Origin of the sequence: Paenibacillus sp. Mc5Re-14, from assembly GCF_001049835.1 — a bacterium.
Classification (GTDB): Bacteria; Bacillota; Bacilli; order Paenibacillales; family Paenibacillaceae; genus Paenibacillus; species Paenibacillus polymyxa_C.
On sequence record NZ_CVPD01000001.1, the window covers coordinates 3230001 to 3287671 of the forward strand.

General features: G+C 51.0%; 20 protein-coding genes, 12 tRNA genes, 2 rRNA genes and 1 pseudogene (1 of these 35 only partly in view). 31 read left to right on the plus strand and 4 right to left on the minus strand.

Features of this window, described 5'->3' with window-relative positions; all coding sequences use genetic code 11:
* Positions 1-18 precede the first annotated feature (18 nt).
* From BN1546_RS14710 to glmS, 21 genes are all read left to right on the plus strand, one after another.
* Positions 19-94: transfer RNA gene (locus BN1546_RS14710), tRNA-Ala, on the plus strand.
* Between the two features lie 186 nt (positions 95-280).
* Positions 281-3210, plus strand: a 23S ribosomal RNA gene (locus BN1546_RS14715).
* Between the two features lie 77 nt (positions 3211-3287).
* Positions 3288-3404: ribosomal RNA gene (gene rrf, locus BN1546_RS14720) — 5S ribosomal RNA — on the plus strand.
* Positions 3405-3422: 18 nt separating this feature from the next.
* Positions 3423-3498, plus strand: a tRNA-Asn gene (locus tag BN1546_RS14725).
* A 3-nt stretch (positions 3499-3501) separates the two neighbouring features.
* Positions 3502-3574 (plus strand) — tRNA-Thr (locus BN1546_RS14730).
* 10 nt (positions 3575-3584) lie between these two features.
* Positions 3585-3656 (plus strand) — tRNA-Glu (locus tag BN1546_RS14735).
* Between the two features lie 11 nt (positions 3657-3667).
* A tRNA-Val gene (locus tag BN1546_RS14740) sits at positions 3668-3743 on the plus strand.
* Between the two features lie 55 nt (positions 3744-3798).
* Positions 3799-3873: transfer RNA gene (locus BN1546_RS14745), tRNA-Gln, on the plus strand.
* A 4-nt stretch (positions 3874-3877) separates the two neighbouring features.
* Positions 3878-3953 (plus strand) — tRNA-Lys (locus BN1546_RS14750).
* 11 nt (positions 3954-3964) lie between these two features.
* Positions 3965-4045: transfer RNA gene (locus tag BN1546_RS14755), tRNA-Leu, on the plus strand.
* Between the two features lie 10 nt (positions 4046-4055).
* Positions 4056-4130 (plus strand) — tRNA-Gly (locus tag BN1546_RS14760).
* A 5-nt stretch (positions 4131-4135) separates the two neighbouring features.
* A tRNA-Arg gene (locus BN1546_RS14765) sits at positions 4136-4212 on the plus strand.
* Positions 4213-4236: 24 nt separating this feature from the next.
* Positions 4237-4310, plus strand: a tRNA-Pro gene (locus tag BN1546_RS14770).
* A gap of 9 nt (positions 4311-4319) precedes the next feature.
* Positions 4320-4390, plus strand: a tRNA-Gly gene (locus BN1546_RS14775).
* Positions 4391-5116: 726 nt separating this feature from the next.
* Entirely contained in the window at positions 5117-7909 is a 2793-nt protein-coding gene (gene ppc, locus BN1546_RS14780; protein ID WP_040102797.1) for a phosphoenolpyruvate carboxylase, read from the plus strand.
* 190 nt (positions 7910-8099) lie between these two features.
* Positions 8100-8666 (plus strand): RNA polymerase sigma factor SigW, encoded by a 567-nt coding sequence (gene sigW, locus BN1546_RS14785; protein WP_013373239.1) that lies wholly within the window; start codon positions 8100-8102, stop codon positions 8664-8666.
* 150 nt (positions 8667-8816) lie between these two features.
* On the plus strand, positions 8817-9440 hold the full coding sequence (locus tag BN1546_RS14790) for a zf-HC2 domain-containing protein (RefSeq protein ID WP_090738092.1): 624 nt from the start codon (positions 8817-8819) through the stop codon (positions 9438-9440).
* Between the two features lie 221 nt (positions 9441-9661).
* On the plus strand, positions 9662-10495 hold the full coding sequence (gene cdaA, locus BN1546_RS14795; RefSeq protein ID WP_013373237.1) for a diadenylate cyclase CdaA: 834 nt from the start codon (positions 9662-9664) through the stop codon (positions 10493-10495).
* On the plus strand, positions 10492-11961 hold the full coding sequence (locus BN1546_RS14800) for a CdaR family protein (protein WP_090738094.1): 1470 nt from the start codon (positions 10492-10494) through the stop codon (positions 11959-11961). Before cdaA ends, BN1546_RS14800 begins: the two co-directional genes overlap by 4 nt.
* 60 nt (positions 11962-12021) lie before the next feature.
* Complete coding sequence (glmM, locus tag BN1546_RS14805) at positions 12022-13362, plus strand: phosphoglucosamine mutase (RefSeq protein WP_058831497.1); 1341 nt, start codon at positions 12022-12024, stop codon at positions 13360-13362.
* Positions 13363-13992: 630 nt separating this feature from the next.
* Positions 13993-15825 (plus strand): glutamine--fructose-6-phosphate transaminase (isomerizing), encoded by a 1833-nt coding sequence (gene glmS / locus BN1546_RS14810; RefSeq protein WP_090738096.1) that lies wholly within the window; start codon positions 13993-13995, stop codon positions 15823-15825.
* 168 nt (positions 15826-15993) lie between these two features.
* Here glmS and BN1546_RS14815 read toward each other — a convergent pair.
* A protein-coding gene (locus tag BN1546_RS14815; protein WP_090737517.1) for an IS3 family transposase occupies positions 15994-17138 on the minus strand; the annotation gives its coding sequence in 2 pieces (ribosomal slippage) (positions 15994-16865 and positions 16865-17138; 1146 coding nt in all).
* A gap of 204 nt (positions 17139-17342) precedes the next feature.
* Positions 17343-17560, minus strand: a pseudogene (locus BN1546_RS14820) (Tn3 family transposase); the annotation flags it as partial.
* 173 nt (positions 17561-17733) lie between these two features.
* On the opposite strand from BN1546_RS14820, the gene BN1546_RS14825 reads away from it, so the two are divergent.
* Positions 17734-18896 (plus strand): IS3 family transposase gene (locus tag BN1546_RS14825; RefSeq protein WP_369690576.1). Its coding sequence is split into 2 segments (ribosomal slippage): positions 17734-17998 and positions 17998-18896, totalling 1164 coding nucleotides; the frame shifts between segments, so codons are not numbered across the junction.
* A gap of 154 nt (positions 18897-19050) precedes the next feature.
* Here the strand turns inward: BN1546_RS14825 and BN1546_RS28510 are convergent.
* A complete protein-coding gene (locus BN1546_RS28510; RefSeq protein ID WP_330707100.1) occupies positions 19051-19440 on the minus strand; it encodes a radical SAM family protein in 390 nt (129 codons plus the stop codon).
* A gap of 1161 nt (positions 19441-20601) precedes the next feature.
* Here BN1546_RS28510 and BN1546_RS14835 point away from each other — a divergent pair.
* The 3 genes from BN1546_RS14835 to BN1546_RS28515 all read left to right on the plus strand — a co-directional run bounded on the left by BN1546_RS14835 (position 20602) and on the right by BN1546_RS28515 (position 23949).
* Complete coding sequence (locus BN1546_RS14835; RefSeq protein ID WP_013373231.1) at positions 20602-21759, plus strand: serine hydrolase domain-containing protein; 1158 nt, start codon at positions 20602-20604, stop codon at positions 21757-21759.
* Positions 21760-21981: 222 nt separating this feature from the next.
* Positions 21982-23316 carry an erythromycin esterase family protein gene (locus tag BN1546_RS14840; RefSeq protein ID WP_013373230.1) on the plus strand — a complete coding sequence of 445 codons (1335 nt, stop codon included), beginning with the start codon at positions 21982-21984 and terminating at the stop codon, positions 23314-23316.
* A 456-nt stretch (positions 23317-23772) separates the two neighbouring features.
* A complete protein-coding gene (locus tag BN1546_RS28515) occupies positions 23773-23949 on the plus strand; it encodes a helix-turn-helix domain-containing protein (protein ID WP_369690601.1) in 177 nt (58 codons plus the stop codon).
* A gap of 101 nt (positions 23950-24050) precedes the next feature.
* On the opposite strand, the gene BN1546_RS14845 is transcribed toward BN1546_RS28515, so the two are convergent.
* Positions 24051-24134, minus strand: coding sequence for a helix-turn-helix domain-containing protein (locus BN1546_RS14845; protein WP_225683805.1), 84 nt, complete (start codon positions 24132-24134; stop codon positions 24051-24053).
* A gap of 548 nt (positions 24135-24682) precedes the next feature.
* On the opposite strand from BN1546_RS14845, the gene BN1546_RS27880 reads away from it, so the two are divergent.
* The 6 genes from BN1546_RS27880 to BN1546_RS14880 all read left to right on the plus strand — a co-directional run.
* Complete coding sequence (locus BN1546_RS27880) at positions 24683-25165, plus strand: TnsA endonuclease N-terminal domain-containing protein (protein ID WP_255305370.1); 483 nt, start codon at positions 24683-24685, stop codon at positions 25163-25165.
* A gap of 1099 nt (positions 25166-26264) precedes the next feature.
* Complete coding sequence (locus BN1546_RS14860; RefSeq protein ID WP_090738098.1) at positions 26265-41261, plus strand: non-ribosomal peptide synthetase; 14997 nt, start codon at positions 26265-26267, stop codon at positions 41259-41261.
* Positions 41262-41415: 154 nt separating this feature from the next.
* Positions 41416-44724, plus strand: a complete 3309-nt coding sequence (locus BN1546_RS14865; protein WP_090738100.1) for a non-ribosomal peptide synthetase — start codon at positions 41416-41418, stop codon at positions 44722-44724.
* Positions 44714-46540 (plus strand): ABC transporter ATP-binding protein, encoded by a 1827-nt coding sequence (locus BN1546_RS14870; protein WP_090738102.1) that lies wholly within the window; start codon positions 44714-44716, stop codon positions 46538-46540. The genes BN1546_RS14865 and BN1546_RS14870 overlap by 11 nt, the downstream gene beginning before the upstream one ends.
* A complete protein-coding gene (locus BN1546_RS14875; protein WP_013373222.1) occupies positions 46537-48270 on the plus strand; it encodes an ABC transporter ATP-binding protein in 1734 nt (577 codons plus the stop codon). Before BN1546_RS14870 ends, BN1546_RS14875 begins: the two co-directional genes overlap by 4 nt.
* Before the next feature lie 230 nt (positions 48271-48500).
* Positions 48501-57671, plus strand: the 5' end (the start) of a protein-coding gene (locus BN1546_RS14880; RefSeq protein ID WP_090738104.1) for a non-ribosomal peptide synthetase. It continues 9768 nt past the right edge of the window; 9171 of the gene's 18939 nt are visible here — the first part of the coding sequence; it begins with the start codon at positions 48501-48503; the stop codon falls past the right edge of the window.

Consider the following 57671-nt stretch of genomic DNA (forward strand, 5'->3'; position numbering starts at 1 on the left):
AATTTTATATTTTCTTTTGGGGCCATAGCTCAGCTGGGAGAGCGCCTGCCTTGCACGCAGGAGGTCAGCGGTTCGATCCCGCTTGGCTCCACCAATTACAATTTCATCTATAATTGTTTGAAGATCATTAACTCTTCAGGAGTTAATTGATAATCACACAGCTTTGCACCTTGAAAACTGGATACCGAAACGAAATTGCGTTTTAGAATATTCCTTTAAGCTGATCTTGTGTAAACAAGTGAAATAAAGGTAGCATATCGTATTTACATTGTAGATACTAGGTTAAGCTACAAAGAGCACACGGAGGATGCCTAGGCGCCAGGAGCCGACGAAGGACGTGGCGAACAACGATAAAGCCTCGGGGAGCTGTAAGCAAGCTTTGATCCGGGGATGTCCGAATGGGGAAACCCGGCTGTCTTCATCGACAGTCACTACTCACTGAATTCATAGGTGAGTGAGAGGCAGACCAGGGGAACTGAAACATCTAAGTACCCTGAGGAAGAGAAAACAATAGTGATTCCGTCAGTAGCGGCGAGCGAACGCGGATTAGCCCAAACCAAGGAGCTTGCTCCTTGGGGTTGTGGGACGTCTCACATGGAGTTACAAAGGAACCGGTTAGATGAAGAGGTCTGGAAAGGCCCGCCAGAGAAGGTAAAAGCCCTGTAGTTCAAAACCTGTTCTCTCCGAGACGGATCCCGAGTAGTGCGGGGCACGTGAAACCCCGTATGAATCCGGCAGGACCATCTGCCAAGGCTAAATACTCCCTGGCGACCGATAGTGAAGCAGTACCGTGAGGGAAAGGTGAAAAGCACCCCGGAAGGGGAGTGAAATAGATCCTGAAACCGTGTGCTTACAAGAAGTCAGAGCCCAATTTAGGGGTGATGGCGTGCCTTTTGTAGAATGAACCGGCGAGTTACGTTCCCGTGCAAGGTTAAGGTGAAGAGCTGAAGCCGCAGCGAAAGCGAGTCTGAATAGGGCGAATGAGTACGTGGACGTAGACCCGAAACCGGGTGATCTACCCCTGTCCAGGGTGAAGGTGCGGTAACACGCACTGGAGGCCCGAACCCACGCATGTTGAAAAATGCGGGGATGAGGTGGGGGTAGCGGAGAAATTCCAATCGAACCCGGAGATAGCTGGTTCTCCCCGAAATAGCTTTAGGGCTAGCCTCGGAAAGAAGAATCGTGGAGGTAGAGCACTGATTGGGTGCGGGGCCCGCAAGGGTTACCAAGCTCAGTCAAACTCCGAATGCCATAGATTTAGTTCCGGGAGTCAGACAGTGAGTGCTAAGATCCATTGTCGAAAGGGAAACAGCCCAGACCATCAGCTAAGGTCCCCAAGTGTGTGTTAAGTGGGAAAGGATGTGGAGTTGCACAGACAACCAGGATGTTGGCTTAGAAGCAGCCACCATTGAAAGAGTGCGTAATAGCTCACTGGTCGAGTGACTCTGCGCCGAAAATGTAACGGGGCTAAACACACCACCGAAGCTATGGCTTGATGCTTTTGCATCAGGGGTAGGGGAGCGTTGAATGCGGGTTGAAGGTGTACCGGAAGGAGCGCTGGACTGCATTCAAGTGAGAATGCCGGTATGAGTAACGAAAAGATCTGTGAGAATCAGATCCGCCGAAAGCCTAAGGGTTCCTGAGGAAGGTTCGTCCGCTCAGGGTAAGTCGGGACCTAAGGCGAGGCCGATAGGCGTAGTCGAAGGACAACAGGTAGAAATTCCTGTACCACCGTAATCCGTTATGAGCGATGGGGTGACGCAGTAGGGTAGTGACGCGGACTGATGGATGTCCGTCTAAGCAGTGAGGCTGATGTGTAGGCAAATCCGCACATCGTTAAGGCTGGGCTGTGATGGGGAGCGAAAATTATAGTAGCGAAGGTCATGATCTCAGACTGCCAAGAAAAGCCTCTAGCCAGGAGAAGGTGCCCGTACCGCAAACCGACACAGGTAGGCGAGAAGAGAATTCTAAGGCGCGCGGAAGAACTCTCGTTAAGGAACTCGGCAAAATGACCCCGTAACTTCGGGAGAAGGGGTGCCTCGGTAGGGTGAATAGCCCGAGGGGGCCGCAGTGAAAAGGCCCAAGCGACTGTTTAGCAAAAACACAGGTCTGTGCGAAGCCGCAAGGCGAAGTATACGGGCTGACGCCTGCCCGGTGCTGGAAGGTTAAGGGGAGTGGTAAGCTCTTCGGAGCGAAGCTATGAACCGAAGCCCCAGTAAACGGCGGCCGTAACTATAACGGTCCTAAGGTAGCGAAATTCCTTGTCAGGTAAATTCTGACCCGCACGAATGGCGTAACGACTTGGGCGCTGTCTCAACGAGAGATCCGGTGAAATTTTAATACCTGTGAAGATGCAGGTTACCCGCGACAAGACGGAAAGACCCCATGGAGCTTTACTGCAGCTTGATATTGAATTTGGGTACGATCTGTACAGGATAGGTGGGAGCCGTTGAATCTTGAGCGCCAGCTTGAGAGGAGGCATCCTTGGGATACCACCCTGATCGTATCTAGGTTCTAACTTGGTACCGTGATCCGGTGCGAGGACAGTGTCAGGTGGGCAGTTTGACTGGGGCGGTCGCCTCCTAAAGAGTAACGGAGGCGCCCCAAGGTTCCCTCAGAATGGTTGGAAATCATTCGAAGAGTGCAAAGGCAGAAGGGAGCTTGACTGCGAGACCTACAAGTCGAGCAGGGACGAAAGTCGGGCTTAGTGATCCGGTGGTACCGCATGGAAGGGCCATCGCTCAACGGATAAAAGCTACCCTGGGGATAACAGGCTTATCTCCCCCAAGAGTCCACATCGACGGGGAGGTTTGGCACCTCGATGTCGGCTCATCGCATCCTGGGGCTGAAGTAGGTCCCAAGGGTTGGGCTGTTCGCCCATTAAAGCGGTACGCGAGCTGGGTTCAGAACGTCGTGAGACAGTTCGGTCCCTATCTGTCGTGGGCGTAGGAAATTTGAGAGGAGCTGTCCTTAGTACGAGAGGACCGGGATGGACGTACCGCTGGTGTACCAGTTGTTTCGCCAGGAGCACCGCTGGGTAGCTATGTACGGAAGGGATAAGCGCTGAAAGCATCTAAGCGTGAAGCCCCCCTCAAGATGAGATTTCCCAATTCGTAAGACCCCTTGAAGACGACGAGGTAGATAGGTTGGGGGTGGAAGTGCAGTAATGCATGGAGCTGACCAATACTAATCGGTCGAGGGCTTATCCTAAGATAAAGCGCAATGAAGTTTCGGATCCAGTTTTCAGGGTGTAACCTTGAAGTTAGAATTTGCGAGGCAAATTCATGTTTGGTGGCGATAGCGGAGGGGTTCCACACGTACCCATCCCGAACACGACCGTTAAGCCCTCCAGCGCCGATGGTACTTGGACCGCAGGGTCCTGGGAGAGTAGGACGCCGCCAAGCGAGTTTTATAATTATTATTCCCTGATAGCTCAGTTGGTAGAGCACTCGACTGTTAATCGAGTTGTCACAGGTTCGAGTCCTGTTCGGGGAGCCATTTGCTCTCATAGCTCAGTAGGTAGAGTGCATCCATGGTAAGGATGAGGTCACCGGTTCGATCCCGGTTGAGAGCTGTTACAGGATGGCCCGTTGGTCAAGGGGTTAAGACACCTCCCTTTCACGGAGGTAACAGGGGTTCGAATCCCCTACGGGTCATAGGATAGTATGGAGGCTTAGCTCAGCTGGGAGAGCATCTGCCTTACAAGCAGAGGGTCGGGGGTTCGATCCCCTCAGCCTCCACCATATTTTATTCTCTTACATGGATGAAATATAGGGGAATTGTGAATCATATGCATATTGGGGATTAGCCAAGCGGTAAGGCAACGGACTTTGACTCCGTCATGCATAGGTTCAAATCCTATATCCCCAGCCATTAAGAGCCATTAGCTCAGTTGGTAGAGCACCTGACTTTTAATCAGGGTGTCGAAGGTTCGAGTCCTTCATGGCTCACCATTGTATTATATGCGCGTGTGGCGGAATTGGCAGACGCACTAGACTTAGGATCTAGCGTCTTTGACGTGGGGGTTCAAGTCCCTCCACGCGCATATTGTTTTTGCGGACGTGGCTCAGCGGTAGAGCATCGCCTTGCCAAGGCGAGGGTCGCGGGTTCGATTCCCGTCGTCCGCTCCATATTTGCGCCCTTAGCTCAGCTGGATAGAGCGTTTGACTACGAATCAAAAGGCCGGGAGTTCGAATCTCTCAGGGCGCGCCATATTTTTTTTAAAAAATATAATATCGGGATGTAGCTCAGCTTGGTAGAGCACCTGGTTTGGGACCAGGGGGTCGCATGTTCAAATCGTGTCATCCCGATACTGATTTGCGGGTGTAGTTCAATGGTAGAACTTCAGCCTTCCAAGCTGATAGCGTGGGTTCGATTCCCATCACCCGCTTACCGATTACCTAGAAGCCGAAAGGCTTCTTTTTATTTTGTCCACAATACATTAACTTCTATGTATATAGAGCATTAAATGATGCCTCTTGTCATGCACGGTTGGGGATGACTTGTGCATATCCTATATAGGCTTTTATCACCTAGACCCGGATTTCCCCTCTTACGGCCCCCTTTCTCCTGTAGTAAGGCTAAATTCGTGATCAAATCCATTGAAAATAGGAATCCTATAATTATTATGTTGCGAAATTCATGGTGATAACTTTACATCTGCTCCTTTTGTTGTGCACACTCTTCTTTATTTATGTGGGTAACACGTAGAAATTAATGAGTAAACAGATTTAGAATACTGAGATTATGGCTTTTTTGTGTATATCTTTGTGGATAGAGCGCAATGAATTTCACTTTGTCAACAAATAATAAACATATACACATCATGACACAAGAATTTGTACCTTTGAAAACGCACCTTTTAAAAGAGACTGTGCATAAAGTTTCGCACATCAATAGTTATAAAATCAGGTTTAATTTTTAAATTTCATTATTATGTATATATAACCAATATATTCTCCAAAAAAGTATTTCAAAAGCATGATTTTTTCCTGTAAATTTTGCAGCTTTTCATACGTTTTTATTGTATGATGTTAAGAAAGTGTCAAATTTCGTGTGTATACGTACCTTTGCTACAACTGAATAGGTGTGGAACAGATCAGATGGGGGGAAAAGCATGACTGAGCTTACGTTAACCGCTAACAAAAACCAATCCAACAATCTGCTACGGCGGGACGTTCGTTTTCTAGGAAATATTCTTGGTGAGGTTTTGGTTCATCAGGGTGGCAACGAACTTTTGGATATCGTGGAGAAAATACGTGAGGCAAGTAAATCGTTACGTGCCGGGTATCAGCCGGAGTTATACGAGAATTTCAAACAAATGGTCAGTGGACTGGATACGGATATTCGTCACCAGGTTATTCGCGCGTTTGCGATTTACTTTCAGTTGGTGAATATCGCTGAGCAGAACCACCGTATTCGTCGTAAGCGGGATTATGAGCATTCCGCTGGTGAAGAGGTTCAACCCGGTTCTATCGAAAGTTCCGTTCAGGAGCTTAAACAAGGAGGCTTCTCCGCTGAGGACGTTAGCAACATGTTGAATGAGCTCTCCTTGGAACTGGTCATGACTGCACATCCTACAGAAGCAACACGACGAGTAATTCTGGATATCCACAAACGTATTTCCGAAGACGTCATGCTGCTGGATAATCCGATGCTTACTTTGCGTGAGCGAGAACAGGTACGGGAAAATCTGCTTAATGAAGTAATTACACTGTGGCAGACGGATGAGCTGCGTGATCGAAAGCCAACTGTATTAGATGAAGTAAGAAATGGAATGTATTATTTTCATGAGACCTTGTTTCATGTATTGCCGGATGTATACCAAGAACTGGAACGATGTTTGGTCAAATATTATCCTGAGCAAAAATGGCACATTCCAACTTATTTGAGATTTGGTTCTTGGATCGGTGGAGACCGAGACGGGAATCCATCTGTTACAGCTCATGTGACTTGGGAAACGTTACGTATGCAACGTAAGCTGGCTTTGAGAGAGTATCAGCACACGCTGAAAGAACTCATGGGTTACTTGAGCTTCAGTACCAGCATTGTGCGGGTTTCTGATGATTTGTTGGCTTCTATTGAAGAAGACCGCGCCCACATCACACTTAAAAAAATGGAAGTATGGCATAACGAAAAAGAGCCTTATCGCATCAAACTGGCATATATGATTGCTAAGGTGAATAACGTTTTGGATGAAAGCAAACAGGGTACCAAGGAGCGCTACAGCTCCGCGGAGGAACTTATTGCAGACCTGAATGTTATTGACAACAGCTTGCGCCATCATTTTGCTGATTATGTGGCAGACACGTATATCCAAAAGATGATTCGTCAGGTAGAGCTATTCGGGTTTCATACGGCTACGCTGGATGTGCGTCAGCATAGTCAGGAACATGAAAATGCGATGACTGAAATTCTTTCTAAAATGAATATTGTGTCAGATTACAGTAAGTTGTCAGAGGAAGAAAAAATAGATCTGCTGGAACAGCTGCTGAATGAACCGCGTCCGATTACTTCGCCGTATTTAAAATATAGCGATAGCACACAGGAATGTCTTGATGTATATCGTACGATTTATTTGGCTCAGGAGGAATTTGGCAAGCAGTCCATTACAAGCTACTTGATCAGTATGACCCAAGGGGCCAGTGATTTGCTTGAGGTCATGGTATTAGCCAAAGAGGTGGGCCTGTTCCGCATCGAGAAGGATGGCACTGTCATCTGTACGCTGCAATCCGTTCCTTTGTTCGAAACGATAGATGATTTGCACGCTGCACCTGATATTATGAGAAGATTGATGAACCTGCCTGTATATCGACAATCTGTAGCCGCCATGGATGAGCTTCAGGAGATCATGCTTGGCTACTCGGATAGTAATAAGGATGGCGGTGTGGTTACAGCGAACTGGGAACTTCGGGTCGCTATGAATAGCATTACGGAAGTAGTAAACGAGTATGGCGCAAAAGTGAAGTTTTTCCACGGACGTGGAGGAGCGCTGGGGCGTGGAGGAATGCCACTTAACCGCAGTATTCTGGCTCAGCCTCCTCATACCATTGGTGGAGGAATTAAGATTACAGAGCAAGGCGAAGTGCTATCATCCCGCTATTCGCTCAAGGGGATTGCATATCGGAGCTTGGAGCAGGCGACATCGGCGTTAATTACGGCTGCTGCCTATCATCGCTCGGGAAAGAAAGAAGTGTTCGAGGAAAGCTGGGAGGAGATTATTGCCCGTATTTCCGAGGTATCACTGGAGAAGTATCAAGATTTGATTTTCCGAGACCCGGATTTCTTCAGTTTCTTCAAAGAATCTACACCGTTGCCTGAGGTAGGCGAGCTGAATATTGGATCTCGCCCGTCCAAGCGTAAGAATAGCGAACGTTTTGAGGACTTGCGCGCCATTCCGTGGGTTTTTGCGTGGACACAAAGTCGTTACTTGCTACCCGCTTGGTATGCGGCAGGAACTGGTTTGCAAAGCTACTATCAAAACAATGAAGATAACCTTAAAGTGCTGCAAACGATGTTTAGAGACTCTGCTTTCTTCCGGTCGCTTATTGATACACTGCAAATGGCAATCGCTAAAGCGGATTTGCTGATTGCAGAGGAGTACGCTGGGATGTCGGATAATGAAGAAGCACGACAACGTATATTTGGACAGATTTCTGCAGAGTTCAAGCTGACATCTGAGTTGATTTTGAAAATAACCGGACAATCTGAGATTTTGGACGATGTACCTGTTATTCAGGAATCTATCCGATTGCGTAATCCTTATGTCGATCCGTTAAGTTATTTGCAGGTTCAATTGCTAAGTGAGCTGCGCGAGCTACGTAATCAGAACGGTGATGATGCTGAAATGCTGCGTGAGGTACTGTTGACGATTAACGGAATTGCCGCAGGCTTGAGAAACACAGGCTGATATAGTTTGGCTGTATGATACAGGCAATCGGGTACTCATGGAGTGCCCGATTGTGCTGTGTTTATAGTAATGACGCACGAGTTTGTTACTTGTGTCCATACTTCAGTTGATTTCTGGATAAAATTAAACTACGATGAATAATCATAAACATATAATAAGTAACCCATCAGCAAGTCTGGGGGAGTATAGAGTGGATAATATGGAAAGCCGCTTGGTTAGGCTGGTGCAAAAAGGTGATCAGCGAGCTTTTGCGGAGTTAGTCGAGTTATATAAAGATCGGATTTTTCATCTTTCCTACCGGATGCTAGGTAATCGTCATGAGGCGGAGGATTTGGTGCAGGAAACTTTTTTGCGTGTGTATCGCAACTTGGAAAAGTATGACCATGGGCAGAAGTTCTCAACCTGGATTTATCGGATTGCTACAAATCTGTGCATTGATCGTCTGCGAAGGAGAAAACCTACATACTCACTTGATGCTGAAATGAATGATCAAGAAGGTGTTGATGGGTACGCCATGCTTGCTAGTGAAGAGCTTACCCCTGAAGGGAGTACGCTGTTGTCGGAAACGCAAGCTTTAATTCATGACGCCATTGACAGCCTTCCGGATAAATACAAGACGATTATGGTTTTACGGTACTTGCAGGAGCTTTCCTTGCAGGAAATTAGCGATGTGCTCAATCTCCCAGTTACCACAATTAAGACAAGAGTACACAGGGGACGGGATTTTCTACGCAAAAAATTGGAGCACAAGCTATAAATGATGTGCATACATTCTAGGAAAAGAGCCTGCGTAGATGTTTTTATGAAACATAATGCTCGTTGTAACGTATGTAAGATGAGCAAAGTTTCTAAGCCGGAGCATGTTATGTTGAGAAACACGGAAGAATATTAGAAAGGATTGGCTCATATGGATTGCAAACAAGCCGTCTCTTTTATGCATGACTATCTAGATGGCGACCTGTCTGAGCAGGACAAACATGAGTTGGAACAACACTTGTTAGACTGCCCGGAATGCCGCATGCGTTTTAAAGAGCTGGAGCGGACGGATGCGATGCTTTACGGTACACGCTATCATCAAGTGCCGTGTGTATCGGATGAGCTGACATTTCGCATTATGAATGCTTTGCCGCCGCATAAAAGACAGCCTGCGGTGCCTATGCTAACTTGGGTGAAGAGACATCCCGCTGTAACAGCTGCCGCCTTCTTCCTTATTGTGATATGCTCAAGTATGGCCAGCTTTTCTAGCACGGACCATCAATTGGTAGTCAAAGGAAGCAATCTAGATCAAGTTGTTATTCAGGGCGATACTGTAATTGTACCTGAAGGGAAATCCATTGCCGGAGATTTAACAGTACAAAATGGTGAGGCCCGTGTATACGGTGATGTGGAAGGAAATCTTACTGTGATTGACGGCTCTTACTATCAAGCTTCAACCGCCCATATTGCAGGACAGGTTAAAAGTATCGATCAAACCTTGGACTGGATTTGGTACAAGTTTACCGATTTGTTCGGGGGACCGTCTTCTCCATAAAAGAAGCTTGAAATGGCAAGAACGATATCGAGCGCCTTTTTCCGCTGGAAAAGGCGTTTTTTTGTATATGAATCTGGCGAATCGTACTGTATTTTACTGATTTTGGTGATTCTTTTGTCGCACAGCTTGCAACGTGAGCCTGATCGTTATAACCTAGATAGAGAGAGCATACTGTGTACATATTACACCCACTCACTACAGAAAATTGCGGGGGCATGCGCATGTTGGATTATTTTGCGGACCTGACTTGGAAAGAGTCCATTAAAGATATTATCGACATTTTAATCGTAACCTATATTATGTATCAGCTTATTTTACTTGTTCGCGGAACGCGAGCAGTTCAATTGTTAAAAGGAATTCTGTTCCTGGTCGTTATTTGGGCGGTTAGTACCTGGTTTGATTTGTACACGCTCAAGTGGTTGATGAATCAGATGTTCACCTTTGGTGTAGTGGCTATTTTTATTATTTTTCAACCTGAGTTGCGTCGTGCTCTAGAGCAGTTGGGGCGTGGTAAATTATTTGGGCGTTCGTCAGTAGATGATGAAGAAATCAATAAGTTAATTGGAGAAATGATTAAGGCGCTGAATTATTTATCACGTAGAAAAATAGGAGCATTGGTCGTATTCGAGCGCGAGACAGGACTGAACGAATATACGGAGTCTGGTATCAAGACACAGGCCGTAGTTAGTTCTGAACTGCTAATTAACATCTTCATTCCCAATACGCCTTTGCATGATGGTGCGGTGATTATACAAAATAAACAGATTGCTTCTGCGGCCTGCTATTTGCCATTATCGGAAAATCCCTTCATTAGCAAGGAGTTGGGAACCCGTCATCGGGCTGCAATTGGCGTGAGTGAGGTAACCGATGCCGTAACTGTCGTGGTATCGGAGGAAACAGGGCAAATTTCGTTGGCTATCAATGGTCAGGTCGTGCGAGACATTAAGGAAGAATCCCTAATCTCCAAGCTGTATGAGGAGTTGCGGCCAACACCGTCACTGAAGGAAAAACGCGGCTCATTCTGGAATCGGAGGGGAGGCCGTGGAAATTCATGATGGACAAATGGATTAACAATAATACGATTTCGAAGATATTGGCGCTTGCGGTTGCTATAATGCTGTGGGGAATGGTTCATCTGGATACAGGTACACCTTCGTCTACGTTGACCGTTTCCTATAATAATAAAATAATTGATAATGTGGCCATTCAGGCCAGTGGTCTGGATGATTCAAAGTATGTGCTGTCTACTATGGACACGGATCATGTAAAGATGGAGGTCAGAGGACAGCGCTCTGTCCTGACTACTTTTTTCGCGGATAATTATCAGGCAAAACTAAACTTAAGCGGCTTAGGAGCAGGTACTAAAACATTGTCACTTGAACCGGATTTGCCGGATGGGGTGGAATTGGTATCGATGACTCCTAACCGTGTTACAGTAACAATTGAGGAAAAACAAACGAAATCATTCAATGTATCTATAGTACCTAAGGGTAGTCCAGATGCGGGGCTACAGCTCGGCAAGCCTGTGATTGCTCCTCAAACGGTAAAGGTTACTTTACCCAAAAGCCAGTTGAATACCGTTACTGCGGTGCAAGGGGCTGTTAATACGGATGGCATCTCAGAAAAGTTTGAACAGAAACGTGTAAAACTGAAAGCTTATAACAAAAAGGGACAGGAACTCACAGGTGCGGTCATTGAGCCATCCACGGTATCCGTTGAAATCCCGGTCACTCAGCAGGCGAAGTCTGTGCCTGTCAAGATAGTCTATTCCGGAGAGCTGCCAGACGGATTGGCGCTTTCTAAAGTAAACGCAAACGTGAAGGAAGCAGCGGTATATGCATCACAGGATGTATTAAGCAGCCTCAGCTCTTATGTCACGGTTACACTCGATCTGAGTCAATTTACGGAAGCGGGGACCCGTATGGTTCAAGCTAATTTGGCAGCTCCCTCAGGTTCTGATAAAATCGAGCCAGGGTCAATACAAATTCAGGTGACTGTCGTTCCTTCCAATGAAGTTACAGATACGGAACGGACGCTGTCAGGCATCCCAATCGTTTTACAAGGTGCAGGAGATGGAGCTAATGCGACTGTCATAGCGCCCACAGGCAAAACGATGGATGTTACTGTGAAGGGTCCTCAGGATTTGGTAAACAATTTAACCAATGATGACGTTAGTTTGGTGGCAAATGTAAGTGGCCTCTCGGCTGGTCAACACGAGGTTACTTTGAAAGTAGGCTTGCCTAAATACATTACACAAGCCGGGAATGCCGGCCAACTAAAGGCAACGGTAAACATTGAGAGCCCTTCTACGCCTGCTGTAACGAATCCGAATAGTGAGAATGAATCAAACCCCTCTGGTAGTGGTGATAAGGGGCAGGAGAGGCCACAGGAGGGGCAGGGCAATCAAGGTGGCAACTCTGACGCTAATACCGGGGACAACGCAGCTGCGGAGGATAAAACAAATCCTCATAACGGCGCAGAATCTTCTGCGAATGGAACCTCGGAGAACAGTCAGCCATAACATGTTTTATCTGTAGTAAATGATCAAGATTTATTAGACAAAAAAAGGGAGTCATTTTACATGGGGAAATATTTTGGTACAGATGGTGTACGAGGCATTGCTAATCAGGAACTAACAGCCGAACTGGCATATAGCATTGGCCGCTGCGGCGGATATGTCTTAGCAGGTAATGTAGAGAAACCGACAGTTGTGATTGGTATGGATACACGGATATCCGGGCTGATGTTGGAATCGGCACTGGTAGCCGGGTTGTTGTCCATTGGGGCTAATGTGGTTCGCCTAGGTATTGTTTCGACGCCTGGGGTGGCATATCTCACACGGCAATTGAAAGCGGACGCTGGTGTAATGATCTCAGCATCTCACAACCCTGTTGAGGACAACGGGATTAAGTTTTTTGGCGGAGATGGGTTTAAATTAACCGATGAAACGGAATTGAAAATCGAAGAGCTTATGGATGCAAAAGAAGACCAATTGCCTCGTCCGATTGGCAGCGGGTTGGGCACGGTTGTTGTAGACGAGCATTCCCGCTACAATTATCTGGAGTTTTTGAAAACAACGATTAGTCATTCTTTTGAAGGTCTAAAAATTGTATTGGACTGTGCAAACGGAGCAGCTTATGAGCTGGCACCGAAGCTTTTTACGGATTTGGGAGCTGAAGTGCACACGATCGGAGCGGAGCCAAACGGATTGAATATCAATGATCATTGTGGCTCGACTCATCCTGAAAAGCTGAAAGAGGAAGTGCGCCGCTTGAAAGCGGATATTGGGCTTGCCTTTGACGGCGATGCTGATCGCCTGATCGCAATTGATGAGAACGGGGAAGAGGTAGATGGAGACTACATTCTCTGTATTTGCGGAGATGCAATGAACCGCGCTGGAAAACTCAAGGACAGCACCATTGTATCGACAGTAATGAGTAATATCGGTTTTTATAAAGCTACTGAAAAGCTGGCTCTCAAGACTGCAAAAACTGCGGTCGGAGACCGTTATGTGATGGAAGAAATGCGTCGGGGTGGATTTAATCTGGGCGGTGAGCAGTCTGGTCATGTTATTTTCCTAGACCACAATACGACAGGTGATGGCATGTTGACGGGGATTCAATTGGTAGATACCCTGAAAGCTTCCGGCAAGAAGATGAGCGAACTAAAGTCCCTTATGAAACAATATCCGCAAGTGCTTGTGAATGTACGTGTGCAGGACAAACGCAATTACGAGGGGAATCCTGCGATTGCAGAAGCCATTGAGCAGGTGGAACAACAATTGGGCGATAATGGGCGTGTATTGGTCCGTGCTTCAGGTACAGAGTCGCTTATTCGTGTAATGGCCGAAGGCCCGGACAAAGATGAGCTGGAGCAATTCGTCGGACAGATCGTAGATGTCGTGAAAAAAGAATTAGTTTAAAATTTTGTAAACGTAGGTTGCCTGTTAAACATAAGCAGGCAACCGCATTTACGGTTATTCACTAAGGATTTAACGCCTTTAGGGTGTAATTATGAATAAAGTGTCATTGCCAAATGATGCTCTGCTGAATATAATATAGGGATGTTGTGACTCAAATAGAGAAAGCGAGGGTTGTGAGGTAACGTAATACAAGCGCCAGAGCTTGATTTTGTGCGGGGGAACTTGGTGGAGAAGCAATAGATTCCGTGGAGATGATATTGCTCGCATCGGTTCACGACAAAGCAAGCTGACGAGGTGAAGGTGTTCGAAACATTCGGCGGGGACCTTCCGGTGAAGCATCAACCCGTAAACCGGCAGCGGAAAATGAACAGGCAACTGTTTACACAACGCACCGGTAGATGCCCAAATTATTTTATAACCTAAATTATAAGATTCATTTCATGAATGTGCGGCCATCATCATTGGCGTGCGCGGTTTGGGAATTTCGTTACATTCGTGAAGAGATGCCTGTAAATTCTATAGTTATCATTGACAACTTCATAGATGAATGAACTTTATTCCACAATCTACCGCACACGTTAGTCCTGTGATGAGTCGTCTTGTGAAATGATGATCGGGAGGATAACGAATATGTGTGGCATTGTAGGATATATTGGTAATCAGAATACGCAAGAGGTATTGATTGACGGACTGAAGAAGCTGGAGTATCGCGGGTATGATTCTGCGGGTATTGCCGTGTTTACAGATTCAGGACTGCAAGTAGCCAAGGCAAAAGGTCGTCTGGCGAATCTGGAAGCTAAACTGGATGGTACACCGTTGGTAGGCCATGCAGGCATCGGACATACACGTTGGGCAACACACGGTAAACCTTCTGATGAAAACTCCCATCCACATTTGGATGAGAGCCAAAAGTTTTCTGTAGTTCACAACGGAATTATTGAGAACTATCTGGAACTGAAGGAACAGCTGATCGGCGAAGGTCATACCTTTATTTCCGAAACGGACACAGAAGTTATTTCCCATCTGGTAGCGCGTGAGTATGAAGGAGATATTGTTAAAGCAGTACAAAAAGCAATTACCTTTATGCGCGGTGCTTTTGCACTGGGAGTGCTGACCGAGCACGAGCCTAATAAGCTGGTAGCTGTTCGCCAAGCCAGCCCGCTGGTTATTGGTGTGGGAGAAGGCGAGAACTTTATCGGTTCCGATATTCCGGCTATTCTGAAATATACACGCAATGTATTTATTTTGAACGATGGCGAAATGGCTGTTCTGACTAGTGATGCTGTCGAATTAATGACAATCGAAGGCCAATTTATTTCTCGGGAAATGATTCATGTCGAATGGGATGCTGTAACAGCGGAAAAAGGCGGATATGAGCATTTCATGTTGAAAGAAATTCACGAACAGCCTAAGGCTTACCGTGATACAATGTTGGGCCGTATCGATAAAGACACTAAAAAGGTTGTTCTTCCAGAGCTGAAGCTGACAGAAGAACAAATTAAAAATATCCGCAACATTCAAATTGTAGCGTGTGGTACAGCTTACAATGCTGGTTTGATTGGTCGTACGGTTATTGAAAGTATGGCTCGTATTCCGGTAGAAAACGATGTAGCTTCCGAGTATCGCTACCGTTCTCCTATCGTAACACCTGAGACATTGGTGATCGTGGTGAGTCAATCCGGTGAAACTGCTGATACCTTGGCAGCACTGCGTGAAGCACAAGCAAACGGAGCGCATGTACTGGCGATTACAAACGTAGTCGGCAGCTCCATCGCCCGTGATGCAGATGATGTGTTGGTTACACTGGCAGGACCGGAAATTGCCGTAGCCTCCACCAAAGCGTATTCTTCCCAGTTGATTGCGTTTTATCTGTTGGGTCTGTATCTGGCTCAAGTACGCGGCACACAAACGGATGAGCAAGTAGCTCATGTGCTGGCTGCTATGGAATCACTGCCAGAGCAAGTAGAAGAGATGTTGAGTAAAGCAGATGCGATCAAAGCCTATGCTGAGCAAATTTCTAGCAACAAGCACCTGTTCTTTATTGGTCGTGGTCAGGACTATGCTGTAGTACAGGAAGGTTCCCTGAAACTCAAGGAAATCTCCTACATTCATTCCGAGGCATATGCTGCGGGTGAGTTGAAGCATGGTACACTAGCATTGATCGAAGAGGGAATTCCAGTTATCGCTTTGGTAACTCAGGAATCCGTGTTGGAAAAAACCGTGAGCAACATTAAGGAAGTCAAAGCTCGTGGCGGTGACGTGCTTGCAATCACGTATGAAGAGCACGCTGTTGAGCTACTGAAATCCGTGGATCAAGTATTTGCAATTCCAAAAACACTTCCGATTCTGTCGGCTGCCATTTCAGTTATAGCTCTCCAATTGTTAGCCTACTATGCATCACTTGCACTGGGTCATGATGTTGATAAACCACGTAACCTGGCGAAAAGTGTTACTGTAGAATAAGCATTAATAAAATTCTAAATTAATGTTGCGTACAGACAATAAAGTTGTATACTAATTATTAATGACGGATAACAAGAATATCTCTTCTTGATAACTATTTAATAAAAAGCCTGATGAGCACGGGGACTGACCCCCGTTTGTGAGACAGGGATCAAAACACCTTCAAGTTTAAGCAGCCAGTCGCCTGTAATCTACCGGCGACTGGTTATTTAGTTTCGCTTGAATCCGAATTGAGTTATAGTAGGTGATGTAGTCTCGAACGGTCTGTACAACGATTGCAGTCGTTGTACAGATGAGATCTTCGAGGTAGAATGTTTCAGACTTTAGTGTGGAATGAAACGATTCGATGGGGGCATTATCAGCGGGCGTTCCTTTACGGGACATGCTCATGGTAATGCCTTTTCCCTTTACTGCAGCTTGATAAGCCTGTGACGTATATACGCTTCCCTGGTCGCTATGGAGCAGCATGCTTGACCGTTTTGGAAGTTGGTTCAGCGTATCCAAAACCAAGGACGTATCTTGCTTGTCCGCTATACTGTAAGCCACAATCTCCCCGTTGTACAGGTCTAGAATGCTGGAGAAGTACAACATCTTTCCGCCAAACGGTAAATAGGTGATGTCCGTGACGAGCTTTTGCAAGGGCGCCTCTGCATGGAATTGCCGCTTCAGCAGATTTTCTGCTGGATGAGCGGGCTGCCCAGTGGCCTTTCGTTTCTTCATCCTCACGCGGCATTGTAGCCCCTCACGCTGCATAATCCGCTGAACTCGTTTGTGATTCATTCTTTGCTCTGCCCGAAGGAGTGCGGTGATTTTCCGGTAACCATACCGAAATTTATGACGGATGCAAAGCTCCCGGATTCTCTCCACTGCTTTGTCAGCATACTCTGTCCCCACAGTTGCTTTCCAACGGTAGTAGGTCGCTCTTGCGATTCCGAGCCATGTACAAGCCTCAGACACCGTCACTTCGTCTCGAATGGATTCGATCCAGGCAACGGCGACCTCTGGTTCCACCTCCTTTCCAGTTCCTTGTACTTTTTTAGCAGGTCCACTTGCTGCTTCAGGAACCGGTTCTCCGCTTTTACTTTTTCGAGCTCCGAAGAGTGTTCCGGACCTTTTCCGTAGCTGTATTGTTTACCCACAGGCTGCTCCAGACGATGCACTTCACCTTTTCGATACCACCTCATCCATGTTTTTAGCTGTGTTTTATTCCGTATTCCCAACTGCTCCATAACCTCTCTTACCGGGACTCTTGCCAATCTCATTTCAATAGCTTTCATCTTTATTTCTAAGGGATAACTCACTCTCGTTGCCAACGTAAAAACACCTCCAAGGTTATCTCCATATCTTACGACATGGTTCGATTTTCTTGAAGGTGTTTTGATTTGTCTCCCGTTATGGGGTCAGTCCCCACGTATCATCGGGCTTTTTATTACATTCAGAGGGTGACTGCTTAGGTTTCAACCAGAGCGAATATAAATTACATAACAAGTCAAAAGTTTTTGAATCCTTTCCTGTTAGCGAAATCCGAGCAAATGCGTTAAACCAAAGACTTGTTGGTGTAACCGGCTGTATCCGTATAATGCACCTCGATGGCCAAGTCCGTTTCATGGTGGAGCAAACCGTCGATGACGTGTACGGCATCCCGAGTGTTCGTATTGATGACTTTCGTGTAGAAAATGAAAAATTGGTCGCTCACGAACCGATAAATCGTAGCTCCTTTTCCCGTCCCGTAATGGGACTTCGCATCTACGTAAGCGTTGAAACTATTAGGAAATTCAACTGATGAAAACTCAATATCTTATACATACAAAAAGAGCAGCTAAACTGGTATTATCCCCTTCTAGTAGACAAGAGAGAAAAGACATCTGTTAAGATGGACTTAATCTTGTTGAACGGAGGGGATTTTTCATGGCTAAAAAGGGACAATCATTCCGGCAATACTCCTTAGATGTAAAGATGGAGGCAGTCCGGTTGGTGAACGAAGAACATATGAGTATTCGTGAAGTGACGAAACAATTGGACATTCGTAATAAATCCCAAGTGCAAAGCTGGGTGATGAAACATCGAGCGGGGGAGAACCTCCAGCCAACGACCACAAGGCAGGGACGACCCAAAACGAAATTTTCCAGTATCGAAGAGGAGATGGCGTATCTACGGGCGGAGATTGAATATTTAAAAAAGCAGTATCCAAATCTACACAAGGAGTGACGAGGAAAGAAGCGAGGTTTGAAATTATTGAGGGAATGCGAACACGATATTCGTTGAAATGGTTACTTGAATTAGCCCATGTTTCTCGGGCAGGATATTATAAATGGAGAAAGAATCAGCAAACAACCCAGCAGCGTAAGCAAGAAGAAGAGCTTCTGGAATCGCATATGTTGTCGATCCACCGGATCCATCCCTATTTTGGTTATCTGCGGATGACCGTTGCTTTACGTAGAGAAGGTATCTTGGTCAATCACAAAAAGGTATACCGCCTAATGAAGAAATTAGGGATCCGTTCCGTCATTCGAAAGAAGCGGCGCTTTTTTGGCAAACAGGCATCTGTGGTAAATGCCAACCGATTAGATCGACAATTTCAGGCAGATTCTCCTTTATCCAAGCTGGTTACCGATATTACATACATACGAGCTGGAGAGCGGTTTGTATATCTCTCTGTCATTCAAGATCTGTTTAACAATGAAATCGTGGCTTGGCGTCTTTCGGAACGAAATGACCTTGCTCTAGTTAGCGAGACCCTAGACGTTCTAAGTAAGAACGTGAACATGGAGGGTGTCATTCTCCATTCAGACCAGGGTTTTCAGTATACCTCCAAGCCGTTTAACCGCAAACTTAAGCGGCTTGGCATGCTTGGGAGCCATTCAAGGCGTGGAAATTGCCTAGACAATGCCTGCATAGAATCCTTCTTCTCCCATCTTAAAACAGAGAAGATTTATTTAACGAAACCCGGAACCCTAGCGGAGGTAGAACAACACGTACGGGAGTACATTTCTTTTTATAATGAAAATAGATTTCAGAAAAAATTAAACAACCGTTCCCCGATTGAATACCGAGAAACGGTTGCTGCTTAAAGATGTCTTTTTAGTTCTGTCTACTTGACAGGGGTATGACCAAACAGGCTGCTCTTTTTGTATGTATAAGAATGTAACTGATAGAATTACCGTCCAGATTGGAGTAGAGGATATGACTGTCCCATTTCCTGTAGATTAATTAATTATACATATTTCACCTCTTAGAGGATGCTCTACTAGAAGATAAGAATATAATCTTTTCGTCAAAATATTTATAAAAATAGTTGTTCGTTTTTAAATGAATATCAGGCTGATACCATTTAGAAAACCCATTTCGCTGAAACAACAAAGGCATACCCAATTGCACGGATCGCTTCCCCTTTAAACCATCTCCAATGTTCAGCGAATCAATATATATTCGATCAACAATCCTCTGTAATCTTTTGGGGAAATCTGGCGTGAAGGGCAAAAGAGGAGAAATGACTGCCTGTGTATTAATTCCTGCTGCATGGACATTTCTAAGAGCCTTTAAGCGCTGGTTGATCCCTGGAGCTAAAGGTGCAAAAAGTCGCTTTACATCTTCTCGGTCTGTTTCAATAGTCATAGAAACTAATAATTCACAACGTTGCTGCAATTCTTTCTGATAGTATATCGAGGTCTCTGACCACTAGAGGACTTCTTGTTTGGATTTGAAGGAAATCTGGTGGAGATTCAATCATCTCCGTTAATATCTTTCTTGTGATCTCAACCTTACGCTCGATGGGTTGGTATGGATCTGTAGCAGTAGACATGAATATATTGATAGGTTTATTTCTTCGGCGGAGACTATTAATTTCTTTACTATAGTTTTGAACAGCATTTATTTTAATATCAATCCATTCTCCCCAAGGAATATCTTTATATTTTTGAATGGGCATTTCTCTAACATAGCAATAACTACATCCAAAAGCATAACACTGTAAGGATTCAAAGAGTGAGTAAATCCAACAGTAGATGCTCCTTTGGTTTCGCTCAAAATTTTTTTGCCACCATATTATCAATCTGCATGTTAGATACCCCTTCATTTTAAATATTTACGTAAATGAAATTTCGAATGAACAGAAACTCCCTCTACCAGTTCAACTGATAAAGGGAGTTTTAATTAATTATAGTAAAATTAGAACGCATCAAGAACTGATATAATCCAGGGTGGCGGACAAAAGACCAATGGGAATGCTATACGCCATTCGCCATTAATTAAGCGAAAAACTTCAGTAGTATTTCAACATTTTTGAAGTTTTTCTTGTCCATCTTCTCCTGCTACGTAATTGTGTAATTATAACTCAACACAGCCAAATCATCAGCTTCACTGACAGCGACATCTGAATTGAGTTATTAACTCCGAACAATATTAGGATTTATATAGCGTGACATTTTGACACTACCGTATGTGACAGAAAAACACCTAGAATCACAGAGGTAGTTTTAACACATTAACATAAATGAGGAGGGGATTTTCATTGTGTATGATAAAAATTTAACGAGGCGTGAAAGGGGAAACAGGTTTGACCTATTTATGAAAAACAAACCAGTAACAAGAGTGTTTTAAGGGAAATAAGTAATTTCTAGGGTTAACATACATGTGGAAAAAAAGGAATTTACCGTTTGTTAGGACACAATAGCGTTTGTGAAAATAATAATGAGTAAAGATAATTGCAAATCCACTCTTGCCCTAAAACAGCAGATAATTACCGATACAATATGAATAGAGGAGAAGAATATCTTTATGAAAAAGCATTGTCAAATTACATCTACAGGTTTAGTTCTTTTAATGATTGGAAGTTTTCTGTTATACACAACACCAACCTCAATTGTAAAAGCAGAGCCCACTCAAAATGTATCTAGTTTGTTACAAACAAGTACCCAACGAGATTGTACTTCTGCTAAGCAAGCAATGCGGAATACACTACAACTTGGATACCCTGGGATACTTGCTGAAATTTATAAGAGTGGAAAAACATGGAGTTATGCTGCTGGGATAGCGGATCTGAGAGCCAAGAAACCGATGAAAACAGATTTTCGTTTTCGCATTGGCAGTGTGACGAAGACATTCATTGCAACAGTTCTACTTCAATTATCTGAAGAGAACCGCTTGAATCTAGACGACCCCATTGAAAAATGGTTGCCTGGTGTCATTCAAGGAAACGGATATGATGGTAACCAAATTACTATCCGGCAGATATTGAATCATACAAGTGGTATCGCTGACTATGTAAATTCAAAAGACTTTGATTATACGGATACAAAAAAATCGTATACGGCTGAAGAATTCGTAAAGATGGGGATTTCTCTTCCCCCAGACTTTGCCCCAGGAAAGGGTTGGTCTTATTCAAACACAGGATACGTAATACTGGGGATCCTTATTGAAAAAGTAACTGGAAACAGCTATGCGGAAGAGGTTGAAAATCGGATTATTGAACCGCTTGATTTGTCAAATACATTCCTACCGGGCAATTCAAGTGTGATTCCAGGCACCAAGCATGCCCGTGGCTATTTCCAACTAGACGGAGCAAGTGAGCTAAAAGACGTTACTTATATTAACCCAGGTAGCTCGGATGGAGATATGATTTCTACTGCTGACGATTTAAACAAATTCTTCTCTTACTTACTCAGTGGTAAATTACTGAAGGAACAGCAACTAAAACAAATGCTTACTACAGTTCCTACAGATAGAGAAGGAACCGGATATGGTCTTGGGATCTTTGAAACTAAGCTTCCAAACGGTGTCTCGATATGGGGACACAAAGGTAGCGTTCTAGGGTTTACCACTTTTGCTGGTGGCACACTTGGAGGCAAGCATACATTGGCCGTCAATTTGAACAGCCTTAAAGCTGATAGTCCTGATCCATTTAAAAATATTTTACTTGCTGAATTTAGCAAGTAGGCAAAAAGGAAAACCGGATAAATTTTGTCATAGTTTTTATAGTTAAAAATATGCCTTTCTGGTTCAAAAAACAACTTACTCTAAAAAAATTTGAATAAAGCAAGTTCTTAAGTTGATAGGCATGAGGTCCCGCCACGTCGCCATCAAACTAGGGTCTTGAAGTATCCCCTGGTCCTTAGAGCATGTCAAAAAACTAACAAATAAGTATTTTAGGAGGGTTTTATGAAAAAGAAAATGATTATTGCACTTGGTGTTTCTGCTATAATAGTGACTAATTTTGTAGGAAGTACTTATGCAGACTCGAAAACAGGAGTTTCTGTTACAGCTCCCTATAATACAAATCAAATAGCGGAATGGTTAGAAATGCATGCAAAGCCTTTAAAAACAACTAATCCAACTGCATCTTTTAATGATTTAAAACCACTTAAGAATATGGTAGGTTCAGCTTCAATTGTAGGTTTAGGTGAAGCTACGCATGGGGCTCATGAAATTTTTACAATGAAACAACGCATTGTTAATTTTTTAGTATCTGAAAAGGGATTCACCAACTTAGTTTTAGAAGAGGGATGGGACAGAGCTTTGGAGCTTGATCGATATGTTCTTACTGGTAAGGGAAACCCAAGCCAACATCTATCACCTGAATTTAACACAAAAGAAATGTTAGATCTACTTAGTTGGATTCGACAATATAATGCTAATCCAAAACATAAATCTAAAGTGCGTATCATTGGGATGGATATTCAATCAGTAAACGAGAATGTTTATAATAATATAAGAGAATATATAAAAAGAAACAATTCAGATCTTGTGCCAAGAGTAGAAGAGAAGATAAAAGGTCTTATTCCTGTAACAAAGGATATGAATACTTTTGAGAGCCTTACGAAAGAAGAAAAAGAAAAGTATATTTCAGATGCTAAACAAATCAGTGCTTTATTAGAACAAAATAAAAGTTATCTAAACGGAAAATCCAAAGAATTCGCATGGATAAAACAAAATGCTCGTATTATTGAACAGTTTACTACAATGTTAGGAGGAACATCCCCTGATAAACCATCGGATTTTTATTTGAAACATGATATTGCAATGTATGAAAATGCGAAGTGGACTGAAGAACATTTAGGGAAAACCATAGTTTGGGGACATAATGGACACGTTTCGAAAACAAATATGATTCCATTTATATACCCTAAAGTAGCTGGGCAGCATTTAGCAGAATATTATGGAAAACGGTATGTATCTATTGGAACATCAGTTTATAAAGGACAATATAATGTTTATAATAATGATGGTAAATTTGGCCCATATGGAATATTAAAATCAGATGATCCAAACAGTTATAATTACATTTTTGGACAGGTCAAAAAAGATCAATTTTTTATTGATTTACGTAAGGCGAACGGAGTGACAAAAACTTGGTTAAACGAACAACATCAAATTTTCGCTGGAATAACTAAAGAAGGCCCTGGTATACCAAAAACTGTTGATATATCATTAGGTAAAACGTTTGATATACTTGTTCAAATTCAAAAAGTAAGTCCATCTCAACTACATCAATAATTTGTAATAATGTGCGAGAAGGCTTGCTTAAGGGCACAACGATTCGTGAAGAGTTTGAATTTCGTTGGAATCGGGTTATCGAACTTGGGACATTTGTTTATATGCTGAAGGCCCATCTACATGGAATCTTCGAGTTAAGCAGTGAGAGCGTTAGTAGTGCAATCCGTTTGTGTTGGAATGCTGTAACTCTTAGAGATTTAACATAGGTAGATGCACAATAGCCGCCCTCAAAGGAAGTTCCAAACAACCTTTAAGGGCGGCTTCTGTTTTATGGATGGTTTATTACAAAAAAATGGAGTTAGGTACACAACTTTATTGTCTGTAAACAAATGTCTGGTGATAAAAAAGTGTGGAACTAGTCATTTTACAAACATCAAGAAAGATCCCGATGATATATCGGGATCTTTTTAGCTTAGGAAGGCAATTATGTCTACAATAGGCTAACGAATTCGAACTATTAGAAAAACAAACAACTTAAATCAAATAAAGTTTGCAAATATAATTGGAATTTCTCAAGGAACGTTGAGTGAGCTGGAGCAAGATATACTTATAGCAATTAAAGAAAACTTCAATTCCCATATAGAGTGGTTAATCTTTGGAGATACGCCTGTAGCAATTGAGCCCACACAGTAGGGGAACGTCATTCGATTAGCAATACAAAGTAAATAATCAGTTGTAACGTCAAAAACCTTTGCTTAAGATATTAAATGATTAATTTCAGGCCGCGCTACGTTTCACTCCCAATTAGAAACAACCTGTTTAGTTACCCCGATCTTATTAGAAATTTCCTTTTGTGTCCATTTATGGATTAGTCTCAATTTTTACATCGCTGTTCCAAAGTATTCATGAATTCATCTCTATTAAATCAAATAGGTTTTACCCGCCCCATCTGCTTACTAATTATACCTACTTATAGCCCATATTATAGTTTATTCATGCCCTACTGTACCCTACGAGTAGCCTATGAATAGGCTACGAAGTAAAATATATCTAAAAAATATTACTTTGCTATTGTATAAAGCTGTGAGTTGTTATATTCTACATTTGTATTTTGAAGTAAAACTAAAATATATCTTAGGAGTAGAAAAAGATAATTGAACTTTACTCTGATTTAGTAGTTCTAAAAAGAAGGTGAATAATGAGCAAAATTCGATCAAGTAACTCTATAGCATCTATTCAACGGAAAATCAAAGAAGGAAGAGGTCAAGGCCACTTTTCGGAATATAAACCTTGGTTGACTATACATGATGTACCTTCAATAGGGATAGTTACTCGAATTCTTGGTTGGAAAAGTGGTCGACTTCACCATTATCTGTCTGAACACTTTGAATTGGCACATCATTACTAAATGGAGTGGTCAGAGCAAGTGATTGATATTCGCGAACAATTTCCTTTATTACCTCTAGATAAAACCCTCTATATTGCACAAAAGTTAGGCATTAAACATCCAACTGACCCCAAGAATAAGCTTCCCATCATTATGACTACAGATATGTTACTTACAGTAAAACAAGAAGAAAGTATAAAATTTATTGCACATTCTATCAAACCTTCTAACAAGTTGACAAAACGAGTTGTAGAGAAATTACAGATTGAAAAAGAGTTCTTTAAAGATCAAAAGATAGAGTGGGCACTTATTACTGAAAGACAGATAAACTACAATTTGGTTAGGAATGTCGAATCGCTTCATAATGCTAAAAACAACGATAAATTGTCAAATCACCATATAAATAGTCTCGAAGATAATCTCTATTGTGCTATTCAACAAAGTGAAAAACCACTTGCGAAAGTGACAAAGAACAAGATGAATTATTTGGTTTACCAAGTGGGTACTGCATGCAAATTGTGAAATATTTAATAGCGAATCGCTATTGGTAGTGGATATGACTCATCTAATACAGCCTAATCTACAATCCATGATTATTTTAGAAAATAGATCGCAAAGCGCAAGGATTCGGAGCACCGGCAGAAAATGCCTCCAGGGAAGATCTCCCAAATCGGCCGGCACCCCGCCTGAATGTCGACACGCGTCGAATTCCTCGATTGATGGCAAACCATTCCCAGCGTTTCTTCTCCATTCGCTTTTTTTAGGCAAAATATTAACACTTTATGTTGGACAGACCAAATTTAACTAAAGTTTTACTATACATTCTTGGAAATTTTGATATAATTCTACCTAGGTTACCTTTCCAATTATGATAGAAAATAGAATTAGATGGTTTTTATATCTATGCAAGCTGTGCGCGAGAAACCAATCCACTGGCTACCCAGCAAGCAGGCATGCGGAGACCGACAATTGTGGAAAATGACAGCCGAGAATATGTTGCTCCATGACGTCAGAAGGTTCAGAAAGGATGAAGCCAACCTTATCCCAATTCCAATGGAGGATGAAGCGCGTGATCATTTTTGAAGAGATGTAATTTACTTCCAATATAAAGACTGTCCCGTTCATGCCATACGGAGCATTCTTTGAGCCTCATGCAGACCCATCGTCACATCTAATCGTCAGGAAAAGCTCACTACCCCGCAGCCGTATCTTTACTTATCCACACCAGACGGGGGAATACACAAATCGTACATAGAGTGTATCAATATCCCTTAAACATAGGCTTCGACAAAGGCAGCTCCGGTGCCGAATCTGGAGGTACGGCCGACTTCCTGCTGGCCGGCCGGAACCCTACAGCAAGCCTTACATCGATGGGAGGAACATCCCTTGTCCACCCCCAAATCCAATTCCAAACCCAATGTTAAACCAAAGCCCGTCTTCGGGCGGCTCGTCCGCAGCAAGCATATTTAAGCACCCGCATCTCTTGCGTAGAACGATGCTCTTAGTTGTCTTTCACGCATAGCAGCCGAGCGGGACAGCTGCTAGGCAGAAGATTGCCGCATGGCGATCAACCGGGCAAGCGAAGCGGTGACCTGGCGAAAGCCATTGACATTATTGTCACATGTTTGAAAAGGCGGGGAGCGAGGCTGAAGCGTTGCTGCGGCATATGCTCCGCCGGATTGCTTTTACCGATGAAGAGAGGGGAACGATCCAGATGGCTTTTGAAAAAGAAACGTTGTTTTGGAACGAAAAATTCGGTAGCGACGATTATACCTTGACGCGGCTGCCTTACAGCAAAGCTCCAAGCTCCCTGGAGCCCATTATGACAACCGTCGGCGGTTCGCTTTCGGAGGAAGTGGCGCAGCGCGTCCTTCAAATGAGCAAGGGCGCTCCGCTGGCCACTTTTATGATTTTGCTCGCAGGTGTTCAGTCGCTCTTGCATAAATATACGGGCGCTTCTGACATTCTGGTCGGCATGCCGGTTGTACGGAAACCGACGGAGACGCGCCGATCCGTTAATCATACGGCCATTTTGAAAAACTCGCTTTCGGCGGATGCGACTTTTAAAACGCTTCTGAGCGAGCTGAGGACTTCCTTGCCGGAAGCGATTCAGCATCAACATATTCCGTTCTTGAAAATGACAGAGAAGCTGGACCTGCAATATGCAGACGGGATACCCGTCGTCCATACGCTAGTATCCCTTAAGGAGCTGCATCTGGACGAAATCGGGCAAAACGTGGTCACGGATTGTTCCTTTGAATTTAGCTTAACCGGCGGGACGATACAGCTAGCGCTGTCATATAACGAGCACTTATATGACTCCGAGTTCATGACGCGGGTCGTCGGCCATCTGAATCGCCTGCTGGCCGTGGGGCTTCACGAGTTGGATCTGGACATTGTGCGGGCGGACATGCTGTCGGAGGACGAGAAATTTCAATTGCTGCAAAGCTTTAACGATACCGAGAAGGACTATCCCCGTGATCGGACGATTCATCAGCTCGTGGAGGAGCAGGCGAAGCGGGTGCCCGAAGCGACGGCGGTTGTCTTTGAGGGGCGCCGTCTTTCGTACGCGGAGCTGAACGAACGGGCGAACCGGCTGGCGCGGACGCTGCGATCGGTCGGCGTGCTGCCCAATCAGCTGGTAGGCTTGATGGCCAGGAGATCGCTGGAGACGGTCGTTGGCATTCTGGCGGTTCTGAAAGCTGGCGGTGCCTACGTGCCGATCGACCCGGAATACCCGGAAGAACGCATCCGCTACATTCTGGAGAACTCGAACGCGCAGCTGCTGCTGACTCAAAGGGAGCTGCAGCAGCAGGTGCCGTTCGAAGGGACCGTGGTGGCGCTGGATGACGAGCAGGCCTACAGCGACGATGGCTCGAACCTGGATCCGGCCAGCGGTCCGAATGATCTGGCTTATGTCATCTATACATCAGGTACGACGGGCAAACCCAAAGGGGTCATGCTGGAGCATCGCGGGCTGGTCAGCCTGAAACTGACGTTTGCCCATACGCTTCACACGACCGAACAGGATCGAGTGCTGCAATTCGCCAGCCTATCGTTCGATGCGTCGTGCTGGGAGATGTTCAACGCTCTATATTTCGGGGCGACCTTATATATACCGTCAACCGAGACGATTTTGGATGATCAGCTGTTCGAACGTTTCATGAACGAGCATGCAATTACGATCGCCACTTTGCCGCCAACTTATGCGGCTTATTTGAATTCAGACCGCCTGCCGAGTCTGAGTAGGCTCATCACGGCGGGCTCCGCCGTTTCAGCCGAATTCGTGCAGCAGTGGAAAGACAAGGTACAGTACTATAACGCGTACGGTCCGACGGAAGCCTCGATCGCCACATCCGTGTGGGCGGCGTCTACGTATGACACCGAACGCAGAGCGATACCGATCGGACGTCCGATCTGGAACCATCGCTTGTATATACTGGGCGCACAGAATCAACTGGCGCCTATCGGAGTGGAAGGGGAATTGTGCATCGCGGGCGTCGGCCTCGCCCGGGGATATTGGAACCGGCCGGATCTGACGGCAGAGAAATTCATCGAACACCCGTTTGAGCCCGGAGAGAGACTGTACCGAACGGGCGACTTGGCCCGCTGGCTACCGGACGGAAATATTGAGTACTTGGGCCGGATTGACCATCAGGTGAAAATCCGTGGATTCCGGATCGAGATCGGCGAGATTGAAGAGCAGCTTCTGAAGATCGACTCCGTGCAGGAGACGATCGTAATCGCGCGGGAAGGCAAAAGCGGGCAAGAACTGTGCGCTTACCTGGTCGCGGGCCGCCCGCTTACGCTCGGCGAGCTGAGAAGCGCGCTGGCGCAAAAATTGCCGAATTACATGATTCCGGCGCATTTTGTTCAGCTTCCGCGGATGCCGCTCACGCCGAACGACAAAATCGACCGCAAGGCTTTGCCTGCTCCGGAAGGAAACGCGCTGACCGGCGGCGCGTACGTAGCTCCTCGCAATGAAGCCGAGCGGACGCTTGCCGATGTGTGGCAGGCGGTATTGAACGCCGATCGCGTTGGGGTAACGGATCATTTCTTCGAGCTGGGCGGAGACTCGATCAAGTCCATTCAAGTATCTTCGCGGCTTCATCAAGCCGGGTACAAGCTGGAAATCCGGGATTTGTTCAAATATCCGACTATCTCACAGCTCAGCCTGCATGTGAAACCGATCGGACGTACCATCGATCAAGGCGAAATAACGGGTGAAACGGCGCTGGCGCCGATTCAGCATTGGTTTTTCGAGAGCTCCTTTGCGGCCCCGCATCATTTCAACCAGTCGGTGATGCTGTACCGGAAGGAACGCTTCGACGAAGAGACGGTGCGTCAGGTGCTGCAAAAGCTGGCCGAGCATCATGACGCCTTGCGGATGGTGTTCTGCAAGACGGAACAAGGGTTTAGTGCGCGGACCCGCGCGATTCAGGAAGGCGGGCTGTTCACGCTGGACGTGTTCGACTTCAAGGATGCGGAGAATACCGCGCAGGCTGTGGAAGCGAAGGCAACGGACATTCAAGCGGGCATCGATCTGGAGAACGGGCCCCTCGTGAAGGTGGGACTGTTCCGGTGCGCGGACGGCGATCATTTGCTGCTCGCGGTTCATCATGCCGTGGTGGACGGCGTGTCTTGGCGCATTTTGATGGAGGATTTCGCTCTGGGTTACGAGCAGGCCGGCAAAAGCGAGGAAATTCGTTTCCCAGCGAAAACGGATGCGTACCGCACTTGGTCCGAGCAGCTGGCCGCTTACGCGCAAAGCCCGGAGATGGCGAAGGAACGGGCCTATTGGCAGGCCGTGGAACAAATTGCGGTTCCGGCCTTGCCGAAGGATCTGGAGGCGGACGTTACGACGCAGCAGGACAGCGAATCGCTGTTCGTCCGTTTGACTCCCGAAGAAACGGAGCTGCTGCTGAAGCGGGTTCACCGGGCCTACAACACCGAAATGAACGATATTTTGGTAACGGCGCTCGGCATAGCCGTTCGCAAGTGGACGGGACACGAACGGGTGCGGATCAATCTCGAAGGACACGGACGCGAATCGATCGGAACGGATATCGACATCACGCGCACAGTCGGCTGGTTTACGACCAAGTTTCCGGTCGTCCTGGAGCCGGAAACCGACCGGGATTTGGCCTATCAGATTAAACAGGTCAAGGAAAGCTTGCGCCGCATTCCGAACAAGGGGCTTGGGTACGGCGTATGCCGCTATCTCTCCAAATCGGAGGATGGCTTTGTTTGGGGCTCAGAGCCGGAAATTAATTTTAACTACCTCGGCCAGTTCGACGATGATGTCAATCAGGACGAGATCGGCATATCTTCTTATTCCAGCGGCAGCCCGGCCAGCGACCGGCAGGCCCGCAGCTTTGTGCTGGATATCAACGGCATGGTGCTGGAAGGCGCTTTATCGCTCGATCTCAGCTACAGCCGGAAGCAGTATCACAAGGAAACGATGGAAGCCTTCGCTCAGCGGCTTGAGCAAAGTCTTCGAGAGCTCATTACCCACTGCGCAGGCAAAGAAAACACCGAATTGACGCCGAGCGACGTGCAATTTAAAGGCTTGACCATCGCGGAATTGGAGCAAATCGCCCAGCGCTCGGGCCATCTCGGGGAAATCGAAAATATTTACTCGCTTACGCCGATGCAGAAGGGCATGTGGTTCCACAGTGCGCTTGACCAGCAAACGGCAACTTACTTCGAGCAGACGCAGTTTACGATGCGGGGAGCGCTCGACGTCCAGCTTTTCGAGAGAAGCTGGATGGAGCTTGCGAAACGTCATCTGGTGCTGCGGGCGAATTTTGTGAAAGGACCAGCGGGCGAGCCACTGCAAATCATATACCGCGACAAGCCGGTCGGCTTTGAATATGAAGAGCTGCTTCATTTGCAGGTGGACGAGAAACAAGCGTACTTGGATAAAAAAGCCGAGGATGACAAGCTTCGCGGCTTCGACCTGGAACATGACGCGCTCGTTCGGGTTACGATCCTGCGCACCGAAGAGCAAAGCTATCATGTGCTGTGGAGTTTCCAGCATATTTTGATGGACGGCTGGTGCCTACCGCAGCTGACGCAGGAGCTGTTTGAGACGTACTCGGCCTTGGCATCCGGCAAGCAGCCAGCGGGAGATAAGGGATCGGATTATGGCGCCTATATCGAATGGTTGGAGAAACAGGACGATCAGGCGGCATCCGGCTATTGGACGGCGTTCCTGGCAGGTTATGAAGGGCAAACCGTACTCCCGGGACAAAAGGAACCGGCGCCGAACGGCAGATTTATGGCTGATCACGTCACTGCCGAGCTGGGCAAAGACTTGAGCGAGCGGATGGACCGGGTGGCGAAACAGCGCCTGGTTACGGTCAATACGCTGCTGCAAGCCGCATGGGGCGTGATGCTGCAAAAATATAACGGGACAAACGATGCCGTATTCGGCAGCGTCGTGGCCGGAAGACCGGCGGAAATCCCGGGCATCGAGTCCATGATCGGGCTGTTCATCAATACGGTGCCGGTCCGCGTCACGAGCGAAGCGGACACCGTGTTCGCCGACCTGATGGCGAAGCTCCAAGAGCGGGCGCTGGAGTCCGGGCGTTATGATTACTATCCGCTGTATGAAATTCAAGCCCGCAGCGTGCAAAAGCAGAACCTAATCAACCATATCATCGCTTTCGAGAACTATCCGGTGGACGAGCAGATGGAGCAGGCGGGCGACCAGCAGCACGGCGACCTGACGATCGCTGACGTTCAGATGGAGGAGCAGACGAACTATAACTTCAACGTGACCGTGGTGCCGGGAGTCGAGATCGAAATTCGGTTCGACTTTAACGCCGAAGTATTCGATAAAGACAGCATCGAGCGGCTCAAGGGGCATCTCGTCCATCTGCTGGAGCAGGTGACGGATAACCCGGAAATTACAGTGGGCGAGCTGGAACTTGTGACGGAGGCGGAAAAAACCGACCTTCTCGGACGTTTTAACGACACCATCACGGAATTTCCGCGCGGGAAGACGCTCATTCAATTGTTCGAAGAGCAGGCGGAGCGCATCCCGGATGCAGCCGCCATCTCCTTGAATGAGCAAGAGCTGACCTACCGCGAGCTGAACGAACGCGTCAACCGCCTTGCCCGTACCTTGCGTAGCCACGGGATATCCAAAGGCCGTCTGGTCGCCATTATGGCTGAGCGTTCCATTGAAATGGTGGTGGGCATGCTGGCGGCACACAAAGCCGGAGCGGCTTACGTACCGATTGACCCGGAATATCCCGAGGAGCGTATCCGTTTCTTGATCGAGGATTCGGGAGCGCAGGTCATGCTGACGCAAAGCCGCTTGCGCGAGCGCCTGGCGGGTTCAGACTCCGTGATCTTACTGGATGACGAGGCCTTCTATCACGAGGACGGCACAAATCTAAATCCAGGCACCGAAGCGACAGATCTGGCTTGCGTCATCTATACGTCAGGTACGACGGGCAAGCCGAAAGGCAACCTTGTTTCGCACCGCAACATCGTGCGGATCGTGCGAAATACGAATTATATCGACATCACCGAGCGGGATCATGTCCTCCAGCTTTCGAGCTATTCGTTCGACGGAGCGATTTTCGATATTTTCGGCGCTTTGACCAACGGGGCGCGGCTGGTGCTGGTTCTCCGCGAGACTTTGCTGGAAATCGGCCGTCTGGCGGATCTCATCCAGCGCGAGCGCATCTCGGTCATGCTGATTACGACGGCTTTCTTCAACATCCTTGTAGATGTGAACGTCGACTGCCTGCGGGATGTCCGGGCGATTTTGTTCGGAGGAGAGCGCGTGTCGGTCGGCCATGTGCGTAAAGCGCTCGTCCATATCGGACCGGGCAGGCTCAACCATCTGTACGGCCCGTCGGAAAGCACGGTTTATACCACGTACCTTCCGGTCGACTTCGTCGATGAGTCGGCGGTTACCGTACCCATCGGACGGCCGATCAGCAATACGACGGTGTATATCGTCGACAGCCGGAATAAGCTTCTGCCGATCGGCGTGGCCGGGGAGCTTTGCGTCGGCGGAGAAGGCTTGGTACGGGGCTACAATAACCGGCCGGAGCTGACGGCGGAGAAATTTGTGGACAATCCGTTTGTGCCGGGAGAGCGCATGTACCGGACGGGGGATTTGGCGAAATGGCTGCCGGACGGCACGATCGAATACGTAGGACGGACGGACGACCAAGTGAAAATCCGCGGCTTCCGCATTGAGCTGGGCGAGATCGAAGCTCAGCTTCAGAAAGTGGAGGGAATTCGGAAAACGACGGTATTCGCGAGGGAAAACGCCTCCGGCGAGAAGCAGCTTTGCGCCTATTATGAAGCGGACCGCGAGCTTCCGGCGGCCGAGCTGAAGAGCGCGCTTTCCCAGGAACTGCCGGCCTACATGATCCCGGCGTACCTGATCCAGTTGGAGCGGCTCCCGCTGACGGCGAACGGCAAGGTCGACCGCCGGTCCCTTCCGGCGCCGGAGGAGAGCTTGCAGCCGGGCGAAGGACGTACTCCACCTCGGACTCCGCTGGAAGCCAGTTTGGCCGGAATTTGGAAAAGCGTGCTCGGATTGGAGCACATCGGGGTTCATGACAACTTCTTCGACCTGGGCGGCCATTCCCTGCGGGCGACGACACTGGTGAGCAAGGTGCATCAGGAGCTGAACGTCGAGCTGCCTCTGCGCGACGTATTTCGCTACTCGACGATCGAAGAGATGGCTCTGGCCATCTCCCGGATCGGAGAGCAGTCGTTCTCGTCGATTCCGCTGGCAGGCGCAAGAGCATATTATCCGCTTTCCTCAGCTCAGAAGCGGCTGTTTATCCTGAATCAGCTGGAAGGGGCCGATCAGAGCTACAACATGCCGGGCGTGCTGCTGCTGGAAGGATCGATTGACCGGAGCCTGCTGGAGAAGGCTTTCCGCGGACTGATCGCACGGCACGAAACGCTGCGAACTGGCTTTGAGATCGTACAAGGCGAAGCTGTACAGCGCATTTACGAGAGCGTCGACTTTGCCGTTGAGTACCGTCATGCGAGCGAGGAAGAAGCGTCCGAAGTCGTGCAGGCCTTCATCCGGCCTTTTGACTTGGCGAAGCCTCCGCTGCTGCGGGCGGAACTCGTAGAGCTGGCAGCCGAACGTTATTTGCTGATGTTCGACATGCACCATATCGTCTCCGACGGGGTTTCGATGGACGTGTTAGTCGAGGAACTCGTTCGTCTGTACGGCGGCGAATCATTAGAGCCTTTGCGCATTCAATACAAGGACTATGCGGTATGGCAGCAGTCGGACGAGCAAAAAGTGCAGTTGAAACGCGAGGAAGCTTACTGGCTGGATCGTTACCGGGGCGAGCTTCCGGTTCTGGAAATGCCGACGGACTATCCGCGTCCTGCCGTGCAAAGCTTTGAGGGACAAACGCTGACGTCCTTCGTGGACGAGGCAACGAACGAAGGCTTAAAGCAGCTGGCCGCACAAAGAGGAACGACGCTGTATATGGTGCTGCTTGCGGCATATACCGTGCTTTTGCATAAATACACAGGTCAGGACGATTTGATCGTCGGAACGTCGATTGCGGGCAGAACGCACGGAGACACGCAGCCTTTGATCGGAATGTTCGTCAATACGCTGGCGCTCCGCAATTATCCGGCTTCGGAGAAGACCTTCCTGTCGTATCTGGAAGAAGTGAAAGAAACGACCTTAGGCGCTTACGAGCATCAGAATTATCCGTTCGAAGAGCTCGTCGATAAAGTGCAGGTCAGCCGGGATTTGAGCCGCAACCCGCTGTTTGACACGATGTTCTCCCTGCAAAACTTGGAGGATAAAGAGTTTGAGCTGGAAGGGCTGAAATTGTCCCCGTACCCTAGCGAATACGGCACGGCCAAGTTCGACCTGAGTGTGGATGTTACGGAAGAAAACGGCGGCCTGGAGTGCAGCTTTGAATTCGCAACGGCTCTTTATAAAGAAAGCACGATCCGGCGGCTGTCGACTCATTTCGGACATTTGCTTGCGACGATCGTAAGCCGTCCAGATGCGAAGATTGCCGAGCTGAACTTGCTGACGGCAGAGGAAAAAGAGCAAATTCTCGGCGCGTTCCACCCGGCGCAGCCGGAAGCGGCTCCTGCGGCCGCGTTCCACCGGCTGTTTGAGGAACAGGCGGAGCGCACGCCGGAAGAGGCGGCCGTCGTGTACGAGAACGACCGGCTGACGTATGCGGAGCTGAACGAGCGGGCAAACCGCTTGGCGGCTACGCTGCGCGCAAGCGGCATCGGCCGGGAGAAGATCGTCGGCATTCTCGCCGAGCGTTCGGTGGATTTGCTGGTGGCCGTGCTGGCTGTCTGGAAAGCGGGCGGGGCGTATGTGCCGCTGGACCCGGATTATCCGGCGGAGCGCGTGCGGTTCATGCTCGAAGACAGCGGAGCGAAGGTACTGCTGACGCAAACGGCGCTGCGAGAGCGTGCTGAAGTCTGGCTTGGCGAAGAGGAGCTGGCGCTGGCGGCGGTGCTGTACCTGGACGACGAAGCGTCGTACAGCGAGGAGCGGGCGAATGCGCCGATTGGCTCGGGCATGGTCTCCGGCAAGCTGACGGATGCTGTGGACGACGGCGATGAGAGCCATCAGAATATCGGCACCGACAGCTTCCATGAAGCCCGTCCGGAGGATCTGGCGTACGTGATCTATACGTCGGGAACGACGGGCAAGCCGAAGGGCGTGATGATCGAGCACCGCAGCCTGGTGAACACGGCGGCGGGCTACCGGCGGGAATACCGGTTGAACCAGTTCCCGGTGCGGCTGCTGCAGCTCGCAAGCTTCTCGTTCGACGTGTTCGTGGGAGATATCGCGCGGACGCTGTACAACGGAGGCACGATGGTGATCGTGCCGAAGGACGACCGGATTGATCCGTCTCGTCTGCACCACTGGATTAAGCGGGAACGGGTCACCATCTTCGAATCGACGCCGGCGCTGATCGTGCCGTTCCTGGAGTACGTGCACGAGCAGCGGCTGGATATGAGCTGGATGGAGCTGTTAATCACGAGCTCGGACAGCTGCAGCGTGGCGGATTACCGGACCTTGCAGGAACGCTTCGGCTCGTTGTTCCGGATCATCAACGCATACGGCGTAACGGAAGCGGCGATCGACTCCAGCTTCTACGAAGAGGAGCTGGCGAAGCTGCCGCAGACAGGCAATGTGCCGATCGGTAAAGCGTGGCTGAATGCGAAATTCTACATCGTGGACGCGCATCTGAACCCGGTGCCGATTGGGGTGCTAGGCGAGCTGGTCATCGGCGGAGTCGGAGTGGCGCGCGGGTACTTGAACCGTCCGGAGCTGACGGAAGAGAAGTTCGTAGACAGCCCGTTCGCCGCGGGCGAGCGGTTGTACCGCACGGGAGACTTGGCGCGGTGGATGGAGGACGGGAACGTGGACTTCATCGGCCGGATCGACAACCAGGCGAAAATCCGGGGGTACCGGATCGAGACGGGCGAGATCGAGTCGCAGCTGCTGCGGGTGGAAGGCGTGCGCGAAGCGGTGGTGCTGGTTCGAAGTGACGCGAACGGGCAGAAGGCGCTATGCGCGTATTACACGCCGGATACCGGAGCGGAGCTGGCAGTGAACGATCTGCGCAGCGCGCTGGCGCAGGAGCTGCCGGGTTACATGATCCCGTCGTACTTCGTGGAGATGGAGCGCCTACCTCTGACGCCGAACGGAAAGATTGACCGGAAGGCGCTACCGGCGCCGGAAGGGGAAGCGGGAAGCGGAACGGAGTACGTCGCACCGCGCAATGAGCTGGAAACGAAGCTGGCAGCGATTTGGCAGGAGGTGCTGGGGCTTGCGAAGGAGATTGGCGTTCACGACAACTTCTTCGACATCGGCGGCCACTCCCTGCGGGCGACGACGCTAGTCAGCAAGATTCATAAAGAGTTGAACGTGGATCTGCCGCTGCGCGACGTGTTCCGCCATTCCACCATCGAGAGCATGGCAGCCGCCGTTTCCCGGCTGGATGAGCAGACATTCGTTGCCATTCCGGTGGCGGATGACCGAGAGGTGTACCCGCAATCTTTTGCTCAAAAACGTCTCTTTATCCTGAATCAACTGGAAGGCGCGGAGCTTAGCTACAACATGCCGGAAGCGATGCTGCTGGAGGGTGCTTTGGACCGGGCAAGGTTCGAAGAAGCGTTCCGTAAGCTCGTGGCGCGGCATGAAACGCTGCGCACCGGGTTCGAAATGGTAGATGGCGAAGCATCGCAGCGGATTTACCAAGACGTGAATTTTGCCGTGGAGTTCTATCGAGTGGGTGAGCAAGAGGCCGAAGAGATGGTTCGCCGTTTCGTCCGTCCGTTTGACTTGGCGAAGCCTCCGCTGCTGAGGGTAGGCCTTGTCGAGCTGGCTCCAGAACGCCATATTCTAATGTACGACATGCATCATATTATTTCCGATGGCGTCTCGATGGAAATCTTTGTTGAAGAATTCGTCCGCTTGTACGGCGGCGAGCAATTGGAGCCTCTGCGCATTCAGTACAAAGACTACACCGTTTGGCAGCATTCGCAGGAGCAGAAGGAACGGCTTCAGCGTCAGGAGGCGTACTGGCTGGGCATGTTCCAAGGCGAGCTTCCGGTGCTGGAAATGCCGACCGATTATCCACGTCCGTCCGTGCAGAGCTACGAAGGCCAAACGCTGGAGTTTTTCTTCGACGCTTCGAAAACCGACGGCCTAAAGCAGCTGGCCTCGGAAACGGGCACAACGCTGTTTATGGTGCTGCTTGCGGCGTATAACGTCCTTCTGCATAAATATTCAGGTCAGGAAGACGTGATCGTCGGTACGCCGATTGCCGGAAGGAATCATGGAGATGTGCAGCCGTTGATCGGGATTTTCTTAAACACGCTGGCTATCCGCAGTTATCCGGCTTCGGAGAAGACATTCCTGTCATACCTGAACGAAGTCAAAGAAACGACCCTCCATGCCTTCGAGCATCAAAACTATCCGTTCGAAGAATTGGTGGACAAGGTGCAAGTCACCCGTGATTTAAGCCGCAATCCGCTCTTCGACACGCTGTTTACGATGCAGAATACGGAAAACGAGGAATTTGAGCTGGAAGGGCTTCGCCTGATTCCTTATCCGAGTGCATTGGATACCGCGAAGTTTGATATCAGCTTGGATGTGGGCGAGGAGAACGGCGGCTTGGATTACAGCTTCGAATATGCGACGGCTCTCTATAAAAGGGAGACGATCGAACGGCTGGCGAAACATTACGAGCAGCTGCTCGAAACGATCGTAAGCCGTCCAGATGCGAAGATTGCCGAGCTGAACTTGCTGACGGCAGAGGAAAAAGAGCAAATTCTCGGCGCGTTCAACCCGGCGCAGCTGGAAGCGGCTCCTGCGGCCGCGTTCCACCGGCTGTTTGAGGAACAGGCGGAGCGCACGCCGGAAGAGGCGGCCGTCGTGTACGAGAACGACCGGCTGACGTATGCGGAGCTGAACGAGCGGGCGAACCGCTTGGCGGCTACGCTGCGCGCAAGCGGCATCGGCCGGGAGACGATCGTCGGCATTCTCGCCGAGCGTTCGGTGGACTTGCTGGTGGCCGTGCTGGCCGTCTGGAAAGCGGGCGGGGCGTATGTGCCGCTGGACCCGGATTATCCGGCGGAGCGCGTGCGGTTCATGCTCGAAGACAGCGGAGCGAAGGTGCTGCTGACGCAAACGGCGCTGCGAGAGCGTGCCGAAGACTGGCTCGGCGAAGAGGAGCTGGCGCTGGCGGCGGTGCTGTACCTGGACGAAGAAACTTCGTACAGCGAGGAGCGGGCGAATGCGCCGATTGGCTCGGGCATGGTCTCCGGCATGCTGACGGATGCTGTGGACGACGGCGATGAGAGCCATCAGAATGTTGGCACCGACAGCTTCCATGAAGCCCGTCCGGAGGATCTGGCGTACGTGATCTATACGTCGGGAACGACGGGCAAGCCGAAGGGCGTGATGATCGAGCACCGCAGCCTGGTGAACACGGCGGCGGGCTACCGGCGGGAATACCGGTTGGATCAGTTCCCGGTGCGGCTGCTGCAGCTCGCAAGCTTCTCATTCGACGTGTTCGTGGGAGATATCGCGCGGACGCTGTACAACGGAGGCACGATGGTGATCGTGCCGAAGGACGACCGGATCGATCCGTCTCGTCTGCACTACTGGATTGAGCGGGAGCAGGTCACCATCTTCGAATCGACGCCGGCGCTGATCGTGCCGTTCCTGGAGTACGTGCACGAGCAGCAACTGGATATGAGCTGGATGGAGCTGTTGATCACGAGCTCGGACAGCTGCAGCGTGGCGGATTACCGGACCTTGCAGGAACGCTTTGGCTCGTTGTTCCGGATCATCAACGCATACGGCGTGACGGAAGCGGCGATCGACTCCAGTTTCTACGACGAGGAGCTGGCGAAGCTGCCGCAGACAGGCAATGTGCCGATCGGCAAAGCGTGGCTGAATGCGAAATTCTACATCGTGGATGCGCACCTGAATCCGGTGCCAGTCGGGGTGCTGGGCGAGCTGGTCATCGGCGGAGTCGGAGTGGCGCGCGGGTACTTGAACCGTCCGGAGCTGACGGAAGAGAAGTTCGTAGACAGCCCGTTCGCCGCGGGCGAGCGGTTGTACCGCACGGGAGACTTGGCGCGGTGGATGGAGGACGGGAACGTGGACTTCATCGGCCGGATCGACAACCAGGCGAAAATCCGGGGCTACCGGATCGAGACGGGCGAGATCGAGTCGCAGCTGCTGCGGGCGGAAGGCGTGCGCGAAGCGGTGGTGCTGGTTCGAAGTGACGCGAACGGGCAGAAGGCGCTATGCGCGTATTACACGCCGGATACCGGAGCGGAGCTGGCGGTGAACGATTTACGCAGCGCGCTGGCGCAGGAGCTGCCGGGCTACATGATCCCGTCGTACTTTGTGGAGCTGGAGCGCCTGCCGCTGACGCCGAACGGAAAGATTGACCGGAAGGCGCTGCCGGCGCCGGAAGGGGAAGCGGGAAGCGGAACGGAGTACGTCGCACCGCGCAATGAGCTGGAAACGAAGCTGGCAGCGATTTGGCAGGAGGTGCTGGGGCTTGCGAAGGAGATTGGCGTTCACGACAACTTCTTCGACATCGGCGGCCACTCCCTGCGGGCGACGACGCTGGCGGGCAAGGTATTTAAGGAATTAAACGTCAACCTGCCGCTGCGCGACGTATTCCGTCACTCGACGATTGCGGCGATGGCCGAGGCGATCGCCCGGATGGAACGGCGGGAGCATGAGGCCATTCCTCAAGCGGAGGAGAGAGAGTACTACCCTCTGTCCTCCGCGCAGAAACGGCTGTTCATTCAGCACACGCTGGATGGAGCGGATCAGCTTTACAACATGCCGGAGCTGGTGCAGGTGGAAGGAGAGTTTGATTTAGACCGGTTGGAAGCCGCCTTGCGGAAATTGATAACACGGCATGAATCGCTGCGCACCGGTTTTGAAATCGTGAAGGGCGAAGCGGTTCAGCGGATTTACCCGCAGGTCGATTTTGCTATCGAGCATCATCAAGCGGATAAAGAGGATGCGGCTCAAATCGAGCAGATCGTCCGCAGCTTCGTTCGTCCGTTTGATCTCGGCAAGCCGCCGCTGCTGCGCGCCGGGGTCATCGAACTGGAGCCGAACCTGCATATTCTCCTTTTCGACATGCACCATATGGTGTCCGACGGCGTATCAATGGCGATTGTGATCGATGAGTTCTCGAGTTTCTACGCCGGGGAAGAACTGCCGCCACTGCGCATTCAATACAAGGATTATGCCGTTTGGCAGCAGTCGAAGGCCCACCGAGAGCGGATCGGGCGGCAGGAAGCTTACTGGCTGCAAACCTTCGAAGGCGAGCTGCCGACGGCGGACCTGCCGATGGACTACGAACGGTCTGCGGCTCGCAGTTACGAAGGCGCGCATCTGGAGTTCGACGTCGAAGCTTCTCTCTCTACGCGGCTGCGCGAATTGGCGGCCGAGCGTGAAAGCACGCTGTTCATGGTGCTGCTTGCGGCTTATACCGTGCTGCTGTCCAAGTACAGCGGGCAGGAGGACTTGGTCGTGGGCACTCCGGTGGCGGGAAGAACGAACGCCGATTTGGAACCGGTCATCGGGATGTTTGTCAATACGCTGGCGATCCGCAATCGTCCGTCGGGCGACAAAACGTTCTTGTCCTACCTGGAAGAAGTGAAGGAAACGGCTTTGGGCGCTTTCGAGAACCAGGATTATCCATTCGAGGAGCTGGTGGAGCGTTTGAATGTGAAGCGGGAGCCGGGCCGCTTTCCGCTGTTCGATGCCGTTTTCGACTTGCAAAATATCGAAGAACGAGACGCCGAGCTAGAAGGGGTCAGCCTGAAGACTTACGAGCTTGACCATTTGGAAGAAGCGAAGTTCGATCTGACGCTGTTTATGTATGAAAACAACGGGGCGCTGAGCGGGGGCTTCTTCTACGCCACCAAGCTGTTCAAAAAAGCGATGATCCGCACCTTGACCGAGGATTACCTGCGGGTGCTGTCTCAAATTGCGGAAAATCCACAACTCGAGCTAAGCCGGATTGAATGTCATAAACCGGCGGCAGGCGCAAAAAGTGCCGTCGATACGATCGAATTCGCGTTCTAATCCTACAAGCGCGCCTCCGCCGTCAAATGAAAGCGGCGCGCATCCCAAGGAAGACGGCGAACAACGTCCAAGCCCGTAAACGCGCAGGCCGAAAGCAAGCTTTTTCGGACCTGCGCCGGGGCATGCGGTCACTTCATTTTTAGGGGAGATACGAATGAAATCTTTGTTTGAAAAGGAAGAACGATACTGGAGCGGCAAGTTTGACGCCGATGACAGCCTGAGCTTCCTTCCCTACAGTCAATCCTCCAAATTATCCGCCGACGGGGAAGCTGCGGCCGAGCCGGGCTTGCTTCACCGTACTCTGCCGAGTGAACTCTCGGAGAGAATCATTTGCCTCGCCAACGGTTCGGATTTGGCTTTGTACATGATTGTTTTGGCAGGAGTAAAAAGCCTGCTGTTCAAATATACCGGGCGGGACCAAGTGCTGATCGGTATGCCTTCTTATAGCGCAGACCCCGACGGGACTCCGCCGCCGCATGACATCTTGGTGATCAAGACGTCCGTAAGCCGCCAGACTACGCTGAAAACGCTGCTCGGGGGCATCAAAGCCTCCATCGGCGAGGCGCTGGAGCATCAGCACCTGCCTTTTCGGAAAATGGTGGAGCCGCTCCATCTGGACTATACGGGGGACGGCCTCCCGGTCGTCAACACCGTCGCATCCTTCGCCCCGATTCATCCGGAACTGCTGGTTAACCGGGTGGCGGCCGATACGGTTTTTCGCTTCGACCGCCAAAACCACTCCATCGAGCTGGAAATAAGCTTTGATGGGCAGCGGTACGAGCGGGCATTTGTGGAACAGGCGGCCGACCATCTTGTTCGGCTGCTGTCTGTGCTTTTATTTCAGCCGGATCTGGAGCTCGGACAAGCCGATGTGCTGTCCCCAGACGAGAGGGAGACGCTGCTGAAGCGATTTAATGACACCGAAACCGAGTTCGAGCGGGGGAAAACTATTTACGGCTTGTTCGAAGAACAGGCGGAGCTTTACCCGGACAACGTGGCCGCCGTCATGAACGAGCGGCAGCTGACCTACCGCGAGCTGAACGAGCGATCCAACCGCCTTGCGCGGAAGCTGCGGGAGACGGGAGTAGAAGCGGACCAGTTGGTAGCGATTCTGGCCGAACGCTCGCTCGATATGGTTGTCGGCATTCTGGCGATTCTCAAAGCGGGCGGAGCATACGTGCCTGTCGATCCCGACTACCCGGAGGAGCGCATCCGCTTCATGATCGAGGATTCGGGCGCGCCGTTATTGCTGATTCAAAAGCATCTGCACGAGAAGACCGACTTCGCAGGAACGCGCCTCGAATTGGACGATTACGTTTGGGGCGACAGAGGGGCGGACTCCGCCGATGCGCTGGACGCTTCGAACCTGGAGCCGATTTCCGGGCCGGGCAACCTGGCCTATGTCATCTACACGTCGGGAACGACCGGCAGACCGAAAGGAACGCTGATCGAGCATAAGAACGTCGTGCGCCTCCTGTTCAACGACAAGAACCTGTTCGACTTCGGGCCGTCCGACACGTGGACGCTGTTCCACTCGTTCTGCTTCGATTTCTCCGTCTGGGAAATGTACGGAGCGCTGCTGTACGGAGGCAAGCTGGTCATCGTACCGCCGCTCACGGCGAAAAATCCGGCCGATTTCCTGGCGCTGCTGGGCCGCGAACAGGTCACGATTTTGAACCAGACGCCAACGTACTTCTATCAGCTGCTGCGTAAGGTCTTGGCGGACCATCCGTACGATCTGCGGATTCGCAACGTCATCTTCGGGGGCGAAGCGCTGAGTCCGCTGCTGCTCAAGGGCTTCAAGACGAAGTACCCGGAGACGAAGCTGATCAATATGTACGGCATTACCGAGACGACGGTTCACGTGACGTATAAGGAAATCACGTGGGTCGAAATGGAGGCGGCGAAGAGCAATATCGGCAAGCCGATCCCGACGCTGAGGGTGTACGTCCTTGATGAAAACCGCCGCCCTGTGCCGATTGGAGTAGCGGGCGAAATGTACGTGGCCGGGGAAGGCCTTGCGAGAGGATACCTAAACCGTCCGGATCTGACGGCGGAGAAGTTCGTCGATTCCCCGTTTGCGGAGGGGGAGAAGCTGTACCGCTCAGGCGACTTGGCAGCTTGGCTGCCGGACGGCAACATCGAATACCTGGGCCGGATCGATCATCAGGTGAAAATCCGCGGGTACCGGATCGAGCTGGACGAAATCGAGACGCAGCTGCTGAAAATCGCCGCCGTGCAAGAAGCCAAGGTGCTCGACCGCGACGACGCGAACGGCCATAAGCAGCTTGTCGCTTATTACGTCGCGGAAACGAGGCTGGCGGCGAATGAACTCAAGGAGGAGCTCGCCAAGCAGCTTCCGGGGTATATGATTCCTTCGCACCTCGTGCAACTTTCGCGGATGCCGCTGACCCCGAACGGGAAAATCGACCGCAAAGCGCTGCCCGCGCCGGAGGAAGCCGCGGCTGGAGGAGCGGAATATGTCGCACCGAGAACGCTGCTCGAAATGAAGATCGCCCGCGTCTGGCAGGATACGCTTGGCGTTCCGCAGGTCGGCGTAAAGGATAACTTTTTTGAGTTGGGTGGCAATTCGTTAAGTCTGATGAGGCTCGTTCAAGCCGTTTACGATGAAACGGGCATCGAGATACCTCTGAACCGCCAATTCCACAATGTAACAGTTGAAGCCATGGCTTTCGGCGAGTCGGATCTCGGCCTGGATAAAGGGGGAGACTCCTTCATTAAGCTGAATAAAGCAGGAGATCTGAACGTGTTCTGCTTCCCTCCGGGCAGCGGCTTCGGCATCGGTTACCGAGAGCTCGCAAGCAGGCTCGACGGCCGGTTCGTGCTCTACGGCATTGATTTTATCGACGATGCCGTCGATTACGAGGCCATGCTGAACCGTTATGTGGACGAGATCGTCCGCATCCAGTCGGAAGGACCTTACGTGCTGCTCGGCTACTGCTTCGGAGGCAACCTGACGTTCGAGGTAGCCAAAACGATGGAGAAAAGAGGGTATTCCGTAACGGACGTGCTCATGGTGGACTCGTGGATTAAGGACACGCTGACGCCTTCCGAAACGTCGGAGAAAGAGCTTGAAGAAATGCTTGCGGATTTCGACGAAGAAGAGAAGGAATTAATGAGCAACCCGCTCGTGCGGGAGCGGGTTCATCGGAAGGTCAAAGCGACCTTGGCGTACGAAGCGCAGCTTATTAATTCCGGTACGATCCCGGCCAGGATTTACGAACTGATTGCGAAGGACAGCGAAGCGTTCCGCCTGGAGCACCAATTGCCTTCCTGGCGGGGGGCAACGACGCAAGCTTATGCCGATTACCGGCTGGAGGGCGCGCACGAGGAATTGCTGGAACTCGCGCGCGTGGAAGAAACGGCCGTCGTCATCCGGGACATCTTAGAGCAAGTCAAGCGGCAGATCGAAGCGGAGGCCGGGGTACTGCATGGAAGCTGACCGCCAGCCGTCTGTTCTAGAACAAGGCACAGCGGCGCCTTCCAAACGCCAAACCGCTTACGCCGCCTGGAAAGCGTTCCGCTGGCTGATGTCCTATGTAAGCCGTCACAAAGGCTGGATGATCGTCGGTGTCTTGTCCGCGATTGCCGCCGCCGTTATTGAGATATGGACGGGAAGTTTGATCGAGCAGCTGACCACCCAGGCCGAGAAGGGGGCGGGGCCAATCGTTCTGCAAATCGTGTACGCGGTCTTTGTGGTCATCTTGATCGGTGTGCCGGCGAAGTTTTTCATGAGCTTCGGCGTGGAGCGAAGCAGCGCCTCTGCGGTGCAGGATATCCGCAACCATGTCATGCGTCATATCGGCAAACTCCCGGTCTCCTATTTGGAAAAGCAGCACTCTGGCGACGTATTGTCGCGGATCAACAACGACCTGCAGCTCATCCAGCAGTTTATGATTCGGGACCTCGCCCAGTGGTTTTATCATCCGCTGTTGTTCATCGGCTGTTTCGCTTATTTGATCTACCTCCAATGGGAGCTGATGCTGTACAGCCTGCTGTTATTTCCTGTAGCGCTGCTGGTTTCCCAATGGATCGGCAAGCAGTTGGAGCGGTTGACGGAGGAAGCCCAGGCGAACATGGGGCGAATGAACGTCAACCTCCAGGATACGCTTGGGGGTATGCCTATTGTAAAAAGCTACCTGCTATCCGGCATGTTATCTCGCTCCTACCAAGTGCTGCTGCAATTGACAGCCCAAAAAAAGCTGGCCGTGAAAAAGCGGGAAGCCTGGGTCAACCCGCTGCTTTCGACGCTGATGATCAGCCCGATCATTTTCGCCGTCAGTTACGGAAGCTATTTGATCTACAAAGGGCAGCTAGGCGCGGGAGAGCTGATCGCCTTCCTGTACTTGCTGAATCTGTGTCTGGAGCCGCTGGAGCATATTCCCGAGCTCATCACGCGGACGTTCGAAATGGCTGGTGCCCTGAGAAGGGTCTCTGAAATCGTCGAGCAGCCGACCGAAACGGAAAATGGCCGTTCGCTTCCGAAAGCGAGCGCCGCCCCCATCGAGTTTCAGAACGTAACCTTCGGGTATGAGGAGAGCTCCCCGATCCTACGGAATGTTAGCTTCTCGGTGCCGGAAGGGAAGACGATCGCGCTTGTCGGAGCGAGCGGCGGAGGGAAGAGCACGGTGTTTAAGCTTGTATGCGGCTTTTATCCGCTTCCGGAGGACCAGGGCGAGATCCGCGTGTTCGGCAGCCTGATCCACGGCGCCGATCCGGAGCAGCTTCGGTCGCATTTTTCCGTGGTAACCCAGGATTCATATTTGTTTAGCGGCACGATCGCTGAAAATATCGGCTACGGGCGGGAAGTAGCGTCGATGGACGAGATTATCGAAGCCGCCAAAGCCGCTCAGGCGCATTCCTTCATTATGCAGCTTCCCGACGGCTACCAGACATATGTCGGAGAGCGCGGAGGCTTTTTGTCCGGCGGGCAGCGCCAGCGCATTGCAATGGCCCGGGCTTTTCTGAAAGATGCTCCCGTTCTGCTGCTGGACGAGCCAACGTCGGCTCTTGATCCGGAGTCGGAAAGCGCGGTTCAGGAAGCGCTGGGCGTATTGATGAAGCAGAGAACGACAATGGTTATTGCCCACCGGCTTTCTACAGTACAAAACGCCGATGAAATTTGGGTCATGGAACAGGGGAGTATTGTTGAAAAGGGCACTCATGAACAATTGCTGAAGATGAAGGGACTGTACGCTCAGTCGTACTATCAGGAATTTACCGAGTCTGCCGAACGCAGGGAGGTGGCGTACACATGAAAAAGGGCGGATGGCTCTCGCAAGTGAAAGAACTCGGCTACTTGTTGATGTTTATGAACCGCAAGCGCAAAACCCAGTACGCCATTGGCCTGGCCGTGACGGCGCTCACCCAGACATTGTTCCTGATCGCCTTCAGCTTGGTCGTACATAACTTGGTTGATTTCGCCGTGTCCCGAGATACGTCCCTGATGGTGGAAGCCTTTATTATTTTGGGCGCGGCCTTGTTCCTGGAAAATGTGATTTCTCCCTGGTTCATTTACTTATACCAGCGCAGTGTCGAGCTGACTGTGCTGAATATCCGCGAACGTCTTTATGACAAGCTGTGCCGGGTGCGGCCGAGATTCCTGGAGCAGACGCACCATGGGGACTTGCTGTCGCGGGTGAACAACGACGTAACGACCGTTGAGTTTACATTCTCGCAGGTTTACTTCGTTTTGCTGCTTCAAGTTGTCTTTTGCATCGGCTCCATTGTCTCCATGGTGTTGATCGATTGGCGGTTTGCCGGCGTATCCTGCGTCATTCTGCTGCTGTCCTCCGTGGTCAGTCTGAAATTTGCGCGGGATATTCGCGCTTTGTCCGAACAAGGCTTGCAAACGCTCGGTAAAATGACCGAAAAATTCAAAGATTTTATGGGCGGCATTCAAATTGTGAAGCTGTTCCGCATCCGCACGATTTACGGCCAGTACGAGGCGTTGAACGAACAAATGACGCAGACGCTTCGGCAAACCGCGCAGAAGAACGGTATGCAGGCTGCGGTGAATCATTTTATCAGCTACGTCACGTTCTGCGGCATCATCGTCATCGGCAGTCTTCTTTATGCCTACGGACTGATGGGAATGGGAAGTGTCGCCGCCCTGGCGGTTCTGCAAGTGAATCTGACGCACGCCTTGTTGAACTTGGGGATGGTTCTGTCGATGACCCAAAATTCGCTCGCGGGCGCTCACCGGATTCAAGAGGTACTAAGAGAGGAAGAGGAACCGGATCGTTTGGGATCTCCTCACAGCGAGCTCGTGTCGGAGGCTGCGGTGGAGTTTCGCGATGTGGAATTTTCCTATCAGGCGGATAAAAAGGTGCTTGTCGACATCTCCATGCAGGTGTTTCCCGGCCAGGTCGCCGCTATCGTGGGGGCCAGCGGCAGCGGCAAAAGTACGCTGATCAAGCTGCTGCTCGGCTTTTATCCTGTGGACAGCGGAGAAATCCTGCTCCAAGGCAAACCGTTCGGCCATTACACGCTGGACGAAATCCGCAGGCAGATTGCATACGTTCCGCAGGAGCCGTTCTTGTTTACCGGCACGATTGAGGAAAACATCCGCTACGGCAACCCGGATGCAACGGATGAAGAAGTGATCGAAGCGGCCAAAGCAGCGTACGCTCACCATTTCATTCAGGAACTTCCTGAACAGTATAAAACGCCGGTGGGGGAGAGAGGAGCGTCGTTGTCGGGCGGACAAAGGCAGCGAATTGCGATCGCCCGGGCGATTCTCAAAAACGCCCCGATTCTGCTTCTGGACGAAGCGACTTCCGCACTGGATAACGAATCCCAGCATTGGGTACAGCAAGCCCTGAACGTATTGATGAAGGGGCGCACCACCATTCTGATCGCCCACCGCCTCAGCACCGTGGAACATGCGGATTTAATTACCGTCATGAACCAAGGGACGGTCGTCGAGCGGGGCCGCCATCAGGACCTGCTGGCGCTCGGGGGTTATTACGCCCGGCTGTACGGCTAGACCCGCTTTACGGCGGGCGGCTTCCTGCTTGCGAATGCGACAGAGTCTTTTAGTAATCCAAGGTATTACTTTATAACCGGTAGTTACCAGAAAACGTAGACACGAAAAAGGAGGAAGAGTCCGAAGGAGCCGTTCCGGGAGTGGCCTGCGCGGTTCTTCTAAGAGTGACTAAGTGACATCTAGGTACAAAGCCTATCTATAAAGAATCTCTAAACCGGGAGTGTGTCGATGTGAGAGAGAATACCAACGAGAAATATGGATTAACGCAAGCCCAGCGCCGAATATGGTTCATGGAAATTATGAATCCGGGAACGTCCATCACGATGCTTTCCGCGACCTACCAGATTACGGGCGAGATCAACACACAGCTTCTGGAGCAAGCGGCGGCAGAGATCGTCAAAACCTATGACGTTTTCCGAATCCGCATTAGCGGGGATTTGCAAAATCCAACGCAGTGGTTCGAAGAGCCGGAGAATGTCCAAGCTAGGATAAGCCGCCTCGAAATAGGCACAACCGAACAATTCTATGCTTGGGTGAAAGAAGTAAGCGAAAAACCGGCCAGCGTGTTCGACGAACACCTCCACCAATTTACGATTATCCATTTTGCGAACGGCCAAGTATGGCTCAATTTGACGGTAAATCATATTATCGCCGACGGCTTGTCCGTCAATGCTTTGCTGCATGCGGTGATGGAAAAATACCTGGAACTGCGCAAAGGCACCTACAGCAGTTACCAGGCCCCTTCCTATCTGGATTATATTTCTGCGGAGCGTGAATATGAGCAATCGCAGCGTTATCAAAAAGGCAAGGAATACTGGCTGACGAAGTACAACACTTTGCCTGAAACGACCGGCATTAAATCGTATCCGCCATTCTCGATCGGCAGCGAATCCAATAAACTGGCCATCACTTTGGACGGTTCCCGGTATGAACGCATTCTGGCCTTCAGCGAACAATATCAGGTCAGCTTATATACGTTATTTCTGTCCGCCATGTACGTCTTATTGTACAAGCTGACCGACAGCACCGATGTTCCGGTCGGCACGGTTTTCGCCAATCGGACCAGCAAGAAGGAAAAAGAAACGATCGGCATGTTCGTCAGCACCGTGGCTACGCGGATTCGTCTGAATCCAGACAAGCACGTGCTTTCCTTGATCCAAACGGTTTCCAAGGAAAATACGGCGGATCTGCGGTATCAGAAATACCCTTATAACCAATTGATCCAGGATTTACGCGAACAACACGGCCGCAACGATCTTTCGGGGCTGTTCCGTACGTCTCTGGAATATCTGCCTTTGAAAATCGTGGAGTACGAAGAAATCAAGGTACGCCTGGAGGCTCACTTCGCTAGGCACGAGATGGACGATTTGCTGCTGCGCTTCGACCATATGTTGAATGAAGGCCATGTAATTCTCCATGCTTCCTATCGTACCGGCCTGTTCGAGACGGCCGAGATTGATCGGATTATGGAACAGTATGTAACCGTTCTGGACCAGTTTCTTCAGACTCCCGAACTGCCGGTACGCGAGATTTCTCTGCTGAGCGATGAGGAGAGACACCGCATTCTCAACGTTTTTAACCCGCCGGTTGCAGGACTTAGCGAGGGAGAAGCGTTTCATCGGTATGTTGAGAAGTTTGCCCGGGAAATTCCAGATCATCCGGCAGTCGTCTACATGGACAAACAGCTGACCTACGGCGAATTGAACGAACGCGCCGAGCGGCTGGCTTCTCTCCTTCGCGAACAGGGCGTGGGAAGGGAGACGATTACGGGGATCTGGGCGGAGCGTTCGGTGGAACTGCTGGTCGGAGTGCTCGCCGTTTGGAAAGCCGGCGGAGCCTATGTACCGCTGGATCCCGATTATCCGGCGGAGCGGATTGAGTACATGCTCAGCGATAGCGATGCATCGGTGCTGCTTACGCAGCGTCATCTGTTGGAGCGGGCCAGAGGTTGGTTGGCTGATGACCGGCTGAAGCTTCAAGCTGTCTATTCCATGGACGATGAACAGATTTATAACGGGGATGCCTTAGCCGTGGAATTTGAATCCGCCGGCAGCGCCCCACAAGACTTGGCTTATGTGATTTACACCTCGGGTACGACGGGACGCCCGAAAGGCGTCATGATCGAGCACGGTAGTCTCGTGAATACGGCGGATGCGTACCGTCGCGAGTACCGGTTGGATCAGTTTCCGGTGCGGCTGCTGCAGCTGGCCAGCTTCTCGTTTGACGTGTTCGTCGGAGACATCGCGCGGACGCTGTATAACGGAGGCACGATGGTGATTGTGCCGAAGGATGACCGGATTGATCCGAACCTCTTATACGGCTGGATTCGGGACCAAAACATTACGGTATTCGAATCGACGCCTGCGCTCATCCTGCCGTTCATGCAGCATATTTATGAAGAAGGGCTGGACGTTAGCTCCATGCAGTTGCTGATTACCAGCTCGGATGCTTGCAGTGTCACCGATTACCGATTGCTGCAGGAAAGATTCGGCGGACAATTCCGCATCATCAACAGCTATGGCGTTACCGAAGCGGCCATTGACAGCAGCTTTTACGGTGAGCCGCTGGATAAGCTGCCGCCGTCAGGTCATGTGCCGATCGGCAAAGCTTGGCTAAACGCCCGGTTTTACATTGTCGATGCCGCATTAAAGCCGGTTCCTGTAGGGGTTTCGGGCGAGCTTGTCATCGGCGGCGCCGGGGTGGCGCGCGGGTACTGGAACCGTCCGGACCTAACCGCCGAGAAGTTTGTGGACAGCCCGTTTGTGCCGGGCGAACGTCTGTATCGGACTGGCGATTTGGCCCGCTGGTTGGAAGACGGCAACGTCGACTTCATCGGCCGGATCGACTATCAGGTGAAAATTCGCGGGTTCCGGATCGAACTCGGCGAAATTGAAACGGCCCTGCTTCGTTTCCCGGGCGTCAAGCAGGCTGTGGTGACCGACCGTACGGATGAGCAGGGGCAGAAGTATTTGTGCGGCTACGTGACGGCGGATGCTTCCTTGCAGCTGAGCGATCTGCTGTCCCAATTGAAGCAAGAGCTGCCGGCCCATATGCTCCCGGCCCGGTTGGTGTCTCTTGATAAGCTTCCGCTCACGCCGAACGGCAAAATTGACCGTAAAGCGCTGCCTGAACCGACCGGAGAGGTAGAAGCAGGCCGTGAGTATGTGGCTCCTCGCACAACGCTTGAAACAAGACTTGCTCTCATTTGGCAGCAGGTGCTGGGTATTGCGCGAGTTGGAGTCCAAGACGATTTCTTTGACTTGGGTGGTCATTCCTTGAGGGCCTCCACGCTGGTTTCCAAGATTCGGAAAGAGCTGCAAGTCGAGGTTCCGCTGCGGGAAGTTTTCCGCTACACCACGATCGAACAGCTGGCCCAAAGAATCGGCGGTTTAAGGCAGCAGGAGACGTATGAGATTACAAAGGCGGCTAAGGCTGAGTACTATCCGGTTTCATCCGAGCAAAAGCGTCTGTACATCCTACGCCAGCTTGACGGGGCCGAGCGCAGCTACAATATGTCGGCGGCGCTTCTTCTCGAAGGCAAGCTGGACCGCACGCGCGTCGAGCACGCGTTCCGGGCGCTGATTCAGCGCCATGAGACGCTGCGTACCGGGATCGAGCAGGTTCAAGGCGAGCTTGTTCAGCGCATCTATGATGAGGTGGAGTTTGCTGTCGATTATTTCCAGGCGAGCGAGCGGGAAGTGGACCAAGTGGTGGAAGCTTACTATCACCCGTTTGATGTAACCAAGCCGCCACTTCTCCGCATCGGCCTGATCGAAGTCGCCGAGGATCGCCACATTCTGCTGTTCGATATGCACCATATCGTCTCGGACGGCATTTCGACAGCGCTGCTCTTCGATGAGTTCAGCCGCCTGTATCGGGGCGAGGAGCTGGCCCCGATACGCATTCAATACAAAGATTATGCCGTTTGGCAGCATTCCGAAGCTTACGGGCAGATGCTCCAGCCGCAGAAGGAATACTGGCTGGAACAGCTGTCGGGCGAGCTGCCGGTATTGGAGCTGCCGACGGACTTCCCGCGGCCTGCGGTACAAAGCTTTGACGGCCGGACCGTGAAGTTTTATATCGGGAAAGAGCGGACGGAGAAGCTGAAAGAGCTGGCGGCGCGGACGGGGACGACCCTGTACATGGTGCTGCTGTCGGCTTACTCCATCCTTATGCATAAATATTCGGGTCAGGAAGATCTGATTGTCGGAACGCCGATTGCCGGAAGAACGCAGGAAGAAGTGCAGCCGATCGTGGGGATGTTTGTCAACACGCTGGCCATTCGCAGCCGTCCGGAGCGTTCCAAGCCGTACCTTTCGTACCTGGAAGAAATCAAGGACATCACGCTCGGGGCTTTCGAACACCCAAATTATTTGTTCGAAGACTTGGTGGAAAGTCTTCACATTCCACGCGCGACCGGCCGGAATCCGCTCTTTGATACGTTCTTCGCCCTGCAAAATACGGAAAACGAGCAAATTGTCATCGAGGGGCTGGAGCAATCGTTTTATCCGCTGGAAAACCGAACATCCAAGTTCGAGCTGCTCCTGGACATTTCGGAGCTGGACGGTCAGCTCGAATGCCGGTTGGATTACGCTACGGCTTTGTATAAACAGGAGACCGCGGAGCGGTTCGCCAGACATTATGACAAGCTGCTGGAAACCATCGCAGCAGCGCCGGACGGGGATATTGCCTCGCTGGAAATGCTCACAGAGGAGGAAATCCGCGAGTTGGTGGGCGGTTTCAACGATTCGGAGGCGGACTACCCGCGGCAGCAGACGATTCACGGCTTGTTCGAAGAGCAGGCGGAGCTTTACCCGGACAACGTAGCCGCCGTCATGAACGAGCGGCAGCTGACATACCGCGAGCTGAACGAGCGATCCAACCGCCTTGCACGGAAGCTGCGGGAGACGGGAGTAGAAGCGGACCAGCTGGTAGCGATTCTGGCCGAACGCTCGCTTGATATGGTTGTCGGCATTCTGGCGATTCTCAAAGCGGGCGGAGCATACGTGCCTGTCGATCCCGACTACCCGGAGGAGCGCATCCGCTTCATGATCGAGGATTCGGGCGCGCCGTTATTGCTGATTCAAAAGCATCTGCACGAGAAGACCGACTTCGCAGGAACGCGCCTCGAATTGGACGATTTCGTTTGGGGCGACAGAGGGGCGGACTCCGCCGATGCGCTGGATGCTTCGAACCTGGAGCCGATTTCCGGACCGGGCAACCTGGCATATGTCATCTACACGTCGGGAACGACCGGCAGACCGAAAGGAACGCTGATCGAGCATAAGAACGTCGTGCGCCTCCTGTTCAACGACAAGAACCTGTTCGACTTCGGGCCGTCCGACACGTGGACGCTGTTCCACTCGTTCTGCTTCGATTTCTCCGTCTGGGAAATGTATGGAGCGCTGCTGTACGGAGGCAAGCTGGTCATCGTACCGCCGCTCACGGCGAAAAATCCGGCCGATTTCCTGGCGCTGCTGGGCCGCGAACAGGTCACGATTTTGAACCAGACGCCAACGTACTTCTACCAGCTGCTGCGTGAGGTCTTGGCGGACCATCCGTACGATCTGCGGATTCGCAACGTCATCTTCGGGGGCGAAGCGCTGAGTCCGCTGCTGCTCAAGGGCTTCAAGACGAAGTACCCGGAGACAAAGCTGATCAATATGTACGGCATTACCGAGACGACGGTTCACGTGACGTATAAGGAAATCACGTGGGTCGAAATGGAGGCGGCGAAGAGCAATATCGGCAAGCCGATCCCGACGCTGAGGGTGTACGTCCTTGATGAAAACCGCCGCCCTGTGCCGATCGGTGTAGCGGGCGAAATGTACGTGGCCGGGGAAGGCCTTGCGAGAGGATACCTGAACCGTCCGGATCTGACGGCGGAGAAGTTCGTCGATTCCCCGTTTGCGGAGGGGGAGAAGCTGTACCGCTCGGGCGACTTGGCAGCTTGGCTGCCGGACGGCAACATCGAATACCTGGGCCGAATCGACCACCAGGTCAAAATCCGCGGGTACCGGATCGAGTTGGACGAAATCGAGACGCAGCTTCTGAACGTCGAGGGCGTGGAAGAAGCGGTGGTGCTCGCCCGTCAGGACGGCGGGGGCGAGAAGGCGCTTGTCGCCTACTTTGTGGCGGACCGGACGCTGACGGTCAGTGAAATGAGAACCTCGCTGGCCCAGGGAATGCCGGGGTACATGATCCCGTCGTACTTCGTGCAGTTGGAGCGCATGCCGCTGACGACCAACGGCAAAGTGGACCGCAAAGCGCTGCCGGAGCCGCAAGGTGGCTTGCAAACGGGCGTCGAATACGTAGCGCCGCGTAACCGGACGGAGTCCCAGCTTGTGAAGATCTGGGAGGAAGTGCTGGGCTACTCCGGCATTGGAGTCTTGGACAATTTCTTCGAGCTCGGCGGCCACTCCTTGCGGGCGACGAACCTTGTCAGCAAGATTCGGAAGGAAATGAACGTCGAACTTCCGCTGCGCGATGTGTTCCGCTGTATGACGGTAGAGTCGATGGCCGGGGCTATTGCCAGCTTGGAAGAAACGCGGCACAGCTCGATTCCGAAAGCGGAAGAGAAAGCGTACTATCCGGTTTCCTCCGCGCAAAAAAGGCTGTACGTCCTGCACCAACTGGATGGCTCAGAGCTGAATTACAACCTCCCAAGCGCCTTGCAATTGGAAGGGGCTTTGAACGAGGCCAAAGTGGAAAAGGCGCTGACTACTTTGGTGGCCCGGCACGATATGCTGCGCACCGGTTTTGAAATCGTGAATGGGGAGCCGGTTCAGCGTATTCATCCGTTCGTAGCTTTCAAAGTCGAGAAGCTTCAAGCAAGCGAAGATCAGGTTGCGGCCATTCTTGAAGGCTTCATTCAGCCTTTTGACTTGACCCAGCCGCCTTTGCTGCGCGCCCTACTGATCGAACTGGAGAGAGAGAAATTTCTGCTCGCGCTGGATATTCATCATATTGGTTCCGACGGCCTTTCCATGGACGTGCTGCTGCGCGAATTCGTGCGGCTTTACAATGGGGAGGAATTGCCGGAGCTGCGGATTCAATACAAGGATTACGCCGTTTGGCAGCAATCCGAGGAGCAGCGCCAGCGCATCAAACGGCAGGAGGAATACTGGCGTGGGGTATTCAGCTCCGAGCTTCCGGTTCTTGAGCTGCCTCTCGACTTCTCCCGCCCGGCCGTTCAGCAGTTTGACGGTCAAACGCTCACGTTTACGCTGGATGCGGAGAAAAGCGAAGCTCTCAAACGGCTTGCCGGCGATTCGGGGGCGACGCTGTACATGCTTCTGCTAGCTGCGTACTCCGTATTGCTTCATAAATACGCGGGACAGGAAGATATAGTGGTTGGCACTCCGATTGCCGCCCGTTCTCACGCCGACCTGCAGCCGATTATCGGCATGTTCGTCAATACGCTGGCCCTTCGCTTGGCCCCGGTGGCGGAGCGGACGTTCCTGGATTACTTGCAGGAAGTGAAGGAAACGACGCTTGGAGCCTACGAGCACCAGGACTATCCGTTCGAGGAGCTGGTGGAAGCTCTTCAGGTGAGCCGGGATTTAAGCCGGAATCCTCTGTTTGACACCATGTTTTCTTTGCAAAAGCACGAAAGCTTGGATTTAACCCTGGAAGGTTTGAAATGGTCGCTGTTCGACATCGAGGAAAAGACGGCAAAGTTTGATCTTAGCTTTGATATCGTGGAAGCCGATAACGAGCTGGTTTGCAAGATCGAGTACGCTACCTCGTTGTTTAGACAGGAAACGATGGTACGGCTGGCGGGTCATTACGAGCAGCTTTTAGCGTCGATCCTGGCTCAGCCGGGTGCGCGGATTTCGGATTTGGATATCTTGACGGACAGCGAAAAGCATGATTTGCTGGTCGGGTTTGACGTGTCGTCTTCGGCTCTTGCGAAGCAACCCGCCGCAAAGGGTACAGGTTTGGAAGCGGATGAGTCGTGGAGAGAGAGAACGTTCCACGAGCTGTTCGAGGAGCAGGCGGAGCGCACTCCGGGAGCGCTGGCGGTTGTCTACGAAGACAGCAAGCTGACGTATGCGGAGCTGAACGCCAAAGCGAATCGTCTGGCGTATGCACTGCGGGAGCGCGGGGTGAAGCCGGAGCAGGTGGTCGGCATTCTGGCCGGCCGTTCGGCGGAGCTGTTGATCGGGGTGCTCGCCGTATGGAAAGCGGGTGGCGCTTATGTGCCGCTCGACCCGGACTATCCGGCGGAGCGGATCGAGTATATGCTCGCGGACAGCGGGGCGTCGGTGCTGCTCACGCAGACCCGCCTGCTGGAGCAGGCGGAAGCTTGGTGCAGCGACGGAGCTCTAGTGCTGCAAACGGTGCTTGCGCTTGACGACGCCGCGACGTACAGCCTCGGCGCGTCGGAAGCGGCTGTGGGCGTACAAGCTTTGGGCGAAGCAGGCGCAGAGGCGGAGGCTTTGGCACAAGCGGAAACGGCTGCTGCCGAAAAATCCGCCACGGCAGAAGCCGAGAAGAACGTACTAGCGGCGGATCTCGCATCGAATCCGGCGAATGTGAACAAGCCGCGCGATTTGGCTTACGTCATCTACACCTCCGGTACGACGGGCAAGCCGAAGGGCGTGATGATCGAGCACCGCAGCCTGGTGAACACGGCGGCGGGCTACCGGCGGGAATACCGCCTGGATCAGTTCCCGATCCGGCTGCTGCAGCTCGCAAGCTTCTCGTTCGACGTGTTCGTCGGCGACATTGCGCGGACGCTGTACAACGGGGGCACCATGGTCATCGTGCCGAAGGACGACCGGATTGATCCAACCCGCCTCTACGGCTGGATTCGCGACTACGCCGTGACGGTGTTCGAATCGACTCCGGCGCTGATCGTGCCGTTCATGGAGCATGTGCATGCCGAGGGTCTGGACCTCAGCTCGATGCAGCTGCTGATCACAAGCTCGGATGCGTGCAGCGTAGCGGATTACCGCACCTTGCAGGAGCGCTTCGGCTCGCAGTTCCGTATTATTAACAGCTACGGCGTAACGGAAGCGGCGATTGACTCCAGCTTCTATGACGAGCCGCTGAAGAAGCTGCCGAAGACGGGCAGCGTGCCGATCGGCAAAGCGTGGCTGAACGCCAAGTTCTACATCGTGGATGCGAATCTGAAGCCGGTGCCGATCGGGGTGTTGGGCGAGCTGGTTATCGGCGGAGCGGGTGTGGCCCGCGGTTACTTGAACCGCCCGGATTTGACGGCGGAGAAATTCGTAGACAGTCCGTTCGCCGCTGGGGAGCGGCTGTACCGGACGGGCGACCTGGCGCGCTGGATGCCGGACGGCAACGTGGACTTCATCGGCCGGATCGACAACCAGGTGAAAATTCGCGGCTATCGGATCGAGCTTGGTGAAATTGAAGCGGCCATGAAAAATTTT

What these genes read in the sequence shown, in the direction of transcription:
- ppc (WP_040102797.1), top strand. Translation starts at nt 5,117, where the DNA reads ATGACTGAGCTTACGTTAACCGCTAACAAAAACCAATCCAACAATCTG.
- BN1546_RS14790 (WP_090738092.1), top strand. Translation starts at nt 8,817, where the DNA reads ATGGATTGCAAACAAGCCGTCTCTTTTATGCATGACTATCTAGATGGC.
- cdaA (WP_013373237.1), top strand. Translation starts at nt 9,662, where the DNA reads ATGTTGGATTATTTTGCGGACCTGACTTGGAAAGAGTCCATTAAAGAT.
- BN1546_RS14800 (WP_090738094.1), top strand. Translation starts at nt 10,492, where the DNA reads ATGATGGACAAATGGATTAACAATAATACGATTTCGAAGATATTGGCG.
- glmM (WP_058831497.1), top strand. Translation starts at nt 12,022, where the DNA reads ATGGGGAAATATTTTGGTACAGATGGTGTACGAGGCATTGCTAATCAG.
- glmS (WP_090738096.1), top strand. Translation starts at nt 13,993, where the DNA reads ATGTGTGGCATTGTAGGATATATTGGTAATCAGAATACGCAAGAGGTA.
- BN1546_RS28510 (WP_330707100.1), bottom strand. Translation starts at nt 19,440, where the DNA reads ATGACTATTGAAACAGACCGAGAAGATGTAAAGCGACTTTTTGCACCT.
- BN1546_RS14835 (WP_013373231.1), top strand. Translation starts at nt 20,602, where the DNA reads ATGAAAAAGCATTGTCAAATTACATCTACAGGTTTAGTTCTTTTAATG.
- BN1546_RS14840 (WP_013373230.1), top strand. Translation starts at nt 21,982, where the DNA reads ATGAAAAAGAAAATGATTATTGCACTTGGTGTTTCTGCTATAATAGTG.
- BN1546_RS14860 (WP_090738098.1), top strand. Translation starts at nt 26,265, where the DNA reads ATGTTTGAAAAGGCGGGGAGCGAGGCTGAAGCGTTGCTGCGGCATATG.
- BN1546_RS14865 (WP_090738100.1), top strand. Translation starts at nt 41,416, where the DNA reads ATGAAATCTTTGTTTGAAAAGGAAGAACGATACTGGAGCGGCAAGTTT.
- BN1546_RS14870 (WP_090738102.1), top strand. Translation starts at nt 44,714, where the DNA reads ATGGAAGCTGACCGCCAGCCGTCTGTTCTAGAACAAGGCACAGCGGCG.
- BN1546_RS14875 (WP_013373222.1), top strand. Translation starts at nt 46,537, where the DNA reads ATGAAAAAGGGCGGATGGCTCTCGCAAGTGAAAGAACTCGGCTACTTG.